We start from the raw sequence: 57671 nt of genomic DNA on the forward strand, positions 1-57671 counted from the left end.
GACTGCTCTGCCGATTGCTGCATCCAGTGCATGGCATTGGGGTAATCGGGTTGGGTTGCCAGCCGTCTGGCCAACTCATATTGAGCCTTGCCATTGCCCTGTTTTGCCTCTTTAGCAAGCTCGGCATCACTCGCAGACGAGTTTGTCGTGGAACAACCGGCGAGCAGAGCGACCGCCAGCACGAACCATAAATTTTTTTTATTCATTTTGCTTTTTTGCATAAGTAAAAATAACGAACGAAGGGCGCCGGGCAATGACGATATGAAATCATCACCACCCGAAACACCCGTAAATGAGAAGATGGATGCCGCCCGACATCAGCAGCACCCCTAGCGAGGTTCAGGCACGACGGCTTTGGGTAACAGAGGCTCTTGGGGCGAACACCCGGAGCCAGATCCGGCAGCACCGCCCGAGTTCATCTTGATGGTAGGACCAACCAGGGTGACCCCGCCCCCATCGACCTTGATAAAGCAGCCACCGACCTTGACGCTGATCTCTGACCCAGCCTCCAGCACCACCTTGGCACCGACCTTGACGTGCATCTCCTGCCCTGCTTGAGCAAGCCAGCTTTGCCCCAACTTCTGGTGCATGGAGGTATCCACCGTCAGTGAATAGTCCGCCTTGACCTGGTCGCGCTTCTCGCCTTCTACCGTCAGGTGGTCGTTGGCCTTGATGCGGGTCACCCGCTCGCTGTCGATGTCGGTGTGTTGGTCATGCTTGATGTGCCATGCAGCATCGTTCTCTATCAGCACGTTCAGGTCTTTCTGACCGTGAATATAAATCTCTTCCTGCCCAGCCTGGTCTTCAAAACGCAGCTCGTTGAAGCCCTCGCCCTGGTGGGTCTCAGTGCGCAGCACGGTGCGGGTTTTATTGGCTGGCAACTCATAAGGGGGCCGGTTGGTGGCATGGAAGGTACGACCGGTCACGATAGGCTGGTCGGGGTCCCCTTCGAGGAATGAGACGATGACCTCGTGGCCGATGCGCGGAATGGCCATCATACCGTATTGGCCACCGGCCCAACCCTGACTCACCCGCACCCAGCAGGAGCTCTGGTCGTTGGAGCTGCCATATCTGTCCCACGGGAATTGCAGCTTCACCCGGCCATGTTCGTCGCAGTAAATCTCCTCGCCCTCGGGGCCCACCACGATGGCGATTTGCGGGCCATCCACCATCGGCTTATGAGGGGATTCAGGACTACCGATTCGCGCCCGCCAGGTGGTGCTCGCTTTCACTACGCCAAATTCGTTGTGGTAGACGGTCGGGCCGCTGCCGCCCTCCTCTTCCAAGGCTTGTGGCTGCTCACCGGTGTGGCGGATATGGACGATTTGCCAGTCGGTGTTGAGGTTGGCGTTGGGATGTTCGGTCAATGAAAAGTGCTGGCCCGGCAAGAGAGCGGCACTGTTGGATTTGCCAATGCCCGCCACCGCGTCATTGCGCAGCGCATCAAGCCGGTGCTGGGCAAAGGCCTTGCCGCTGCCGTCCTGCTTGTAGCGACCCGGGTAGTCGAAGTGCTGGTAGGTATCGCGCTGATGCTCGAGCTCTGCGCCCTGCTTTTTGTGGGAGAGGCCATAGGCCGGCGTCTTGAAGCTGTAGTCCTTGAGCTCCACATCCGAGGGGCGCACCGCCTCGCGGTAGTGGAACTGGCGCACATAGGGACCCTGCTCAAGCGAGCGGTTGCCAAGGTTGAAGAAGAGCTCGGGACCGGCTGTCAGGGCCGCCGCATCGTCGGCAAACACAATGCGGTGTTTGCCTGCTTCAAATTCGTGGAAGTAGAACAAGCCCTCTTCGGCAGCAAAGCGATTCACGAAATCGAGGTCGGTCTCACGATACTGGACGCAGTATTCGCGCTGGGCGTGCTCGTTCTTCAGCGCAAAGGCATAATCGGTAATGCCGTGCTCTTGCAGCAGGATACTGAGGATTTCATCGGGCTTCTGGACTTGGAAGATGCGGGAGTTCTGGCGCAATCCCAATCGCCACAGGGCCGGTTTGACTTGCAGGCTGTAGCGGGTGCGGCGAAAGCCGCTGTCCCCTTGGGTAAACTCGCTCACTACGCCGCACACCCGGCGCTGCAGCTCGCCGTTGTACCACACCATGAGCTCGCACGGCTGGTCCAACACGGCGCCGAAATCGATGTCAGGTTGCTGGCTAGCCACCTCCAGGTGGAGGCTAAAGGGACGGTTCAAGCCTTCATCGAGCTTGAAGCTCGCGACCGCAAAGGTGCTGTCAGCCAGTGCGCCAACCTTGACGGTAAATTGTAATCCTGTGCTCTGTGCCATAACTCTGCTCCTTATCCTGCTTGCCCACTGCCTGAACCAATCACCACACCACCGCAATCCACCGCAGTACCTGTGACGACGATGGGTTTGCCGTTGACCAGCACCGAGCTGACCCCACCGGCAATGGCGCGGGGATGAGGCGGGTTGTTGGGCTTGTCGTGGGGCGCTAGCGGGTCACCTTGACGGGCCACTGGCTTACCATCGAGAAAGACATCAGGGCTGGCAGCTATCACCGGGGTCGGTGGAAAGCCATCGTGGTCGGTACCGATGTCACCGAGCAGTGCAATGGAGGGACACATAATTCAAACCTCTTGTGTGCTTTGCCATCACTCCGCACCCAACGTCAGAACAGGGGGATGGCAAAACATAAAAGCTCCGGCAGCCAACGGCTGGCCGGAGAAAGCACGGGCTGATAGGCCGGTTGCACACCGGCCAGACAGTACAAGATTTACTACAAGGAATTCCAAAATAAGAAAGGGAGGCTTAGGCCTCGATAGGCGCACGCCAGTCGTCAGCACCAGAGGTACCGGCAACAGTGTGTTCCCAGTCAATCTTGCGGTAAGCCAGAGAGACCTGGATAAGCTGGGTGAAGTCAGACTTCGCCGGGTCCTGGCAGTGGGGCATCTGGCAGTCGATGTCAACGATGGTGGCATCGGTCAGCACGGTAGAGAAGAAGTGCTCCTGCTTGCCCTCAACAGAGGTGCGGTACCACTTCAGGGTCACTTTCGGCAGCATCTCGCCGGAAGCCAGAGAGTTGTACATCAGCGGCACGGCTTTGTTCAGCGCAACGGTGAATTTGAACGGTTTGTGGACACGCTGACCAGCCGGCTGACCGGATTGCGGGTCGGTCGGGACAGTCACAACGTGCTGGAACTCTTGTACCAGCATCTCGTCTTCGTGACCTTGTACGAAGATGTTGCCGACGGAGTCGGAGGTGAAGGCACCGGCGGTGATATTGCCCTGGGTTTTACCTTCGATGCTGATATAACATGGAGTTGGCATGTGTATGCTCCTATATAGATTGGTTAAACGAGATAGCACTCGACCAACTTTTAGCAGCGACCATGCCACTTTTTTATTTCTTATTTATCAAACAATTACATTCCGCCAGTTCTCGCCCAACGCACAAGCACGCAATAAGTTGCCGAGAGCAGTGAATTTAATCGTGATTACTTGCCTAATCCGTATAAATCACCAGTTAGCGAGCAAGAAGTTGCTCTAAATAGATCATTTCTTCTCTTCAGGGCAAACTTCCAATCCTTTGCCAGTGCTAACTTTCCACTGGCTAAGCATTCTCGGACGGAACAACCAGCTTGCAAGTCATCGCTCGCCTCGAAACTGTTTGTCGGTTGTCACTCTGTTAGACTGCACACTTTTCTGTTGCTCATTCATCTTGCAAAGGAGTGTTGGATGTCCGGATGTTCTTGGTGGGATAGATCCACCGGTTTTGCACTGCTGACCATTGTGCTGTGGGCCTCGCTGGCGGCGCTGACATCACGGGTCACCAGCGTGTCACCACTGGTGCTGGTCGGGCTGGTGCTGTTTTTCTGCGGGGTCGGGGCCTTGCCGTTCTGGCGCCAGTGGCGTGCTCGCCCTATTACCTGGCTGGTGACGGTTACGGCATTGCTGCTCTACCATCTGCTGCTCTTTATAAGCTTTCGCCATGCCCCCGTGCTGGAGGCCAACCTCATCAACTACCTCTGGCCGTTCTGCATCATTCTGTTCACCCCGCTGTTGTTGCCCGGCCATCCACTCCATGCCCGTCACCTGCTGGCTGGCGCCTTTGGTCTGGTGGGTTCCATGCTGGTGATGGTCAATGGCGAGCTGCAACTGCAGCAGGCCTATCTGCCGGGATACCTGCTGGCACTGGGTGCAGCTGTTGTCTGGGGGGCCTACTCGGTATTATCACGCCGTCTGCCGCCAGCCCCCGCCGTGGTCACTGCGGCAGCCTGTCTGCCCGCGGGTTTGCTGGCGCTGCTGCTTGCCCGTCTGCTGGAGGGGCCCCTGCCGCTCGCGCAGATCCCCACCAGTGACTGGTGGCTGATCATCGGGCTGGCGCTGGGCCCGATGGGGGCGGCCTTTGTGACCTGGTATCTGGCACTGCGCGATGGGGACCCACGCCGGCTCGGTGCCCTTGCCTACCTGACACCGCTGCTGAGCACCTTGCTGCTGGTGTTGCTTAATGGAGAAACGCTGACCTCGCGCCATCTGCTGGCCGGTGCACTTATCATGGGAGGCGCCCTGCTCGGTATGCTTGGCCAACGCAACAGCGCTCAGGTATCCCCAGCCAGTTAAGCCGGCAAGATAGGGCAACCTGACCATACTGTCATAAAAACGCCATCATCCCTGTTTAGGCTCGGGCCACGCTCCCACATGGTCTGTGCTGACAGGAATTACCCCGTGAAAATCGCCCATCACGCCACCCTATCCTCCCTTGTTTTGTTACTGGTTGCGGGAGGACAGTCGCTGGCCCTCTACCACGGCTGGCAACAGCTTGCCCATACCAATCAGGCCCAGCATCAGCACGAGACGCTGCAACAACTGGTGACCGTGACCCTGCAAAACAGCCTGCGTGACTACCTCAACAGCGGCGATCCACAGCAACTGACCGCTGCGGAGAAGATCCGCCAGCAAGCGCTCTCCTCGCTAGCCGCTCAGGATGATGCCGTGGCAGCCCCGCTCAGGCAGCAACTCGAGCAGATGGCGCAGCGCATCGCGCACGACTATCAGGCCGCAGGCAAGCTCTCGGGCAACAGCCAGCTGCTGCTGCAAAATGCGGAGAGTGAACTGGGCAGCCAGGCCATGGCGCTGATCCGCTATGGGGAGCAAGGCGCCAGCACAGAACAATCTGCCGCGGCACAACAATATCGCCGCGGTGCGGCCGAGATCCTGGCGGGCCTGCCGCGCCTCGCCCATTTGCGCCAAAGCTATATGGAGCAGGGCAATGAAAAGCTGCTCGAAGGGATCCGCTTCGAGCTGGAGGCACTGCAAAAACAGGCGCAAGCGCTGCAAGCCTTGCCGCTGCTCGGCCTGTATGAAGAGGCGCCCGCCGATGAGTTCACGCTGGGGGAGCCGGTGCGAAAGGAGCTGGGAGATCAACCGCGCAGCGAATTACGCTCGCTGCTGGGTCGCTATCCGCAGGAGCTGGCCAACAGCCGTGCGGCGCTGCAACAGCAACAGGCTGGCCGCCAGACCGTGCAGCAAGACATCATGGCGATGTTACAAGCGACCAGACAGATGGGGGAACAACTTGCCCGCGAACGGCAAACCGTCAATCAGGAGCTGGCCACCATCCTCGGCACGCTGGCGCTCTGTCTGGTGATAGTCGCCCTGCTGTTTGCGCTGGTGCAACGACGTTGGCTGCTCACCCCCTTGTTGCGACTGCGTGGAGCTTTTATGCAACTCGATCAGACGGGGCAGGCCGAGCCGTTGCCTACCGGGCGCGATCGCAACGAGCTGGCCGATATTGTTGCCAGCTACAATCGGCTGATCGGTCGTCTGCAACTAGACAAACAGCAAAAAGAGGGGCAGCTGTCAGCGGTATCCCTCAGTCTGCAAGGGATGGTCAGTCAGGTTGACGAGATCCACCACAGCACCCGCACCACCGAACAGGTGGTCGACGAGAGCGGCCAGATGATGGATGAGCTGAACCAGCTGGCCGGAGAGGTCCATCAGGTCGCTGCAGACATCGCCCAGCATGCCCACCATAACGAACAGGCGATGAGCCAGAGTGAAGATCTGGTGGGCAGCATGCTGCACGCTACTCATCAGACCGGACTGGCGATTGACGAGAGCGATGAGGCGCTGCAAGCCCTCACCCGCTCGGTTGCCGATGTGACGGCCATTGTCGATGTGATCGGTCATATCGCTCAGCAGACCAACTTGCTGGCCCTCAACGCCGCCATCGAAGCGGCCCGCGCAGGGGAACAGGGACGCGGTTTTGCGGTGGTCGCCGATGAGGTGCGCCACCTCTCGGCCAATACCCAGCAATCCCTCAACCAGATCACCGATATTCTGGGGCGTCTGACCCAATCCGGTGAACAGCTTGGCACTGTACTGAACCGGATCACCAGCGAGTCAAGCCGCCAGCGGGCGCAGGCGGAACAACTGCGCCAGACCACCCAGGCAGTGCGGGAGATCGCCCGCAACACCGCAGTGATCGCCCTGCAGGGCGCCGACAACGCCAAAAGTCAGGAACACAAGCTGGCCAGTTTTGCCGATCTGATCACCCGTATCCATCAGCATGCCCGTCAGGTGAGTCAGCTCTCGGTGCAGGTCTCCTCCCATATTCACCATCAGGCGCAGCAGATCCCCCGCATCCTCGGCCAGCAAGGCTGAACCCTATTCGCCCCGCATCCTCACCAGATCACTTTCCCTCAACCAGAGGGAAAGTTTTTTTGTAGCACAAAATTATCTGTTATCGGCAGGTTAACTGACACCTCGTCCCCCGTACCGGATGAAAACCCGCACTGGCGCTGGCCGCAGCCTCAAGAAAACGCTCTCATCACCGTCATACCTGCCATGAGGCTGTTTACGACCTTGCCCATGATTATTTGCACTCGGTCATACTTTTGAAACGTTGAGGGAACTTTTCATTGATATTTCGCACCGCGAACGTACTCTTGGGGTTGTCCGATAGCCAAGAATCGGAACATAAAAAAACAACATGTGATGATCAGGACTGCCAACTACAGATGTGCCAAGACATCCGGGTTTGCAGGTAGCCAAGACAAGATTTTTTGCCCTTCGGGGTTTTGATTGCAATGCCAATACCGAGCGGTAGGCCCGATGCCAACTGCCGGAAAAAAAGCTAAGTCCATAAAATCAGGAGCAATAAAAATGGAAAAAGTGATCTTCAAGCGCGCCGCTTTGAGTGCCGCTGTGGTAGCCGCTCTGGTCGCCCCCGGTATGGCGTTGGCAGCTCAGGACATGATGAGCCCGGAATACGGCCAGTCCTATGAAACCTTCGTGAAAGACTCCAAACTGACCGGCGGTCTGTTCTACTTCCAGCGTGATCGCGCCCGTGTTGACTCAGGTGTAGTACCTGCAGATAACACCGGAAAATATCGCTCAAACCTGAGCCATGCGACCGCTCAATTAGCTCTTAACTTCAACTCGGGTTATGCATGGGACGTGGTTGGCTTGGACTTGGGCGGATACACTGCCTATGACTTAGCCATTGATGAAAGTAACCCTGTCAACGCCGAGAATGAATTCTCTTTCTGGGGACGAGCTTGGGGAACCAGCAACACCGAATCAGAAAATGGCGCAAGCCTGACCAACGCAGCCCTTAAGTTGAAGTTGGTTGAAGGTCTTACTGCAAAAGCTGGCTATACCCAATTGTATGTTCCTGGCCAGATTGGCGTTAACTGGTCCTACCAACCAGGTACTTACCGTGGTGGACAAGTTGAAGGTAACGTAGGTGGTCTCTATTTGACCTACGCTATCGCAGATGAATACAAGGCTCCCTGGTTCAAAGAAACCCAAGGCTTTTATAAAAGTAAAGCGTGGGGCGGAGCTTGGGGTAATACCTTCGATAAAGAAAACGAGATCGACTACATCCATGCCGTCGCCGCTCGTTACACCTTTGAAAATGGCACAGCCATTACTGGCTCTTTCGGCCAATCAGCCGATTATATGGATAGCTACCACTTCAAACTGGCTCACAAGTTTGACGTACTGGGCGGCCTGTCAACCAGCTACCAATTCTATGGCTCCGAAACAGAAACGTACAAAAACGCCTCTGGTCGTGATGTAGAAACTTATGATGGCTTGGCATGGCAACAAGCACTGACAGCTGCGTGGAACTATGCGCAGTACGGTTTCCGTCTGGAAGGTATGTGGACCAAAGCTGAGGGTGTTGAAGGTAACTATCTGCCCCGTCTGACCCGTGGTTACGGCAACTCCCAGGGCGCCAACGAAATTTGGTGGGACTCCCGCTCTGACTGGAACGCCAACAACGAAAAAGCGCTGTTCTTCGGTGTAACACGTTCTCTGGATGACCTGGTTGGTGCTCCTGGCTGGTCTGTAGGCGTATCCGGTGCTTACGGCTGGGATATGGAGAAAGGTGATGGAACTAAAGTTGCTGAAGGCGATACCGAGTGGGCAGCCAACTTCGATGTCAGCTATACCGTGCAGGATGGCAAGCTGAAAGGCACCCTGTTCAAACTGCACTACACCGACTACAACAATGACCTGCCATCAACTTGGAAGGGCTGGACTGACTATCCGAACGTGTTTACCTCCGAGCGTGACGTCAAGTTCCACATCATCATGCCGTTTACCATCATGTAATCAGGCAATACGATGTCAGCAAACCGGGCCACTTGGCCCGGTTTTCTTTTTACCGGTTGGCAGGCTAACATGCGAGCCGGATAAGGGTTTTATCCACTCACCCGCACGCTTTTGTCAGCAGTCACAAGGACGCCATCATGCCCCGTTTTGTTCTGATCACCGGTTGTTCCAGCGGTATTGGCCTCGCCGCCGCACAGGCGCTCGGGCAGCACGGTTTTACCGTGATCGCTTCGGCGCGCAAGGCGGAAGATGTGGCCCGTCTGCAGCAACAGGGATTGCTGGCGGTACAGCTGGATCTGGCGGACCCTGCCTCCATCGAGCTGGGGGCCAGTGCGGCGCTCCATCTGGCAGGCGGGCGCCTCTATGGCCTGTTCAACAACGGCGCTTATGGCCAACCCGGGGCGCTGGAAGATCTACCCACCGAGGCGCTCAGGGAACAATTCAATACCAACCTGTTTGGCTGGCACCATCTGATCCGTCAGGTGCTGCCGCCGATGCTGGAAGCCAAAGAGGGGAGGATAGTGCAGAACAGCTCGGTTCTGGGACTGGTTGCCATGAAGTATCGCGGCGCCTATAACGCCAGCAAATTTGCACTGGAAGGTTATAGCGACACTCTGCGCCTCGAACTGGCGGGTAGCGGGGTACATATCAGCCTGATTGAACCGGGCCCCATCGATACCCGTTTTCGTGCCAATGCCCGCAGCGCCTTCTTGCGGCACATCGATCCGGCCCAGAGCCGTCATCAGTCGGCCTACCGCCAGACCCTGACGCGGCTGGAAAAAGAGGGGGCCACCAGCGGCTTTACCCTCCCAAGCGAAGCCTGCATCCCGCCGCTGCTCCATGCGCTGACCCACGCCCATCCCAAGGCGCGCTATCCGGTGACCACTCCAACCCGGCTGTTTGCCTTCCTGCGACGGGTATTGCCCACTCGCTGGCTCGATAAACTGCTGGCCAAATCGGCCTGATCCCGTGATGGGCGACAAGCATCCTGCCGCCCAAGTGGCGTTAGCCGGGTAGCGGCATCACCCGTCCCGCCGACCTGGTTTGTCCCTCTCTTCAATAGTGCTCGCCATTGCTGTAGTAGGCACTCTTGACCAGAGGGATCACCTGCACCACCACATAGGTCTGCTCCCCCAGCACCCGTTTCAAATGGCGCGTGATAAGGCGCGCGGCGGCGTCCTGCATCTCTTGTGGCCGCTCGAACCAGTGCAGCTCGACAAACGGAAATCCCGCCTCTGGCTCGCCGTTGCGGATCCAGCAGCTCTCCACCCGCTCCATGGTGACAAACTCCGGCTTGCCGCCGGTCAGCTCGCAAAGCTCGGCCAGCAGCGGGCCACTCACCTGTTGCAGGGTCTCGAGCGCCACGGCGCGAAAACGAAGATGGGGCATGGCAAACCTCTTGGTTATCTGAAATGAGGACTTATCATAGGAGTTATTGTCAGCAAGAGAAGTCACCCGGCGCACATTAAGGATCCCCATGAGATTTCATCGCACCCTCTTTGCCTTCCTGCTCTGCCTGCTGCTACCGCTGCACGCCTTTGCCGATCCCGCCTTCTATCGGGTGAGCAAGGGCAACCAGCAACACTGGCTGCTGGGCTCCATCCATGCGGGCAAACCAGCCCTCTATCCTCTGCCCGAGTCAGTGGAGCGTGCCTGGCTGCAGAGTCGCGCACTGGTGATGGAGGTGGACATGAACAGCATCACGCCAGATCAGTGGCAACAGACCGGCTCACTCACCCGACTGGTGGATGGCAAACCGCTCAAGGATCATCTGCCTGCCGAGCTCTATCAACGCACCCTGATGGCGGGCGCCCGCTATGGCATCGACGAGGCTACCCTCGCCACCCTGCGCCCCTGGTTTGCCGCCATTACCCTGACCCAGGCCGCCATGGCCCGCTCCGACTTCAAGAGTGAACTCGGGATAGACCAGCACTTCGCTACCCGGGCCGCCAAAGAGGGCAAACCGGTAGTGGGTTTTGAAACCCTGCTGGAGCAGCTCGGTTATCTGGCCAGCGTGGGTGACAACCAGACCCTGATGCTCGCCAGCACCCTGGATGAGCTACCGATGCTGGAGAGTGGTTTCGCCGCCGTGATGAAGGCGTGGCAGCAGGGGGATGAGGCGACGCTGATCAATCTGCTCAAGGAGGAGATGGCCCCGCCCGCGCTACAGAGCTGGATGGAGCAGACTCTGCTGGCCGAGCGCAACCACAACTGGCTGAAGAAATGGTCCGCCCTGCCCAACGAGAGCTTTATCGTGGTAGGCGCCCTGCACCTTTACGGCGAACAGGGGTTGCTGGCGTTGCTGGAACAGCAAGGGTGGCGCATTACCCCGCTCACCACACCGGGCCCTGTGCAGGCTCGGTAGCAAGGAGTCCAGTGAGAACGATCACAGATCGCGCTGGTTATTAAACAACCTGCAAGGGAGTTGATCGGGATCATCCCGGACGGGGCAAAGAGGTATTTATCATGCCTGTCATCAACCGGGTGACAGGAGCAATAAAATGGACTTTTGGCTGGACCTGATGTTTGGCAACAGCGTGGGATTGATGTCGATGCTGGTGATTATCGGCACCTTCTTGCTCATCAGCTCTTACGCGGCCTACTTCATCTACAAGGTGATGCACTCGCAACCACCTCATTCACAGCAACCCCATTCTCAACAGCCCAAAGAGGGAAAATAATCCTCTGACCACAGGCGGCAGTTCACACTGACCGCCTGTGCTGTTTTATGGTTTGCGACTGTGCTTCCCGGGCCAGGCTGCACTAATGTCCATGCTGGGCGCCCCTTATCCCCTCCCCCTTTCCCCGTTTTCTGTGCCGGTTGCGGCCGTTATAATGACCCCCACTTTTTCTTATGGGGAGCCTGCCGTGTCTCATAACGACGAACTCTCGCTATTTATGAATGAAGTGGCCGACGTGCGGCCCATTCGCAGCGACAACATCCATCCCCATGCGGCCAAATCCGCCCCGACCGAGGCGCAGCTCGCTCGCCGTCAGGCTGCCACCGCCGAGCAACTCGCCCTCGACCACCTCACCATGGAGGCCATCGAGATGCTAGATCCGCACGAAATCGTCGGCTTCAAGCGTGATGGGGTGCAGGAGGGGGTCTACAAGAAGCTGCGGCTCGGCAAATACGAGCTGCAGGCCAGCCTGGACTTGCACCAGAAAACCCTCAACGAAGCGCGCCAGACGCTGGTGCAGTTCATTGCGGATTGTGAAGTCCGGGATATCCGCTGCCTGCTGATCCTGCACGGCAAGGGGGAGCGCAGCACCCCGCGTGCCCTGCTGAAAAGCTATGTGAGCGCCTGGTTGCCGCAACTGCCCGCCGTCATGGCGATCCACAGTGCCGAGCGTCGCCACGGCGGCAGCGGTGCCCTCTATGTGCTGCTGCGCAAAAGCGAACGCAAAAAAGCGGAAAACCGCGAGCGGCACCAGAAGCGGCTCGGCTAATCCGCGTTTCGCCCCACGCCTTTGGCCCGCCTGCATGAAGGTGGTCAACTATACAGCGGCGGTGTTAGCATCGAACGGCCCCGAGCATGCCAGGTACGGGGTGTATACCATCAGGGACGATAACAAGGACAATCCCATGTCATATCAAAAGCTTGAACAACATCAGCAGCAGATCCACCGCTTTAGCCACCTCGCCGCCATCTGCGGCTGGGATCAGGCGGCCATGATGCCGGAAGGGGGCAACGATGCCCGCGCCGAAGCGATGGCCGAACTCGGTCTGCTAATCCACCAGAAACGTACCGCTCCCGAGCTGGGTGACTGGATTGCCAGGGCCGAGAGCGAGCCGCTGGATGAGGTGCAACGGGCCAACCTCGGCGAGATCAAGCGCCAGTGGCAAGATGCAAGCCTGCTGCCCGGTGAGCTGGTCGAAGCGCTATCGCTCGCTGGCAGCAAGTGCGAGCACGCCTGGCGCAGCCAGCGCAAGAACAACGACTGGGCCGGTTTTGCCCCCAATCTCGAGGAGGTGGTGAAACTCTCCCGTGAAGTGGCGCAGCTGCGGGCCGATGCGCTTGGCGTGCGCCCCTACGACGCCATGCTGGCGCTCTATGAGCCGGGCATGACCAGCGCACGGCTCGATCAGATCTTCGGCGATCTCGCCAGCTGGCTGCCGGCTCTTATCCAGACCGTGAGTGAACAGCAGAAGGGCGATGCCCTGTTGCTGCCGCAAGGCCCCTTCCCCATACCGACCCAGCAGGCGCTCGGTCAGGAGGTGATGGGACTGCTCGGCTTTGATTTCGCCCATGGCCGGCTCGATGTGAGCAGCCACCCCTTCTGCGGCGGCGTGCCGACCGACGTGCGGATCACCACCCGCTATAACGAGCAGGAGTTTGTCTCCAGCCTGATGGGCATAGTGCACGAAACCGGTCACGCCCGTTACGAGCAGGGGCTGCCGCGTCATCTGCAGGGTCAGCCGGTGGCCGAGGCCCGCTCCATGGCGATCCACGAGAGCCAGAGCCTGTTTTGCGAGATGCAGCTGGGGCATCATCCGGCCTTCCTCGCGCTGCTGGCGCCACGCATTCGTCACCACTTCGGCGAGCAGGCGGCGTTTGCTCCGGACAATCTGGCCAGGCTCTACAGCCGGGTCGAGCCGGGCTTTATCCGGGTCGATGCGGACGAGGTGACCTATCCGGCCCACGTTATTCTGCGCTACGAGCTGGAGCGCGATCTGGTGGAAGGGAAGATCGAAGTGGCCGACATCCCCGAGCTGTGGGATGCCAAGATGCAGCAGTGGCTGGGGCTCTCCACCAAGGGAAACTACCGCAATGGCTGCATGCAGGATATTCACTGGACCGACGGCTCGTTCGGCTATTTCCCGAGTTACACCCTGGGTGCCATGTATGCCGCCCAGCTGCGTTTTGCCCTCGAGAAAGAGCTGGGCAGCATGGGGGAGGTGATCGCGGCGGGCCGCCTGCCGGAGATCTTCGGCTGGCTCGGGCGCAACATCTGGTCACAGGGGAGCCTGCACAGCACCGACGGGCTGGTGCGCCGCGCCACCGGTGAAGCGCTCAACCCGCACTGGCTGCGCCAACATCTGGAACAGCGCTACCTGAAGTAATGAGCACAGTAAGCTAACAGCAGAACGGAGCCCTTTTTAGTTGACCACTACAGGGCCCCGTTTTTATGGCGGTTAATTTTTATGGCGGTGCATGGCACAGCACGCCGTCACGACAATGCTGTAAAAATAGGGAGTTCAGAGGGGGTCCGGGGAACCCAGCAACTCGCGCAGTTGCAGGATATTGCCCTCCGGGTCGAAGGCGTTGCGCACCACAAAGCCAGGCCCTGTCCACTGCTGTGGCAGCAAACCGCCGCCGAGATCCGCCGCCTTCGCTTCTGCCCAGGCGAGGCTGGAGACGGTGAAGAACAGCTTGATGGCCCCCTCTTCCCGCAGTTCCGGCGGCCGCTTGATAACGACTTTCCCAGCATAGGGCGCAGGAATGGCGTGGATCAGCAGCTGGATATCGCTGTTTTCCAGCACCACCAACTGCTCATCCTGACTGCAGACCACCATCTGCAGCAGGGTACGGTAAAAGTGGGTCAGCAGGCCCGGATCCTTGGCATAGATCAGGGCACCGGCACGAGCGGGGCCTGGCATGGAGCACTCCTCAACAGTGAACGACTGGGTGGACAGATCTCCACCATCTCACAGTTGCACGCCCCATTCGATCCTTTTTAGCGGCTCGCCAGCCTCACTGCACAAAGTGCCACTGCCGCAGCGCCAGTGTCGGAGGCGGCCCCTGATCATCCCCCAGATCTGCCATGCCCAGCGCCTCGTCATAGTGCACCCCGCCCGCACCGCTCTCGGTCAAGTGTTTTGCCCGCACCGCCCCGAACAGACCGCCACTTCCGCTGATCTTCATCTCGGTCAGCGGGGCATAGAGAGCGGCATAGAGCGGGGTATTACCCGATAGCTTGACCCCATCCTTGCCGCTATACGCGGAATAGAGGGAGATAGCAGGCGTACCGCCAGTGGTCAGCCCCTGCTTGGCTGCCGTCACCTCGGCACCGGCCCCGAGATCAACCTTGCCGCTGACGATCAGGGTCAGGCTGCTCCCCTCGCTCACCGTCAACTTGTTGCTGCCAGTCATGGTGAAATCCTTGTCGATCAGCAGCACCACATCCCCCTTGATGGTGAGTGTGGCATCGGCCCCCATATTGAGACTGTCGAGCTGATAAATGGTCTGATCCTTGCCAAACAGCTCCCCCTTGCCGGGTAGCGGCAGCCCGGGCTTGTGCTGGTTGCTGCTGGTTACCGAGCCAGTGGCGGGATCCGTGGTCAGCACCATCTGCTGGGTGGCGCCCAGCGTCAGCGGCCCGTTGATGGGCAGTGTGGCAGGGGGAAACGATTTGGGCAGCGCGGCCACATTGAGCGGGTCACACACCTGTCCGGCCACAGGTGGCAGCTTGGGATGAGTGCGGTATTGGGGAGCCAGATACTTCTGATGCTTGGCATCAAGGAATGCCCCCTTCCCACCATAGTTCAACTTGTCGCCAGCAATGCTTGTGCCATGACCCATAGAGACATCACCATTGATCGCAACAGCTCCGGCAATATGCCCCCCTTGCAAGGCAAAATTTCCACTCCCGTTCACGCTGCCCTCAACCCTGACGACCCCATCAGAGGGAGAAATGGTGATATCGCCGCCAGCAAGTACATTACCCGCAACAGGTGAAGAGCCGTTCAAGGTCACCGAGCCGGTCGCCCGCACATCACCCCAGATGGGGGAGTGCCCGGCGAGCACTACATTGGCCTTGTCGCTGACAGTCGCCACCTTGGCGTTTTGCCCCTGATTAAGAGTCCCGGAAACAGACTCCTTGTACGCCCCCTTGCGCGAGTCGTAGCTGTCGATAAAACCGCTACCGGAGAGGCTTAGCCCTTCGCATGCCACCACCGAATCCTGAAAGATGAGATTGCCGGGCTCACGCTTGAGGGCAAACAGGGCATTAAGGCTGGCGTTTCCCTCCAGATAGCGGCCATGGCTCTGCAACGCCAGCTTGCTCCCGGCGGAGGCATCCAGCTGATCGATGCTGAAGCGGCTGCCCGCCATGGCCCCTTCGCCCTTGCTTGGCACCTTCTGCACCAGTTGAGCCCACTCTATCCGTGGTTCAGCGCCAAGGGCCTGATGCAGGGCTCGATAACTCTCGTTCATCCCCTGTTCGGCACTGAGCTGTGCATTGATCTTCTTGTGAAAATTGCCGCTCAGGCGAGTCTGCAACTGGTTCTCCTGAATGCTGGTAAACACCAGCAGACTCGACAGCAGGCTCACTACCAGCACCACCAGCAGTACGGCTCCCCGCTGCCCCTGTAATCCCTTGTTCATCCCGCTCCCCCTGCTGTGGCGTTGGCACCGGATGTGGCCAACGCTGCCGCCCAGACCGCCTTGCGGCGGGCCACCTGCACCTCTACTCCCGGAGCCAGATAGCTGGGCAGCCCTTCGGGCAAGATGCGGATATTGACCAGTGCACCCTGCTGGCCGAATTCAAGATCCTGAAGATGGGCCAGCAACAGGCGCGGGCCATCTCCGTCATCGCAACTGAGTACCGGCGGCGTGAAGCGGTACTGCTCGGTAAAATCGGCGGTTTTCTGGTTGCCAAGGCAGGAGAGCACCTGACTGCCCCCCTCCACCTTGAAAGCCAGCGTCAGGCGATCAGGGGTCACGGCTATCAGCTGATCCGCCTGCTTGATGCTGTTGGTAAAGGTGAGAGTGGCAAAGCGCAGCACTTCGTTCGCCTGCTCCAGCGCCTTGCTCTGCTCGACCGTGCTCTTGATTGGGGCGTAACCGGCAAAAATCGCCAGCATCAACATCAGACCGAGCACCATGGAGATCATCAGCTCGACGAGACTGACGCCTCGTTGCCGTGAGGGGACGCTCAGCATAAAGGCGGAAATCCTGCGTTCAGCTCCACCCGCTTGGCGCCGGAGACCCGCTCATCCTGCCACTCGATAGCGACCACAAAGTTGTCGCTATAACGGTTCGGCAGCACCAGCCGGTGGCCATCCTGCAGGGTGAAGCGGGCAAGAAAATCGGCCTGGGTGAACCGCTCGGGCTTGCGCTGCACTTCACACAGCGAACTCCAGATCTGCTCCACGCTGTTGCTCGCCTCGATCGTAGCCAGCGTGCTCTGCAAGCTGTAATGCGCCTGCTGCAACGAGACCACCTGCCCCTTGGCGAGACCGAGAAACACCATCACAGCCAACACCATGGAGACCATGATCTCCACCAGATTGAAGCCCTGCTGGCGGGCAAGTGCGGCGTGTCTCATGAGCAGCTCCCTTGCAACAGCTGGCCGCTCGGGGCCACGCAGAGCACCCGCTGCTCACCGAGGCGATTGGCCAGAATGATCTCGGCGTGGCTACTGCTGCCGGTTGGCGCGATCTGGATGGGGTCAAACGGCTTGATCACCACGCCGCCACCGGGAGCTGATGCCTGACGCAACCGCTGGTTGTCGGCCATCACCTCCCAGCCACCGTTCTCGGTGCCCTGCAGCACCACCGGCAGGGTCAGCTTGACCGCTTCACTGCGGGCAAAACGGTAGGCAGACGCGAGCTCGGTCGCGCTGCGATCGAGCCGTTCGGCCGCGAGGCGCTGACTCATGGAGGGCAACCCGACCAATAGCAAGATGGCGGCTATACCGACCGTGATCATCAACTCAATCAGAGTAAATCCGCGCACGTTCATCTTATGATCCCCAGCAGTCATGGCGATTGGCCGCGCGATAACCGGTCTGATCGAGGGTCAGAGTGCCGCACTCATCCTGTTGTCGCGTCGTTGGAATGGCTTTGAGCAGGTAGTCGCCAGCATCTTGCTGGCTGTAGCTGAACTGGTAGAAATCCGTGTTGGAAGGGGTAGCAAACGTGTCTGGATAACGGCCCTGTTGGGTATAGATACGTTCGAGGGCGAGCGCCTGCTCCAGCAATTGCTGCTGCGCTTCGTAACGACGTCCCTGTTGCAGATAACCCTGATACGCTGGCAACGCGATGACCGCGAGAATGCTGACAACCGTCATGGCGATCAACAACTCGATCAGACTAAACCCCCGGCAATGGGGCCATGCCTTACAGTTGTTCACTTATCATCCTTGGCAAGTGTTGTTATTTGTCGGCCCTGGGCCGCAAATGCAATGACTTAATAATCATAAAAAATTAACTGACTCGATTGAACAACACTAAATCGCCACACTCAATGTAAAAAAGATAATTATGTGATCTGTTATTAATTTTTAAGCAGTTTTCACCGCCACTAATCTCGCTAAGCAAATAAAGCTAGGCCAATCGACATCCGTTATGCCCCCTTCTGTCGAGCCGAGACATATGAATAACAGCGTGACGAAGAGTGAAACCCGGCCGTGCAATAAAAGAGCAAAATAACCTTTGGCCAATTTTTGCTATCACTGTCCGTTTCTGGCTAGTCATGGCCCCCGAGCCCCCTTACTCTCTTGCCATCTATTCCAGCAAAGCCGCCAACACCATGAATGCAAAGCCCAGCCCAGAGTCGTCACCGGATGAGGTGATCAACACCCTCAGCCGTGAGCAGTGTCACGCCGCACGGCTCGCCCGCGATGCTCGCTTCGATGGCCGCTTCTTTACCGGCGTGTTCTCGACCGGTATCTACTGCCGGCCTGTCTGCCCGGCACGGCCACCGCACGAGCACAATGTGCGCTACTTCCAAAGCGCTGCAGCTGCCGAGCAGTATGGGCTGCGACCCTGCCTGCGCTGCCGCCCTGAGCTGGCCCCCGCCGCCCGTGGCGATCTGCCGGTTGAACTGGCTCGTCTGTTGGCGCGTATCGATCGCGGTGAGCTGGCAGACAGCACGCTCGCCGAACTGGCGGCGGAGAGCGGTATCAGTGAGCGCACCCTGCGCCGCCAGTTCGAGGCATACCTTGGCGCCTCACCAAAACAGGTGGAACAGACGCGCCGCCTGCTGCTCGCGAAACGACTGCTGACCGAAACCGGGCTACCCATCACCGACATCGCGTTTGCCGCTGGCTTTGCCAGCATCCGTCGCTTCAATGACGCCTGGCTCAACGCCTACGGGCTGGCCCCACGCACCCTGCGCCAACAAGAGGATCATGCGCCAGAGCACATGAGCACGCAGCCCCGCGGCGCAACCCTGACGCTGCAACTGCCCTACCGCCCCCCGTATGACGTAGCGGCCATGCTGGCGTTCTACCGGCTGCGGGCGATCCCCGGGCTGGAGCGAGTAGATGGCGAGGTGTATGAGCGGCGCTATCGGGTCGGCGATCAGGTCGCGCAGGTGCGTATCGCGCAGGGCAAGGGGCATAGCCTGCAGCTCACCGTCCATGATCTGCCGCTCGCAGCACTGCCCGATCTGCTCTATCGGGTGCGCCGGATGTGGGATCTCGATGCCGACATGCAGCGGATCGGTGATCTGCTCGGTCAGGATCCGCTGCTCGCCCGCTTGCAGGCGCGCAGGCCCGGCGTGCGACTGCCGGGTGGCTGGGACGAATACGAGGTGATGCTGCGCGCCATCGTCGGCCAGCAGGTCTCGGTCAAGGGAGCCATCACCATACTCGGGCGACTGGTAGCCCGTACCGAGGCGCAATTCGGGGTGGCGCAACTACCGACCCCCGCCCAGTTGTGCGAACTCGATCTCGACGGCATCGGCATGCCCGGCAGCCGTATTCGTACCCTGTGGGGAGTGGCGAAGGCACTGGCCAGCGGTGAGCTGACCCTCACGACAGCCAGTGATGAGCAGTTGCTGGCACTACCGGGCATAGGCCCCTGGACGGTCTCTTACTGGCGGCTGCGCTGCGGGATGGATACCGATGCCTTCCCCGCTTCCGATCTGGTGCTGCAAAAGGCACTCGGAGGCGGCACCAAGCTGCCGGTGAAAGAGGTGTTGGCGCAAAGTGCGGCGTGGCAACCGTGGCGCAGCTATGCGGCCAGCTGGCTGTGGCACGCTATGAGCGAAGCGCCCGATTTGCTGCTCCGTGCCACTGGCAACGAACAACAGCCAGATACCCAACAACAGGAGATAACACCATGATCCGCTACGATATTCTGCCGACCCGCTGCGGCGATCTGCTGGTCGCCATCAATGAATCCGGTCTGGTACACGTGGACTTTGTGGCGGGCCTGCGGGCACTGCCCGATATGAGCGGCTGGCTGCAAAACCCCACAGCGCTGGCCCCCTTCCTCGCCGAGTTTGACGCCTATTTTGCCGGTCGCTTGCAGCGTTTCTCCCTGCCCCTTGCCACCCGTGGCACAGCTTTTCAGCAGGCAGTGTGGCAAGCGCTGTGCAACATCCCCTATGGCGAGACCCGCAGCTACAGCGATATTGCCCGCGCCATCGGCAAACCCGATGCGGTGCGGGCAGTGGGCGCAGCAAATGGCCGCAATCCGCTCTCGATCATCGTTCCCTGCCATCGGGTGATCGGCCAAAACGGCAGCCTGACCGGCTATGCGGGGGGATTGGAGATTAAAAAAGCACTGCTGGCGCTGGAGAGGGGCAATTAAAGGAGTCTGAGTAGAGCACCTGCGATAAAAAATTGCCCCTTTTCCAGATGGAGAAAGGGGCTCATTGATCAGCGTTTCAGGCTGCCCATCACATGCATTTCGCAGCGGTTACAGTCAAAACGCAGGCGGAAGGTGTCTTTACCCATCTTGAGTTCCAGCGGCTCGGCCTTGAGACCTGGCACCTCGTTCGGACAGAGGTTCTGGCTGTAACGGATACAGTGCTTGGTGATCATCAGCACCACTTCCCGCTCCTCCTTGTTCGCCTCATAGGCGGGGGCAATGCGCTCCACCCCGTGTTCGCGGAAGAACTGCTCGGCGGCGCTGTTCAGCACATTGCCAAGGTAGGAGAGACGGTGCTGGGGATAGTTGATATCCCGCAGGGCGATGCGTCGCTCGGGGCGCTGGTAGCTCGCCACGCGTGCGGCCTCCAGCGCAGCGATGCCATCCCGGCGCAAGCCGTTGAGCTGTGATGCGGCGATAAATAGCGGGTGAGTGAATCCCAACTCAATCTTGCGCGCCACAAACAGGGTATTGCCGAGTTTACCAAGCTGGTCGCGCGCCTGTTGCAGCGCCCGCTCCGGATTGTCGGCAGGCTGTTTATCGCAAGACAGCGTCACCATGGCGCTGATGCCCTGCTCGTCGGTGAGCGTGAGGCTCACGCCCTCATCGCACTCTGCCAGTACCATATCGACCCGGATACGGCGATCCGCGCTCGCCTTCTCCAGCATCTTGCTGAACGCCTGATCGTGGTTGCGGTAGATTTCTGTCCCCACCTTCAGCCCCGGCATGCGTTCTGACAGGAGTAACTGCTTACCTTCGACTTTGTTGAGGCGCATACCCACCAGCTCGTTATTCGGCTTGAAGAAGCCCAGACCGTCGCCGTTGTTGAGGGTGACCTGTTTGCCGTCGATCTCGATGCCGTCACGGGTCACCTTGGTGACCCGCCCCAGCGGCTCGCCCACATATTTCGGGCTCCTGGTGGAGTCGATACCCTGATGACGTCCATGGAGGAAGTAATCGGTGCTGCCGCGGTTGAAACTCTTCTTGGGGTCAGGCGTGAAGCTGTAGCTGCAACGGCCAGCAGAGGCAGCCACCAAATCGGAGCGGCTATCCAGAATGGCGTCCAGCTTCTGCCGATACCAGGCTGTGACGTTTTTGACGTAGTCGAGCCCCTTGAGGCGCCCTTCAATCTTGAAGGAGCGGATCCCCGCCTCGATCAACGCCTCCAGGTTGTCGGTCTGATCCATATCCTTGAGCGACAACAGGTGGCTGTCGGCCACCAGCACTTCACCGTCCGGCTTTTGCAGCGAGCAGGGCAGACGGCAGAGCTGGGCACACTCACCACGGTTAGCACTGCGGCCGGTACGGGCATGGCTGATGTTGCACTGGCCGCTATAAGAGACACAGAGCGCGCCGTGTATAAAAAACTCCAGCTGCACATTGGTCGCTGCACTGATCTCGCGGATCTGCGCAAGAGACAGTTCGCGCGCCAGCACCACCTGAGAGAAGCCCACATCCTGCAGAAACTTCACCTTCTCCGGCGTGCGGTTGTCGGTCTGGGTACTGGCATGGAGGGCGATGGGTGGCAGATCGAGCGCCAGCAGTCCCATATCCTGCACGATGAGCGCATCGGCACCCGCTTCATAGATCTGGTGGGTCAGGCGCAGGGCCTGTTCCAGCTCGTGATCGTGCAGCAGGGTGTTGAAGGCGACAAAGACCTGGGCGCCGAAGCGATGGGCGTGGCGCGCCAGCGCTTCGATATCTTCGATGGTGTTGCCCGCCGCGCTGCGGGCGCCAAAGGCAGGGCCGCCCATGTAGACGGCATCGGCACCATGGTTGATGGCTTCGATGCCGTAGGCGAGGTTCTTGGCCGGAGCCAGCAGCTCCAACCGGTTGTTATGGCTTAACGGGTGCTTGTTCTGGTGCATGGTCTCGGGATCAGGGCGGACAGCAAATGGGCGCTACTCTAGCCCATTCACCCCCCCCGTGCCTTGATCCCGCTTAAGGTATCTGCGAAATGCAGGATTAGATAACCACCTTGAGCGCCAACCCGAGCAGCACCAGCCCGCTCACCTTGTCAATCACAAAGGATTTGGCTTTCAGCCACGCCAGCACCGGCCCACGAGAGAGCACCAGCGCCACCAACACGTACCAGACTGCGTCGATTCCGCCCGCGGTGAGCATCATGATGCCCCCTTCGCTCCAGCCGGTATCGGCCCGCACAAACTGGCTGAACAGAGCGATGAAGAAAACCGCCAGCTGGGGGTTAAGGAAGGCAACCATAAAACCTTCAAAGGCCCCCTGCCGACCACGCAGTTGATGCACCTCTTCATTCACTTCGTCACTGGCTGGTTTTGCCAGCAGGGCTTTCACCCCGAGCCAGGCAAGAAATGCAGCGCCGCCGTAGCGGATCAGATCAAACAGGATCGGGGTCTGGGTGATCAAAATGGAGAGGCCGAGCGCGGTGACCAGCGCATAGATACCAACCCCGAAACCATGACCTAGCGCAGTGGCGACACCATGCCCCTGCCCGCCATGCATCGTGTTGCGGATGATCAGCGCCAGACTCGGCCCCGGGCTGATGGCCCCCATCACGCAGATTGCGGCCAGTGCCAGCCAACTCGTCAGTTCCATGCTTTTCCTCTTTTGCGCTCGATATAATGACCTGCACTCAGGGTACGGGCTGAGCCATTATGCCAGTAGTGAAAGTTATGAATAGATTCCATAACCAATGGCTATGGTGCCGCACAACTGACTGGGCTAACCGCCGAGATCGAGCAGCTTGTGACTCTCGCCAACGGTGCGTTGCAGGTGATCCCGCAGGAATGGGTAGGCCAGCTCGCGAAACCAGCGGTGGGCCGGATCCTGATGGTGGCGCTGGTGCCACAGCAGATGATACTGCTGGTCGCGGGTAGCAAATGGCAGTTCGACAAAGGTGAGCTCATGGTCGCAGGAGAGCTGCCAGGCGATATGAGCCGGAGTGGTCATCAGGCAATCGGTGCGCAGCAACACCTCCACCGCCGCCTGAAAGAAGGGGACTCGAGCAAACCAGCGCCGCCTCAGTCCCTGCGGCGCCAACACCTGCTCAACCGGACTGTCTTTGTCGCCTCCCCCGCTAACCTGCAGGTGAGGCCAGGCGAGATAGTCATCGAGACTCAGCGCCTTGCCCGCCAGCGGGTGATGACGTCCCATCAACACCGCCAGCCGATCTTCCCCCTGATGCAGACCTCGGATCTGCTCCGGTACCTGCTCGGTGATGGTAGAGACCAGATCCAGCTCGGACTGCCACAGCTGCGGCAGCTGACGTTTGTCCCACAGGCTGTACTCCAGCGCCGCCAACGGCGCCTCTTTGGCGAGCGCGGCACAGATATCGGGCAGGATATGCTGGGCCACATAATCGGAGGAGGCGAGCCGAAATACCCGCTCGCAGCGGCTCGGGTCAAACCCGGGGGCCTCGTAGAGCCGCTCCAGCGCACCGAGAGAATCCGCCAGCTGGGCTGCCAGCGCTTCAGCCCGTGGCGTCAGCAGCCAGCGTTGCCCCTCCCGCACCAGCAACTCGTCGTCAAACTCGCTGCGCAACTGGGCAAGCTGCTTGCTGATGGAGGGCTGGCTCAGGTGCAGCAACTCGGCGGCGCGGCTGATATTGCGGGTCTCCAGCAGCACCTTGAGGGTGGGCAGCAGATTGAGATTGGCTCTGAGCAAAGAGATACCCTCATCAGTGGCGAAACGCCTATCTTAGGGCAGAGGAGTCCCGTGTTTTAAGCAAAATTTCCTGCCATGTTCAGCACGTTGCGACCCTTTGCGGCTAGATGGCGCAGCGGCTCCCCCCGCACATAACCATGACCACAAGATGACAGTGGTTGTCTCGTGCGGCATAATTGCACGATTTTCCGCCCGCGGGCGATCCACTTTGAGAAGCGGTAACAAGATGAAATACGCCAATATCACCGGCTGGGGCAAATGCCTGCCTCCCTCCGTGCTGACCAACGATGACCTCAGCACCATCATGGATACGTCAGACGAGTGGATCTATCCGCGCACCGGCATCAAGGCCCGCCGGATCTCCCATGTCAGTACCTCGGATCTCGCCACCCTGGCCGGTCGCCGCGCGCTGGCCTGCGCCGGTCTGGAAGCGAGCGATCTCGATGGCATCATCCTGGCTACCGCCACCCCGGACAACCTGCTGCCAAGTGCCGCCTCTGCGGTGCAGAAGAAGCTCGGTGCCGTCAATGCCGCCGTGTTTGATCTCAATGCGGCCTGCACCGGTTTCGTCTATTCCCTCTCCGTCGCGACCTCGCTGGTGCAGACCGGCATGATGAAGAAGGTGCTGGTGATTGGTGCCGAACGCCTCACCTACCTGCTGGATTGGGCGCGCCGCGATACCGCCGTGCTGTTTGGCGATGGTGCCGGTGCCGTGGTAATCGAGGCGAGTGAGCTGGAGTGTGGCCTGATCGCCAACAAGCTGGGCTGTGACAGCGAAGCGCGGGAGATCCTGCACGTACCGAACTTCGGTACCGATCGGGTGCGTTTTGCCGATATCGATGGTCTGTTCACCTTCAACTTCGAAGGGCCGGAGATCTTCAAACGCGCCGTGCGCGGCATGGGTGAAGCCACCAGCACTGTGCTGGCGCAGGCCGGTATTGCGCCGGAGCAGGTCGATCTGATCGTGCCGCACCAGGCCAATATCCGCATCATCGAGACCCTCACCAAACGGATGAATGCGCCGATGGAGAAGGTGATGGTCAACATCGAAAATTACGGCAACACCTCCGCCGCCACTGTGCCCATCGCCCTGTGTGAAGCGCTGGAGCAGGGGCGCGTCAAGCCGAACTCCTATCTGCTGACCGCCGCTTTCGGTGCCGGCCTGACCTGGGGTGCCGCCATCATCAAGTGGGGAGATCGCGTCACCCCCATCAAGGCGTGCGATGCAGAACTGCCCCCCTGCGACCAGAGTGCGCTGGAGCTCATCGCCCATGCTGTGGAAGGTTGCCAGAAGGCTCACGCCAACGAGGCTTGATCCTCATCAGGAGCCTGAATCCTCAGGCTCCTTCTCTCCTTTTCATCCCCACCTGGCTCTGCCCCCCACCTCGCAAGCCGCTTGATACGGCAATCGCTGATACAAACAACTCCGATTTGCAGCCAATTAATTTTTTTCCGCTAACCTTATTGTGCCAACTATAAATAAAGAAAAGAGCGTCAAGGGGCACCATGACTGTTTCGGTCCTGCGCCTTTACCTCTTACCAAATAATTGCACAGGGATAAGCTACGTATGGCACAACACAAAAGTGGCGTGAACACACCGCTTTGGGAACCGGTTTGCTGGATTTGCTGCATCGGGCTTGCTCTGCTGAGCTGCCTGTTGCTACAGCTCGCCGATGCGCTGTCACCTCTCTACCTGCTGCTCAATGTGCTGGTTGGTATTGCCGCCGCGCTCTGGACATCGAGTCACTTCCACCAGCACACACTCCGACATCGTGCAGGAGAGGAACAAACCGTCGCAACCGATCCTCTCGCCCACTCCATCATCGGGCTCGAACAGGTGTGCGAGAAGGCACTCCCCATCTGGTCCCAGCAAATTGAAAGCTCTCGTCAACAAACCGAAGCCGCGATGATTGACCTGACTCAACGCTTCAGCGGCTTGGCCAACAAGCTGGAAGAAGCAGTCAATGCTTCTCATCTGGCAGCCGGAGAACTGGGTGATGCCAATTCCCGTGGCATGGCAGGAGTCTTGAGCGAGAGCCAGCAGCAACTCAATGAGGTAGTGGCCATCCTGCACTCCGCCCAGGCCAATCGGGACGCCATGCTGGGTGAGATAAAAAGCTTGACCACCTACACCATAGAGCTCAACACCATGGCCATGGATGTGGCCAAAATCGCCTCCCAGACCAACCTGCTGGCCCTCAACGCCGCCATTGAAGCGGCTCGTGCAGGGGAAGCAGGCCGTGGCTTTGCTGTGGTCGCGGATGAAGTGCGCAACCTCTCCCGCCTCTCCAGCGAAACCGCCCAGAAGATGACCGACAAGGTAGACACCATCAATACTGCTATCGGCCGCGCCTTCCAGATTGCCGAAAATGCTGCCGCACGGGATCACGCCTCGGCGCTCAATTCGGAGCAGACAATCGAACAGGTACTGGCCCGTTTTCGCCATGCCACTGACAGCCTGGCGGAATCCGCCTCCCTGCTGCAAAACGAGAGCACCGATATCCATCGCGAAATCTCCAGCGTCATTGTCTCGCTGCAATTTCAAGACAGGGTCAGCCAGATCCTCAGCCACGTCAGACAAAACATGGAGAGCCTCTCCAGCCATCTGGTTGCTTCGGAGCAGAGCAGCAATGCGACAGGGCCAATCCAGATCGATGCCAATCGCTGGCTGGCAGAGATGGAGCTCTCATACGCCACCGACGAACAGCGCAATATTCACCATGGTCGCACCACCCGTTCTGTCAACGCGCAACCAAGCAGCGCCGACATCACATTTTTCTAGGAGAGAGATATGGGCAAAACGATCCTGATCGTGGATGACTCGGCAACTATTCGCCAAGTCGTGGGCATGACCCTCAAGGGCGCCGGTTATGAGGTCATGGAAGCCTCTGACGGCAAAGATGCGCTCAACAAACTAGATGGCAAGAAGATCAACCTGATCATCAGTGACGTCAACATGCCGAACATGGATGGCATCACCTTCGTCAAAGAGGCCAAAAAGCTGGCCAACTACAAATTTACCCCTGTCATCATGCTGACCACCGAATCTCAGGACAGCAAGAAGCAGGAGGGACAAGCCGCAGGAGCCAAAGCCTGGGTGGTCAAACCCTTCCAGCCCGAACAGATGCTGGCCGCAGTCGCCAAGCTCATCATGCCGTGATCCGGAGCGCATCATGCAACTACAGAGCGAGCTACTCGACAACAAGGTAGTGGTGACCATGCCGGACGAGATCACCATTTATACAGTCAGCGAGCTGAAAGATGCTCTCTCACCCTTATTGCATCAGGGGAACGAACTGGAGCTGAATCTGGCAGCGGTATCCGAGATAGACAGCGCCGGGCTGCAATTGCTGCTGGCAGCGAAGAAAACCGCTCTGCAGCAAGGCTCCTCCCTGGCACTGGTCTGGCACAGCCATGTTGTGCTTGAACTGCTGGAGCTCTGCCAGCTCTCGGCCTTTTTTGGCGACCCCACCCTCATCACCCATGGCGAACGGCCCTGAGCCACTATGACAAGGAGTCACCGTGAGCATCGATCTTGATCAGGCTTTACAAACCTATATCGCCGAGGCACGCGAGTTGCTTGAAGAGATGGAATCAGCACTTCTATCACTGGAATCTGACCCTGACAATAGCGAGCTGATTGGTGCCATCTTCCGTGCAGCTCATACCATCAAGGGGTCAGCTGGCCTGTTTGGTCTGCAACCAATCGTCGGGTTTACCCATATCGTCGAGGATCTGCTAGACCAGATCCGCAATCAGCAGCTAACCGTCACCTCTCCTCTGATCAAGGATCTGCTGGAGAGCTGCGACCACATCCAGACGCTCATCAGTGTCGTTGCAGAACAGGGCAGCACGTTAAGCGATGTCGATGCCAACCAGGATGAACGGCTGAGGCTCGCTCTCACCCGTCATCAGTGCGTCCCCCATGCCACGCTGCCAGATACTGTACATACGCCGGAACCCAAGATCGAAAAAGAGGGAGGGATTACCAGCTCCGCCTCCCTGTGGCATATCTCCCTGCGTTTTGGCCCCGATGTGCTGCGCAATGGCATGGATCCGGCCGCATTTCTGCGCTATCTCGGCACCCTCGGGACCATATGCTCGGTGGAGACCATCCATCAGGCGTTACCGGATTGGGAGCAGTTCGATCCGGAGAATTGCTACCTCGGCTACGAGATAGACTTCGACTCGCAGGCAGATAAGGCAGCCATCAGCGATGTCTTTGAATTTGTCAGAGATGACTGCCAGATCACCATCTTGCCGCCCCACAGCAAGATCGCCGAGTTCATCAACCTGATCGAGTCACTGCCGGAAGATAGCGCCATGCTGGGGCAGTTGCTGGTCAACACCGGCGCCCTGACCGCAGAGGAGTTAGCAAGCGGTCTACAGACACAACAAGCGACCCCGGCAGAACAAGCGCCCAGACTCGGAGAAATCCTGATTGCGCAGGGTGCCGTCAACGAAGCCGTTGTCGATGCCGCCCTGAAAAAACAGAATCAGACCAAAGAGAGCAAGAGCAAAGAGGGCCGTTACGTCAGGGTGCATGCCGACAAGCTGGACGATCTGATCAATCTGGTCGGGGAGTTGGTAGTCGCCAGTTCAGGAGCCAATCTGCTGGCCCAACGCACCCGCGAAAGCCAGCTGCAGGAAGCCACCTCAGTCATTGCCATGCTGGTGGAAGAGATCCGCGACAGTGCACTGCGCCTGCGAATGGTGCCTATCGGCGATACCTTCAACCGCTTCCAGCGGGTGGTGCGCGATGTCAGTCAGGAACTGAACAAGGATATCACTCTGGTAATCTCCGGAGCCGAGACTGAACTGGACAAGTCGGTGGTAGAGAAGATCGGCGATCCGCTGATGCATCTGGTCAGAAACTCGATGGATCATGGCATCGAATCGGCAGAGCAACGGCTGCTGGCAGGCAAACCCCCCCGTGGCACCCTGAATCTCAATGCCTATCACGACTCCAACAGTATCGTCATCGAAATTCGGGATGACGGTGCAGGTCTCAACAAAGCCAGGATCCAGCAAAAAGCCATCGAGCGCGGTCTGATCAGCCCAACCACCACGCTGACGGATCAGGAGATATACAACCTGATCTTCGAGCCGGGGTTCTCTACCGCCGAGGCGATAACCAACCTCTCCGGTCGCGGGGTGGGCATGGATGTCGTCAAACGCAACATCACTGCCCTGCGCGGCACGGTCGATCTGGACAGCATCCCGGGAAAAGGAACCCGTGTGCAGATCCGCCTGCCGCTCACCCTTGCCATCATCGACGGCTTCCTGGTGCGAGTCTGCGACACCCACTACGTCATTCCCCTCGATATGGTGATCGAGTGCGTTGAATTGACCCAGAGTGCACTGTCCGATACCCAGGGTCGCAATTACATCAATTTGCGTGGCGAGGTGCTGCCCTTTATCCGCCTGCAACACTACTTCGATACCAATGGCAGCAAAGGGAGGCGCGAGAACATTGTCGTGGTCAGCCATGCAGGCAAAAAATCCGGACTGGTGGTGGATGAACTGCTGGGAGAATTCCAGACCGTCATCAAACCTTTGGGGAAATTGTTCCAGCGCCTGCAGGGCATCAGTGGTTCAACCATTCTGGGGGGGGGAGAGGTCGCCCTGATCCTCGACATTCCTTCGCTGATCCAGCACGCAATCACTCAGGAATCCTGTCAGCTCAACAGGTTGACAGTGTCGCGCAACCTGCCTCAATCCAGCATCAACTGAGGGGACCATCATGTTAAAAAATTCCACCATCAAATTGCGTCTTATTGTACTGCTCTGCATGCTCTGCCTACTGCTGCTGGCCGTTGGCAGCCTCGGGTTATACAACATGCAGAGCAGCAATACCGGGTTGCAGCGCGTTTACAACGATAGGGTAGTTCCCCTCAAGCAGCTGAAGACCATCTCCGACAGCTATGCCGTCTCGATCATCGACAACCTCAACAAGGCCAATGCGGGGCTGATCCCGGCAGAAGAGGCTTTGAAGCAGATACAACAGGCACAGCAGACAATAAAAAACGAGTGGCATCACTACCAGTCCACCACTCTCACACCAGATGAACAGCGTTTGTCAGCCGAGGCGACAACCCTGTTCAACGCGGCCGATACCGATATTGGCAAGCTGGAGAAATACCTCGCCACCCAGCACGGCATGATTACTGGCATGCTGAACAATTTTGACGGTGCCCTCTATGGCTCCATCGATCCGATAGGCAACAAAATCACCGAGCTGGTCAACCTGCAGCTCAATGTGGCCAAGTCGGAATATACCGCAGCGCAATCCTGGTATGACGTGATGCTGATAACCATGGCGGTGGTTATCGCGGTCGGCATCGCACTCGCAGCCTGGTTTGGCACCCTGCTGATCAAAAGCATCATCACCCCCATCGAACAGGCTCTACGCGTGGCCAATAGTCTGGCTGAGGGCAATCTGGATGTATCGATCCAGATAGAGTCCAACGATGAAGCGGGTCAGCTCTTGATGGCAATGGATAACATGGTCAAGAAACTGGGGGCCTTGATCACGGATATCGAGACGCTGGTCACTGCAGCTGTCGAACAGGGCGACTTCAGCCACAAGATTGCGCTGGAGGATCGTCAAGGATATATCAAGCGGGTATCCGAGCTGCTGAATCGCCTATCCCATGTGACAGATACCAGCCTGGAAGATGTGATGCGCATTGCCACCGCGCTCTCCAAGGGGGATCTGACCCAACGGATCGATGAGCCCTACCCAGGTATTTTTGGCCAGACCAAAGACGGCCTCAACCGGACCATCACTGCGCTGACCAATATCATCGAAGAGGTACGTAACGCCGCCGACAACCTGACCAATGCCTCCAATCAGGTGAGCAATACGGCGCAGGCATTGAGCCAGGCCACCAGCGAGCAAGCAGCCAGCGTTGAAGAGACCAGCGCCTCTATTGAGCAGATGAGCGCCAGCATCAATCAGAACACCGAGAACGCCAAGATCACCGACAGCATGGCCAGCAACTCGGTGCTGGAGGCCACCGAAGGGGGCCAATCCGTTCAACAGACGGTGACCGCCATGCAGCAAATCGCCAAGAAAGTCAGCATCATCGACGACATTGCCTACCAGACCAACCTGCTTGCCCTCAACGCCGCCATCGAGGCGGCTCGCGCCGGAGAGCATGGCAAAGGCTTCGCGGTGGTTGCTGCCGAGGTGAGAAAGCTGGCTGAGCGCAGCCAGATCGCAGCGCAGGAGATTGGCGAGCTATCCTCCGACAGTGTCAGCAAGGCAGAGCGGGCTGGCAACCTGCTGGAGAGGATCGTCCCCTCCATTCGCAAGACCTCTGACCTGGTACAAGAGATCAATGCCGCTTCAGGTGAACAAGCCAGTGCAGCCAACCAGATTAGTCTGGCCATGAACCAGCTTAATCAGGTGACACAGCAGAATGCTGCCAGCAGCGAGGAGCTGGCAGCCACAGCCGAAGAGATGAGCTCGCAAGCCAGCGAACTGCAGCAAACCATGGCCTTTTTTGCTCTGGAGAAAAGTGCGCAGCTCAACATCAGGCCCCATGAAACCGGCCACAAGGGCATGCCTCCCAGAGGCAGTTTCATCGCCCCCCCACAACGGGCCAGCCAGCCCAATCAACCATCATCCCATTCCATTGATGACGCGGATTTTGTCCGCTTTTAACCGGAGGCGACCATGCATACATCCACCGACATCACGGTGCCATCAGCGGCCGCTGACGAGAGCAGTGGCGATGCCCAGTACCTGACATTTCTGATCAACAACGAGATGTTCGCCATCAATATTCTGGGGGTCAAAGAGATCATCGAATACGGCAATATCACTCCGGTTCCGATGATGCCGGGTTTTATTCGCGGCGTAATCAACCTCAGAGGAGCGGTAGTGTCGGTCGTAGACTTGAATGCCCGCTTTGGCAATGCACCTTCGGTCATCACTCGCCGCAGTTGCATCGTCATTATTGAGGGGGTAGCCCCGCAGGGCGATGAACCTGTAGGTCAGGATATTGGCGTTGTGGTGGATTCCGTATCGGAAGTACTGGGTATCCCACAAGCAGATATCGAGCCCCCACCCAGTTTTGGTGCCCGCATCCGGGCCGATTTCATCAGCGGCATGGGCAAGGTCAACGGCAAATTCGTCATCCTCATCGATACCGGGAAAGTGTTGTCACTCGATGAGATGGCTCAACTCAACGAACTGGCCCAGCCACAGGCAAGGTTGCCACAAGGCAACCTGCAACCCTCCTGAACAGGCCTCCATACTCCACGACATGCAGCATAAGGAAACGCTCATGACCCAATCACTCTTAGGAAAACTCTTCGGAGACAATACCACCGAAGTGAGGCAGCGGACCCAGTTACTCGACGCAATCGGCCAGCTGCAACACGCAGTCTTGGCAGAGCAGGTTCCAGCACCACTCGATCTTTCCGGTATGGATAGCCCCTTGCGTGAAGTAGGACATGCCATCAACGAGGTGGTCACCTTGCTCAGTGACAAGCTGGAACAGAGCCGCAACGACATTAAAAAGAACCAGGTACTGCTCCATGAGAACCAATTGGTTCGCAAAGCCCTCGACTGCGCCAGTACCAACGTGATGATTGCCGATACCAACCTCGACATTATCTATATGAACGAGGCAGTGACCGGCATGCTCAATCAGGCTGAGACCGACATCAAGAAAGAGCTCTACAGCTTCAACGCCAATCAGCTGATGGGCGCCAACATCGACAGCTTTCATAAAAATCCCGGCCATCAGCGCGCCATGCTGGCCAAACTCAACAGCACCTACCGCACCCAGATACAGCTGGGGGGGCGCACCTTCTCCCTGATCGCCAATCCGGTCTTCAACGATACCGGAGAACGGTTGGGATCCGTGGTCGAATGGGCCGACAGAACCAAGGAGGTAATGATAGAGAAAGAGATGTCCGACATTGTGCAGGCCGTGATTAATGGCGAGCTGCACCGCAGGATGGAACTTGCTGGCAAGAGCGGCTTCTTTCAGGCGATGGGAGAAGGGATCAACCAGATTGCCGAAGTGATCGACAGCACCCTCAACGACGTAATCCGGGTCGTGCAATGTTTGGCAAAAGGTGATTTGACCCAACAGATTGAGGCGGACTACCCCGGTGTGTTTGGCACCACCAAGGATGCGCTCAACAAGACCATCGCTTCGCTCACCAACATCGTCACCGAAGTGCGCGGCGCCTCTGACAACCTCTCCAGTGCCGCCGAGCAGGTAAGCGCGACCGCCCAGTCGATCAGCCAATCTAGCAGTGAACAGGCCTCCAGCATGGAGGAGACCAGCGCCTCCATCGAACAGATGAGCGCCAGCATCAACCAGAATACCGACAATGCCCAGGTCACCGATGGCATGGCCAGCAAGGCAGCCAAAGAGGCCGTAGAGGGAGGAGAAGCGGTCAAACTGACTGTGGATGCCATGAAGCAGATCGCCAGACGGATTGGCATCATCGATGACATCGCCTACCAGACCAATCTATTGGCTCTAAACGCAGCTATCGAAGCGGCGCGGGCTGGCGATCACGGCAAAGGCTTTGCCGTAGTGGCGGCGGAGGTGCGCAAACTGGCCGAACGCAGCCAGGTGGCAGCACAGGAGATTGGCGAGCTAGCCTCCAGCAGTGTCGAGATGGCAGAAAAAGCCGGTCGCCTGCTCGATCAAATGGTGCCCTCCATCAACAAGACCTCGGACCTGGTGCAGGAGATCAGTGCCGCTTCGGTTGAGCAATCCACAGGTGTCAGCCAGATCAATCAGGCTATGAACCAGTTGAGTCAGGTTACCCAGCAGAACGCTTCTTGCAGCGAAGAGCTGGCTGCCACAGCAGAAGAGATGAGCAGCCAGGCTGAACAGCTGCAGCTGGCCATGGAGTTCTTTACCCTGGAGGCCCATGCCAAAGAAGGTAAAGCAGCCACCTCGCATCTTCACCCCAATACCCGAGGCCGCTTCATGAACGAGAGCAATGCCAACAGTCGGGAACGAGCCGCCACAGTCCAACGCCCCACGGGCGATGGCGATTTTGTCCGGTTCTAGTAACGGGAGAGGCGTTGCCTCTCCCGTCTCCGACCACACAGGTAGAGGGACTGTTTTTTGTATCAAACCCAGCTGCATGATGATGAGTTCTCCCGTTTCCAACGCTGGCTTCATCAAACGGCGGGGATAGAGCTGTCTCCAGCCAAGAAGGCGCTGGTAGCCAGCCGCCTGGCGAAACGCCTCTGCCACTATGAGCTCGATAGTTATGACGACTACTTCCAGCTCATCATGAACGATCGCAGCAGCGAACTGCAGTTGGCGCTCGATCTGCTGACCACCAACGAAACCTACTTTTTCAGGGAGCCCAAACACTTCGAGTTTCTGACGCGGGAGATAGTCTCAGCGCTCCCGCCCGAGCAACCACTGCGGGTCTGGAGCGCTGCCAGCTCATCCGGCGAGGAGCCCTACAGTCTGGCCATGACCCTCGCGGAAAAACGCAGCACCTTCAACTGGGAGATCCTGGCCTCCGATATCTCGTCCCGGGTGCTGGAACAGGCGATGAGCGGTCGCTACCCCATCGAGCGGGCGCAAAATATTCCACTGCCCTTTTTGATGAAATATTGCCTCAAGGGTGTGGGCCTGCAGGAGGGCATCTTCATCATCGATCGCAAGTTGCGGGACAAGGTGCAGTTCATGCAGATCAACCTCAATCAGGATCTGCCGGAAATCGGCATGTTTGACGTCATCTTCATCAGAAACGTGATGATCTACTTCAACAAGGAGACCAAAGGGCAAGTATTGCAGCGGCTGGTACCCAGACTCAAACCCGGTGGCTACCTGCTGGTGAGCCACGCCGAGAGCCTGCATGGCCTGCACCACGGCCTGCAGCTTGTCTCGCCTTCCATCTATCAGAAGAGATAAGTCATGACTCGGGAGGTGATCCTGCAACCGGGAGAGCTCTTTTTTGGCAAGGAGGATGTGGTGGTCAGAACCGTACTGGGCTCCTGTATTGCCATCACCTTGTGGCATCCGGAGCAGAAACAGGGAGGAATGTGTCACTACATGCTGCCAAGTCGGCGCAATCCCTCAACCAAGCTGGATGGGCGCTATGCCGATGAGGCCCTCGCCTTGCTGCTGCAAGCGGCCAGTCACTATCCCGCCCCTATCCATGAATATGAGGCCAAGTTGTTCGGGGGTGGCAACATGTTTACCGAGCCTCAATACGCACAGAGCGACAACAATGTCGCCGCCAAAAATATTCAGGCAGCCTGGCAGCTGACCCGACACCTTGGCCTTGATATCAAGGCTCATCATCTTGGCCATAGCGGCCACCGAAGCTTGCTCTTTGAGCTCAGCAACGGCAGTGTCTGGCTCCGCCATCATCGTCTGCCACATCAACGGGAGTCGCGAGAATGAAGCAGATCCGGGTCATGCTGGTGGATGATTCCGCCGTGGTCAGACAGGTATTGCAAGCGGTGTTGGAGCAGGAGCCTGATATCCGGGTGATCGCCACAGCATCGGATCCCCTGTTTGCCCAGGAAAAACTGAAGAAAGAGTGGCCTGATGTCATCGTGCTCGATGTGGAGATGCCCCGGATGGATGGCATCACCTTTCTCACCAAGATCATGGCAGAGCACCCCACCCCGGTGGTGATCTGCTCCTCCCTCACCGAAAAGGGGGCCGAGACCACCCTGCAGGCAATGGCTGCCGGTGCGGTGGACATCATCACCAAGCCGACCATGGGGATAAAAAGCTTTCTGCAAGAATCTGCCCACGACCTGGCCATGGCGGTACGTGCCGCGGCCCAAGCCAACCTCAAGCGCGTGGGCAAGCCCTCCTCTGTACCAGTCAGCACCAAGCTCAACGCAGATGCCATGCTGGCGCCCAACCAGCACGCCATGGCACAAACCACCGAGCGCCTCATCGCCATCGGCACCTCGACCGGCGGCACCCAGGCGCTGGAAGCCGTGCTGACTGCCTTGCCCCGGGTCAGCCCCGGCATTGTCATCGTGCAGCACATGCCGGAGAAATTTACCGCCATGTTTGCAGAACGCCTGAACGGGGTCTGCCAGATAGAAGTGCGGGAGGCGAGGAATAATGACCGGGTGATCCCGGGGCTGGCGCTGATTGCCCCCGGAGGCAAGCATATGCTGCTCAAACGCAGCGGTGCCTACTATCACGTCGAGGTGGTCGACGGGCCGCTTATCAACCGCCATCGCCCTTCGGTGGATGTGCTGTTTCGCTCCGTCGCCAAATATGCCGGCAAGAATGCCACCGGCATCATCATGACCGGCATGGGGGATGACGGTGCCCGGGGATTGCGCGAGATGCTGGATGCAGGTGCCAACACCTATGCCCAGGATGAGGCCTCCTGCGTGGTCTTCGGCATGCCCAAAGAGGCGATCAAGCTGGGAGCAGCCCGCCATGTGCTCCCCTTGCAAGAGATGCAGTACGCCATCCTCGGCAAGTAATCCCTTATCGCGCGTTTTGCCCATAAAAAAGTCCGGCTCCCCAAGGGGAGCCGGACTTTTTACATCAACCGGAACCAATCCGGTATCAGGCGAGCAGATTACTCTGCAGCAGGCGCTTCTTCAGCGGCCGGAGCGGCGTCAGCAGCAGGTGCAGCTGCTTCGGTCGGGGCGTTCGCTTCCTTGATGGAGAGACGTACACGGCCCTGACGGTCCACTTCCAGTACCTTCACCTTGACCACGTCACCGATGGTCAGGTGGTCAGCCACGTTCTGCACGCGAGCGTCGGTGATCTGGGAGATGTGTACCAGACCATCTTTGCCTGGCAGAATGTTGACGAATGCACCGAAATCGGCCAGACGAACAACTTTACCTTCATAGATGCGGTTCACTTCGATCTCGGCGGTGATAGCCTCGATGCGACGGATCGCTTCCATGGCGGCTTCGTTGGCCACGGCGGAGATACGTACAGTACCGTCATCATCCAGCTCGATGTTGGTGCCGGTCTCTTCGGTCAGCGCACGGATCACGGAACCACCCTTACCGATCACGTCCTTGATCTTCTCAGGATTGATCTTGATGGTGTGGATACGCGGTGCGAAATCGGAGATCTGGGCACGGGGAGCCTGGATAGCTTCGTCCATCACTTTCAGGATGTGCAGACGAGCGCCACGAGCTTGCTTCAGCGCAATCTCCATGATCTCTTTGGTGATGCCTTCGATCTTGATGTCCATCTGCAGCGCGGTCACACCTTCGGTGGTACCGGCTACTTTGAAGTCCATGTCGCCCAGGTGATCTTCGTCACCCAAGATGTCAGACAGCACGACGAAACCTTCTTCTTCCTTCACCAGACCCATGGCGATACCGGCAACGGAGGCCTTGATCGGCACACCGGCATCCATCAGCGCCAGAGAGGAACCACAGACAGACGCCATGGAGGAGGAGCCGTTGGATTCGGTAATTTCAGAGACCACGCGCACCACGTACGGGAACTCGGCGGCGCTCGGCATCACGGCAGCAACGCCGCGCTTGGCCAGACGGCCGTGACCGATTTCACGACGCTTCGGGCTCCCCATCATGCCAGTCTCACCGACGCAGTATGGCGGGAAGTTGTAGTGCAGCATGAAGCGATCGGCACGGTTGCCGGTCAGCTCGTCGATGTTCTGGGCGTCACGCTCGGTACCCAGAGTGGCGACCACGATAGCCTGAGTTTCACCACGGGTGAACAGGGCAGAACCGTGGGCACGGGGCAGAATACCGGTACCTACGCTCAGGGCGCGGATCATTTCCGGATCGCGACCATCGATACGCGGCTCACCACGTACTACGCGACCACGAACGATGCGGCTTTCCAGGCTATGGAACTCTTCGCCGATCTTCTTGGCATCTTCTTCCACGCCGGAAGCGATAACTTGCTCAACCACACGACCCTTGATGGCCGCGATGGTTTCGTAACGAACTGCCTTCTCGGTGATGCGGTAGGCTTCACCCAGTTCGGCGCTCGCCAGCTCGGCAACCTTGGCTTTCAGAGCTTCGTTGACGGCAGGCGGAGTCCAGTCCCACGGCTTGGTGCCGACGGCAGCGGCAAACTCGTTGATCGCATTGATCACGGTCTGCATCTGCTCGTGACCGTATACCACGGCACCCAGCATTACCTCTTCGGAAAGGATGGCCGCTTCGGACTCAACCATCAGTACCGCGTTGGCAGTACCGGCAACCACCAGATCCAGATCGCTCTGCGGCAGTTCGGTGGTGGTCGGGTTCAGCACATACTGACCGTTCATGTAACCCACGCGAGCAGCACCGATCGGGCCGCCAAACGGGATACCGGAGATGGCCAGTGCAGCAGAGGCACCGATCATGGCAACGATGTCGGGGGATACGGCCGGATTCACGGACATTACGGTCGCAACGACCTGAACCTCATTGAGGAAGCCTTCCGGGAACAGCGGACGAATAGGACGGTCGATCAGACGGGAGATGAGGGTCTCGCCTTCGCTCGGACGGCCTTCACGACGGAAGAAACCACCCGGGATACGACCAGCAGCATAGGTACGCTCCTGGTAGTTGACGGTCAGCGGGAAGAAATCACGGCCGTGATCGGCCTCTTTCTTGCCGACTACGGTCACAAATACGCAGGTATCGTCCATGCTGACCATAACGGCCGCAGTGGCTTGACGGGCCATCACACCGGTTTCCAGAGTGACGGTGTGTTGACCGTACTGGAATGACTTTACAATAGGATTCACGTGAATTTCCTTTTTACAATTTGGCTCTTTAAATTCGCGCACAAGTATACTTGATTCGATGCAAAAGGTAAGCGGCGACGCGAATTCTGTGAGGCAGGCAACGGCTTGAAGAGCAATAAAAAAGGGGAACCTGACGGTTCCCCTTTTTCGCGAAATCTGATGGTCGATTAACGACGCAGACCCAGCTTGGCGATCAGAGCAGCATAACGCTCGGAATCTTTACGCTTCAGGTAGTCCAGCAGCTTACGACGCTGGGAAACCATGCGCAGCAGACCGCGACGACCGTGGTGGTCCTTGGAGTGCTCTTTGAAGTGACCTTGCAGATGGTTGATCTGGGCAGTCAGCAGGGCAACTTGCACTTCGGGGGAACCGGTGTCGTTGGCGCAACGAGCGTTGTCAGCAACGATTTGAGCTTTGATCTCAGCATTTAGAGACATGGTAATACTCCAGTAGAGTGTTTAAAGGTTCACAGCCAATCTCTAATTCAGCCGTGAAATGAGGGCGGTATCATAATCGTCCCCGCCCCTTTTCGCAACGATAAAGAGGCGAAACGGGAAAGACGCGCTGATACCGCCTGAGGATCACTCCTCGTCGTGATAACGCACCAGTCGCTTGGGAGCGACGCGGCCATCATCATCAATCTCGCCAACCCCGATGAACTCGCGCTCCGGGCCGACCGTCATGCGAACCTGACCGCTTTGCGGCGCACCTGCCACCTGCACGGCCTGGCCCTGATTCACATAGGCAGCCACAACAGCCAGCATGTTCACCTCGGGCAAGCTTGCCACGGCGGTGTCCATCGGCAGCAACAGCGGATCCAGCTGCTCGCGCGGCGGGATGCTCTCGGCCTTGGCCTGCTCGAAGATGCACTCGAGTTGCTCCAGGGTCAGCATCCGCTCGTACGGATAACTGGCCACCTGGGTACGACGCAACTGGGTCACGTGGGCACCACAGCCCAGCACTTCACCCAGATCATCCACCAGAGAGCGGATGTAGGTGCCTTTGCTGCAGTGCACTTCAAGGCGCACTTCATCACCTTCGAAGCTCAGCAGTTTGAGCTCGAATACGGTGATGGGACGGGCTTCTCGCTCGATCTCGATGCCTTCGCGGGCATATTCGTAGAGCGGACGGCCGTTGTGCTTGAGCGCGGAGTACATGGATGGCACCTGCATGATGGGGCCGCGGAACTGGTCCAGCGCCTCGATCAGGGTACCGACAGCCACGTTCACCGGACGGGTGGAGACCACCTCACCGTCGGAGTCGCTGGTGTTGGTGCGCTCGCCCAGTTTGGCGGTCACCTCATAGCGTTTGTCCGCTTCCAGCAGATACTGGGAGAACTTGGTGGCCTCGCCGAGGCAGATCGGCAGCATGCCGGTCGCCAGCGGATCCAGTGCGCCGGTGTGACCGGCCTTGGCGGCATTGTAGATGCGCTTGACCTTCTGCAGCACATCGTTGGAGGTCAGGCCGGTCGGCTTGTCCAGCAGCAGAATGCCGTGCACATCACGGCCCTTGAAACGACGTCTTCGGGTCATCTCAGGCTTTATCCTCAGTCGTGTCATCCGGTGCGGATTCAGCTTCTTCGTCACGGCCGGATTCGGCCATGCGACGCTTGTCTTCACGCACAGTGTTGGTCACCAGGTTGGAGAGACGCATCCCCTCGACCAGGGTCTGGTCGTAGTAGAAACGCAGCTCGGGCACCACGCGCAGACGCATGGCACTGCCCAGCAGACTACGGATATATCCGGCTGCTTCGGTCAGACCCTGCAAGCCTTCCTTGATGCGCTCGGCATCATTTTCCAGCTGCAAGAAGGTGACGTAAATCTTGGCATAGTTGAGGTCACGGGACACTTCCACATCGGAAACGGTCACCATGCCGATGCGCGGGTCTTTCACCTCGCGCTGCAGGATCAGCGCGATTTCACGCTGGATCTGCTGTCCGACCCGACGGGTCCGGCTGAATTCTCTGGCCATATTCTATCCTGCGATAAAAGGGGGCCGCGGCCCCCTATTTTGTCTAACTCTCGGCTTACAGAGTCCGTTGGATTTCAACAGTCTCGTAAACTTCGATCTGGTCGCCTTCGCGTACGTCGTTGTAGTTTTTGACCGCGATACCACACTCGTAGCCGTTGCGAACTTCGTTGACGTCATCCTTGAAGCGGCGCAGGGATTCCAGCTCGCCTTCATAGATAACCACGTTGTCACGCAGAACGCGGATACGGTTGGAACGCTTGACCACACCTTCGGTAACCATACAGCCGGCAACGGCGCCGAACTTCGGAGACTTGAAGACGCTACGCACTTCAGCCAGACCGATGATCTCCTGACGATACTCAGGGGCCAGCTTGCCGCTCATGGCCTGCTTCACTTCGTCGATCAGGTCATAGATGACGGAGTAGTAACGCAGATCCAGACTCTCGGATTCGATGACCTTGCGCGCAGATGCGTCGGCACGGACGTTGAAACCAACCAAGATGGCGCTGGAAGCAGCAGCCAGGGTCGCGTCGGTTTCGGTGATACCACCTACGCCGGAACCCACGATCTTCACCTTCACTTCGTCGGTGGAGAGTTTGACCAGCGCATCGCAGATCGCTTCCACAGAACCTTGTACGTCGGCCTTGATCACCACGTTCACTTCGGACACTTCGCCCTCGGTCATGTTGGCGAACATGTTTTCCAGCTTGGCCTTCTGCTGGCGAGCCAGCTTGACTTCGCGGAACTTGCCCTGACGATAGAGCGCCACTTCACGGGCTTTCTTCTCGTCACGGACAACGGTGGCTTCGTCACCGGCAGAGGGAACGCCGGACAGACCCAGAATTTCCACCGGCAGGGACGGACCCGCTTCCTTGATCTCGCGACCCAGTTCGTCACGCATGGCGCGAACACGGCCGTACTCGAGACCACACAGAACGATGTCGCCCTGACGCAGAGTACCTTCTTGTACCAGTACGGTAGCAACCGGACCACGACCTTTATCCAGGAAGGATTCGATCACGACGCCGTTGGCCATGCCGTCAACCACCGCTTTCAGCTCCAGTACTTCAGCCTGGATCAGGATGGCTTCCAGCAGGTCATCGATGCCTTCGCCAGACTTGGCGGACACGTGCACGAACTGGCAGTCTCCACCCCAATCTTCGGACATGACGTTGTAACGGGCCAGTTCGGTCTTGACGCGATCCGGATCCGCTTCAGGCTTGTCGATCTTGTTGACCGCAACAACCAGCGGCACACCGGCAGCCTTGGCGTGCTGGATAGCTTCGATGGTTTGCGGCATCACGCCGTCGTCAGCTGCAACAACCAGAACAACGATATCGGTCGCCTTGGCACCACGAGCACGCATGGAGGTAAACGCCGCGTGACCCGGAGTATCCAGGAAGGTGATCATGCCACTGTCAGTCTGGACGTGGTAAGCACCGATATGCTGGGTAATACCACCGGCTTCGCCAGCAGCAACCTTGGCTTTACGAATGTAGTCGAGCAGTGAGGTCTTACCATGGTCAACGTGACCCATGATGGTAACGACCGGTGCGCGCGGCTTGGCTTCGGAGGTCTCGTCACGATCGGACAGTACCGCCTCTTCCAGCTCGTTCTCACGACGCAGCACAACCTTGTGACCCATCTCCTCGGCGACCAGCTGAGCGGTCTCCTGGTCGATCACCTGGTTGATGGTGGCCATGGCACCCATCTTCATCATCACCTTGATGACTTCAACGCCCTTGACGGCCATCTTGTTGGCCAGCTCGGCTACAGTGATGGTCTCGCCGATGACGACGTCACGGTTCACCACGGCAGCCGGCTTGTTGAAACCGTGCTTCATGGCGTTCGGCATGGCAACCTTGCCGCGCTTGCCTTTGCGGGCACGCGGGTTGCGAGAGTCGCGATCATCTTCACGACGACCGGCTTTCTTCGGTGCCTTGGCAGCTGCGGCAGTGCGGCGGCTGGTCTCTTCTTTCCGATCCAACTCGTCTTCTGCGGCTTGCGCATGCTTGTTGGTGGTCAGATGGTAGTCGCTGCTCTCTTTGGCGCGAGCGGCCTCTTCTTCAGCCCAGCGGGCTGCGTTCTGTTCCGCCATGAGACGAGCCTCTTCGGCTTTCTTCGCGGCGAGTTCTTCAGCTTTTTTCAAAGCTGTTTGTTCCTGTTGGCGCTTCAGTTCTTCTGCTTCGCGCTTGGCCATCTTTTCTGCCTCTTGCTGAGCTGTGCTACTGGCTGCTTTGGCGGGCTGTGAAGCCTGTCGAGCCTTTGATTGTGCCTCGATCCGCGCCTTTTCCTCAGCTTCACGACGAGCTTGCTCAGCCTCACGGCGAGCCTTCTCTTCAGCTTCGAGGCGAGCCTTCTCTTCGGCCTCGCGACGAGCTTTTTCTTCTGCTTCCAAACGCGCTGTTTCCTCGGCTTCCGCCTGACGCTGTTCATCTTCCAGCGCCGAGCGTCTTACATAGGTGCGAGACTTGCGCACTTCTACCTGCACTTCCTTGTTCTTGCCGCCAGTCCCCTGAACACTGATGGTGCTCTTGGTCTTGCGCTGCAAGGTCATGCGGGCAGGAGCGGCGACCTCGTCACCTCCATGCTGTTTCTTCAGGTGTGCCAGCAGAGCCTGTTTCTCAGACTCGCTGACCATGTCGTCGGCCTTGCTCTTGCTGATACCGGCATCGACAAACTGCTGGAGAAGACGATCAACCGGTGTGTCGATGTCAGTGGCAAGTTGTTTGACTGATACTTCTGCCATTCATTTTCCTCCGTTTGATCTTACTCGGACTGCTCTTCTCCGAACCAACAGATATTGCGAGCAGCCATAATGAGCTCACCTGCCTTCTCGGCAGTCAGCCCTTCAATATCAGCAAGGTCATCGATACCTTGCTCAGCCAAATCTTCCAGGGTACCCACGCCACGGCCCGCCAGAGCGTAAGCCAGTTCGCGGCTCAGACCGTTCAGATTGAGCAGCTCTTCGGACGGCTCAACGCCATCGAAAGACTCTTCTTTGGCCAGTGCCTTGGTAGTCAGGGCATCTTTGGCGCGCTTGCGCAGCTCTTCGACCATGTCTTCATCCAGACCGTCGATAGCCAGCAGCTCGTTGACCGGTACAAAGGCGATCTCTTCCAGGGTAGAGAAGCCCTCTTCCATCAGCAGACCGGCGAAATCGTCGTCGATGTCCAGGGTGCTGGTGAACAGGTTCATGATGCGGTCGTTTTCGGCCTGGTGCTTGGCACGCATGTCCTCAACGGTCATCACGTTCAGCTCCCAACCGGTCAGCTGGGAGGCCAGACGCACGTTCTGACCATTGCGACCGATGGCCTGAGCCAGGTTGGCAGCTTCCACGGCGATATCCATGGTGTGGTTGTCTTCATCAACGATGATGGAAGCCACATCGGCAGGTGCCATGGCATTGATCACGTACTGGGCCGGGTTGTCATCGTACAGCACGATGTCTGCACGCTCACCGCTCAGCTCGGCGGAGACAGCTTGCACACGGGCACCGCGCATGCCGATACAGGCACCAATCGGGTCGATACGACGATCGTTGGTCTTCACCGCGATCTTGGCGCGGGAACCCGGATCACGGGCAGCGCCCATGATTTCGATCATCTCTTCACCGATCTCCGGTACTTCGATACGGAACAGCTCTTTCAGGAAGTCCGGGCTGGAACGGCTGACAAACAGCTGGGAACCACGGGCTTCCGGACGCACTGCATAGAGCAGGCCACGGACACGGTCGCCCGGGCGGAAGGTTTCACGCGGCAGCATGTCATCACGGAAGATCACGGCTTCAGCATTGCTGCCCAGATCCAGGATGACGTTGTCGCGGTTACTCTTCTTGACCACACCACTGATGATGGTGCCTTCTTTATCTTTAAACTGATCAACTACTTGTGAACGCTCGGCTTCGCGCACTTTCTGCACGATAACCTGCTTGGCGGTCTGGGTAGTGATGCGGTCGAAGGTTACAGAGTCGATCTGGTCTTCAACATACTCACCGATCTGGATTTCCGGCTGATCGATCTGCGCCGCTTCCAGGGTGATTTCAGCATAGGGGTTCTCCATCGCGGCTTGATCCGCAATGACTACCCAGCGGCGATAAGTGTCGTAGTCACCGGTCTTGCGATCGATTTCGACCCGAACTTCAATCTCGCCTTCATATTTCTTCTTGGTCGCAGTCGCCAGCGCGGTTTCCAGAGCCTGGAAGATCTTTTCGCGGGGTACCGCTTTCTCGTTGGATACTGCGTCAACGACCAGCAAAATCTCTTTATTCATATCCGATAGCCTCGTTAACCAAAGTTCGGCACTATGTTCGCTTTTTGGATATTGGTGAAAGCCAACACGTCGTCCTTACCATCTACTGTCAGGGTGATCATGTCGCCTTGCACAGCTTTGATTACGCCTTTGAACTTGCGGCGGTTGTTTGTTGCCATCCGAAGCGTTACCGCCGCCTCTTGGCCAACGTATTTTTCGAAATGGGCAACCTTGAACAGGGGACGATCCAGGCCGGGGGAGGATACCTCGAGGTAATACTCCTCGGTGATGGGATCTTCGACGTCCATGATGGCGCCAACCTGATGGCTGACCTCAGCACAGTTCTCGACAGTCACACCCTGCTCGCCGTCGATATAGACACGCAAGGTGGAGTGTTTACCCGCACGGATAAACTCAATACCCCAAAGTTCAAAACCCAAGGCAACGACCGGAGCCTCGAGCAGATCGGTCAAACGTTGTTCCAACGTAGCCAAAGTCACCCTCCGAAAAACAAAAAAAGGGCATAAAGCCCAGATAGATATCGATTCAGAGTAAATTGCACATAACAAAAAGCCCCGATGTCAAATCGGGGCTTGGCGCTTTACCCTGATTGTCGCCTCGCAGCGACCGCCTTCCTGAGCGTAGGAAATGCGTGAAATTTGGTTGCGGGGGCCGGATTTGAACCGACGACCTTCGGGTTATGAGCCCGACGAGCTACCATGCTGCTCCACCCCGCGTCCGAAATCGTGCGAGATTATAGCCGCTTCACTCTCTCGATACAAGACTGACTGGCTATAATACACTCGGTTTCCCGAGCTCACTACTTAATTGGTGCCGTGGGCGGGACTCGAACCCGCACACCCTAGAGCACTACCCCCTCAAGATAGCGTGTCTACCAATTCCACCACCACGGCAAAACTCTTACTCGGGAACGTCAGTATCTTTCTTCACTGGCGCTTTGGTCTGCTCAACCTGTTGGGTTTGTTGCAGATTTTCCCACTCACTACCCTGCTTGACCTTGTTGCTGGACATAGATCCGAGCACCAGGCTGATAACGAAAAACAGAGTAGCCAAAATTGCTGTTGTTCGGGTCAGGAAACTGCCTGAACCACCGGAGCCGAATACTGTGTTCGATGCCCCTGCGCCGAAGGAGGCGCCCATATCAGCCCCTTTACCTTGCTGAATCATCACCAGACCAATCAGAGCCAGTGAAACCAGCAGATAAACGACTAAAAGAATTTCGTACATTTAACTTGCACCCTTTGCCGCTTCAACAATTCCTAAAAACGCATCGCTATCGAGGCTTGCTCCGCCAATCAGTCCGCCATCAATGTCGGGCTGTGCAAACAAATCTCTCGCGTTGCTCGGCGTTACGCTCCCACCATAGATGATTCTAACTTTCTCACCTATTACCGGAGTATCCTCCGCCAAGCGACCACGTATGAAGGAATGAACCTCTTGTGCCTGCTCGGGTGTGGCGCATTTACCTGTACCTACAGCCCAAATCGGCTCGTAGGCGATGATAGCATTATCGAAAGCCATCGCGCCATTTTTCTCTATTACGATATCCAGCTCTTCAGCGATCACCTCGAAGGCTCTTCTCGCCTGCCTCGCCGCACCTGATTCACCTAAACAGAGGATGGGAATCAAGCCTGCCGTTCTGGCTGCCGCAAACTTCTCTGCGACGATAAAACTGGTCTCACCAAAGAGACGCCTGCGCTCGGAGTGCCCTACCAATACGTAACGACACCCTACCTCAACCAGCATCTGACACGAGATTTCTCCGGTGTAAGCGCCAGTCGCGTGCTGACTCACATTCTGAGCCCCCAACTTTATTACCTTCTGCTCATTGAGCAGTGAAGCGCTAAAGTCGAGATGCACATGGGAAGGACAGAGAACCACATCTACTTTTCCGTCAACGCCGTTCAGGCACTGACTCGTAAACTGCTCTAACTGCGACCTACTACCGTGCAACTTCCAGTTGGCTGCTACAAACGGCTTGCGATGTCCCATCGGCAACTCCCTTGCGAAAGCGGGGCTGATAATATCCAGAGGATGCTCAGCTGACAAGTGCTATTTTTAAATTTTTGAATCGTTTGAACAAGATACAACCAGGGCGGCTAAAAAGCCGCCCTGGTTGTTCATTAAAACGCCGATTCGACCTGCTTGGCGATGCGCTGAGCCATGTCACGCACCTGCTGTTCATGCTCCCCTTCGACCATGACCCGGATCAGCGGTTCGGTACCTGATTTACGCAACAGTACGCGACCACGACCAGCCAGCTCCTGTTCCACCTTGGCAACCTCAGCCATGACCGCATCAGCGGCCAGCGGATCCTTGCCTTCGGCAAAACGAACATTCACCAGCACTTGCGGGAACTTGCTCATGCCGGAGCGCAGCTTGGCCAGCGGCATCTCGGCACTGCGCATGGCGGTAAGCACCTGCAAGGCGGCTACGATGCCATCACCCGTAGTGGTCTGATCCAGACAGATTATGTGGCCGGAGTTCTCGCCACCGATACGCCAGCCCTTCTCTTCCATCATCTCCAGCACATAGCGGTCACCCACTTTGGCACGGGCAAACGGAATGCCCAGGGTTTGCAGCGCCAGCTCCAGACCCATGTTGGCCATCAGGGTGCCGACGACACCGCCTTTGAGGCGACCATTGCGCAGGGCATCGCGCGCGATGATATAGAGCACTTCATCACCGTCGATGAGATAGCCGGTATGGTCAACCATGATCAGACGATCACCATCACCATCAAAGGCAACCCCCAGATCGGCCTTGCACTCCAGCACCTTGGCAACCAGTGCGTCAGGCGCAGTCGAGCCGACACCATCGTTGATGTTGAGACCATCCGGGGCACAGCCCATGGTGATCACTTCGGCACCCAGTTCGCGGAAAACCGACGGCGCAATGTGGTAAGTGGCGCCGTGGCCACAGTCGACCACCATTTTCACCCCATCCAGATTCATGTGGGAGGGGAAGGTGCTCTTGCAGAATTCGATATAGCGACCGGCGGCATCATCAATGCGCACCGCTTTGCCAAGTTCGGCCGACTCGACACACTTGAGCTCGTGATCCAGCTCGGCTTCGATAGCCAGCTCGACATCATCGGGCAGCTTGGTGCCGTCGGCGGAGAAGAACTTGATGCCGTTGTCGTAGAAGGGGTTGTGGGAAGCACTGATGACGATGCCAGCTTCGGCACGGAAAGTGCGAGTCAGGTAGGCAACCGCCGGCGTGGGCATGGGCCCCATCAGAATGGCTTTAAGGCCTGCCGCGGAGAGCCCCGCTTCCAGCGCGGATTCCAGCATGTAACCGGAGATGCGGGTATCTTTGCCAATCAGCACCTTTTTGGTGCCCTTCTTGGAGAGCACCTTGCCGGCAGCCCAACCTAATTTCATTACAAAATCAGGGGTGATCGGGTATTCGCCAACCTTGCCGCGCACACCATCGGTACCGAAATACTTTCTTGCCATTGTCTGTTCTCTTTATTATCTGGAAATAAAATCTTGTCCCGTCATTGCCAGCCAACCGACGCGCAATGCGTCCATGGTCTCCCGTACATCATGTACCCTGATGATGCGGGCCCCATGCTGCATGCCGATAAGGGCGCATGCCAGACTGCCCGCCAGACGATCATCCACCGGACGGCCCAGCAGGTTGCCTATCATAGACTTTCGCGACATCCCCACCAATAGCGGCAAGCCATAATCAAGCAGTTCCTTTTGAGCCGCCAACAGCTGATAGTTGTGTGCAAGGGTTTTGCCAAAGCCATATCCCGGATCCAGCAACAGCTCTTCACGACGGATCCCGACCGCCAGACAAGCCGCAATACGCTCATCAAAGAAGGCGCGTACCTCCCCGATCAGGTCGTCATAGTGCGGCTCGACTTGCATGGTTCTCGGCTGCCCCTGCATATGCATCAGACAGACCGGAACCTGCGCTTCGGCCGCGGCCTGCAGCGCTCCAGGTTCTTGCAGTGCCCGCACATCGTTGATCAGATGGGCACCCGCCTTGCAACCCTCCCGCATCACAGCCGCTTTGGAGGTATCGAGGGAGATCATCACATCCAGCTCACGAACCATCTGCTCCACAACAGGAATGACCCTGTCCAGCTCCTCCTGCTCGTTCACATCGGGCGCACCAGGGCGGGTTGACTCACCACCGATGTCGATGAGGGTCGCACCGTCAGAGACCATCTGGCGCGCATGGGCCATTGCCCGTTCAAACTGGTTGAAATTACCGCCATCGGAGAAGGAGTCGGGCGTCACATTGAGGATCCCCATCACATGGGGACGATCGAGGGAGAGGCTGTGCCCCTTGCTGGTTAACTGCATTTTCACGTCCATCTGATAAAGAAAAACCCCGGGCAAGCCCGGGGTTTGGAGAGTCACAATTATTTGGCCGGAGCATCGTTGGCTTTGTCGATAGTGACATCCGCCACCGGTGCAGCCTCATCGGCAGGCTTGGCCTCGGCAGCCACGGTGGAACCGCCTTGCGGGGTATCACCGTGCTCGTCATGCCAGTTGCTCGGAGCACGTACCTCGCGACGCGCCATCAGATCATCGATCTGTTTGGCGTCGATGGTCTCGTACTTCATCAGCGCATCTTTCATGCTGTGCAACACGTCCATGTTATCCAGCAGGATCTGCTTGGAACGGGCGTAGTTGCGGTCGATGACCTGCTTGACCTCGGCATCGATGACGCGAGCTGTATCGTCGGACATGTGCTTGGCCTTGGCCATGCTGCGACCGAGGAACACTTCACCATCTTCTTCCGCGTAGAGCATCGGGCCGAGACGCTCGGACATACCCCACTGGGTCACCATCTTGCGTGCAATGTCGGTCGCCCGCTCGATATCGTTGGACGCGCCGGTCGATACCTTCTCGGCACCGTAGATCAGCTCTTCTGCCAAACGACCGCCATACAGACTGGAGATCATCGACTCCAGATGCTGCTTGGAGTGGCTCCAGCGATCCTGCTCCGGCAGATACATGGTCACACCCAGCGCACGACCGCGCGGAATGATGGATACCTTGTAAACCGGGTCATGATCCGGAACGAGACGACCAATGATGGCGTGACCGGCTTCATGATACGCAGTCATCTCTTTTTCGGACTCTTTCATCACCATGGAGCGGCGTTCCGCCCCCATCATGATCTTGTCCTTGGCCTTCTCGAACTCGGCCATGGAGACCACTCGGCGGCTCTCACGGGCAGAGAAGAGGGCAGCTTCGTTGACCAGGTTGGCCAAATCCGCACCGGAGAAACCGGGAGTACCACGGGCAATCAGTGCCGGATTGACGTCATCCGCCAGCGGAACTTTGCGCATGTGCACTTTCAGGATCTGCTCACGACCACGGACATCCGGCAGACCGACCACCACCTGACGGTCGAAACGGCCCGGACGCAGCAGTGCAGGGTCCAGTACGTCAGGACGGTTGGTGGCTGCAATAACAATGATGCCTTCGTTCCCTTCAAAGCCATCCATCTCAACCAGCATCTGGTTAAGAGTCTGCTCACGTTCATCGTGACCACCACCCAAACCGGCGCCACGCTGGCGGCCGACCGCATCAATTTCATCGATGAAGATGATGCAAGGAGAGGATTTCTTGGCCTGCTCGAACATGTCGCGGACGCGAGATGCGCCAACACCGACGAACATCTCCACGAAATCGGAACCTGAGATGGTGAAAAACGGCACCTTGGCCTCGCCCGCAATGGCCTTGGCCAGCAAGGTCTTACCGGTACCGGGAGGACCAACCAGCAGCACACCGGTCGGGATCTTGCCACCCAGTTTCTGGAATTTGCTCGGGTCGCGCAGATAGTCAACCAGCTCCTTCACCTCTTCCTTGGCTTCATCACAACCTGCAACATCAGCAAAGGTGGTCTTGATCTGATCTTCGCTCATCAGGCGAGCCTTGCTCTTGCCAAACGACATGGCACCTTTGCCACCGCCGCCCTGCATCTGACGCATGAAGAAGACCCAGACACCGATCAGCAGCAGCATCGGGAACCAGGAGATGAAGATAGAGGTCAACAGAGACGGCTCTTCCGGCTTCTCGCCCATCACTTTGACATTGTGATTGAGCATGTCGTTGAGCAGCTGGGGATCCGGCGCAGGGATGATGGTGGTGAATCGTTCACCAGTACGCTTGACGCCATTAATGACCTTACCGTCCATCCGCACTTCACGGATCTGCTCTTGGGTCACCTCTTTAACGAAGCTGGAATAGTCCAGCTGGCGACTGGTGGTATCGCTGGGGCTGAAGCTATTGAACACCGACATCAAAACGACGGCGATGACCAGCCACAGGATTAAGTTTTTCGCCATGTCACTCAAATCAGTAACCTCGCAGACTGACAGTTAACGATGAAGGTTAGGGTACTACAGTTTAAAACCGGTAGCCACAATGTAGACTTCCCGTGATCTGGCGCGGGATGAGTCTGGTTTACGAATTTTGACAGCGGAGAAAAGTTTACGAATTTCATTGAGATAGGCATCAAAGCCCTCTCCCTGAAACACCTTCACTACGAAACTGCCGTCACTACGCAATACCTGATTGCACATGTCCAGCGCCAGCTCGACCAGATACATGGCGCGAGCCTGATCCACCTGCTGGGTACCGCTCATGTTGGGCGCCATATCAGACATTACGACATCGACCTTGTCGGGACCCACTCGCTCCAGCAAAGCGCCGAGTACAGTTTCCTCCCGAAAGTCCCCTTGCAGGAAATCGACACCAGCAATGGGATCCATCGGCAAAATGTCACATGCGATGACGCGACCCGAATCACCAACCTGTTCAACCGCGAACTGGGACCAACCACCGGGGGCTGCACCCAAATCCACTACGGTCATGCCATGTTTCAGCAAGCGATCCTTGCCCTGGATCTCGTCAATCTTGAAAACAGCACGAGAACGCAGGCCCATTTTCTGGGCTTTTTTGACGTATTGATCGTCGAAATGTTCTTTTAACCAGCGAGTTGAACTGGGGGAACGTTTTTTCTGGGTCATGATAATCGACTTTAAAAAACCACAAGGGTTATTAGTATTAAGGGCTAAGTGGGGGTAGAATACGCCCCTTTCAACCCTGACTTATGAAGAAATTGCGATGATTCTCAACAATAAACAGAAACAGTACCTCAAGGGCCTTGCCCATAGCCTCAAGCCTGTCGTCCTGCTGGGTCAGCATGGTCTGACCGAAGGTGTACTGGCCGAGATCGATCTGGCACTGAACCATCACGAGCTGATCAAGGTTAAGGTTGCCTCTGAAGATCGCGAAATGAAACAACTGGTTATGGATGCTATCGTCCGTGAAACCGGTTCAATCAAGGTGCAAAGCATGGGTCATGTGCTGACCATTTATCGTCAAGCCAACGAACCCAAAATCCAGCTGCCCCGCAAGTAAAAGGAAAGAGCATCGCTCTTTCCTTATTCCACTTCTTCCCGAGTCGCTTGCCAAAGTAGTCGCAAAGCCCTTAACCTGCGATGAATACTTCCGGACACGCATTATGGCTCACCATCATATTCTGACCGACGATGAGCTGGCCATGCTGCGGGACTTGGGGAGCACTCAGGACACCCATGTTCTGAGTGGTCACCTCGATGCCCCCATGCTTGGCTTGCTGCAAAAAGCCGAACACCTTGTACTCGAAGCTCGCTTCGCAGGCCATCAGCTGCGTTTCCCCCTGAGCTTTACCCAAGGGGAAGATGGCTTCGTCGAGCCCCGCTTATCTGCACCGATCATCAGGGAGCTGGGGTTTGCCCAACCGCGCGCCTGGCGTCTCACCCAAAAAGCCAAGCTATGCAGCGAACTGGGCCTGTTTCAGGTACTCAGCCTCTCCCTCAACGGCCTCATCGTGGAAAATTTGCCAACCGACATGGTGGCCGATACCCCCATCAACGGCGAGCTCTGCATCGAGCAAGAGGCCCCTCTTCCACTGCAGGGACGACTGGTAAGGCGCATCAAAGCCAATGCCGACCATGCCACCTGGGCACTGAGCTTTCAAATGAGCGAGAGCAACATCGAACGGCTGCGCCATTGGTTGTTTCAGCGTCATCAGGACGCCTTTACCGAGGCGTATCTGTCCTGATTTTTATCAATAATCATATAGATAAAGACAAACAGGGGAGCGCCAGCCCCCCTGTTTCATCGTCTGTAGCATTCGCTTAGATATAAGCGACTTCCAGTACTTCGTATTCCACATCACCGCCCGGCGTCTTGACGATAGCGACATCGTCCACTTCCTTGCCAATCAGGGCGCGGGCAATGGGGGAGTTGACAGAGATGAGGTTCTGTTTGATATCAGCTTCATCGTCACCCACGATGCGGTAAACCACCTCTTCCTCTGTCTCGCTCTTGAGCAGAGTCACCGTCGCGCCAAAAATCACGCGGCCGTTGTTGGTCATCTTGGTGACATCGATCACCTGGGCATTGGAGAGCTTGGCTTCAATCTCCTGAATGCGGCCTTCACAGAACCCCTGCTGCTCGCGAGCGGCATGGTATTCGGCGTTTTCCTTCAGATCACCGTGCTCACGGGCATCGGCAATCGCTTCGATAATCTGGGGACGAAGCTCGGTCTTGAGATAATCGAGCTCTTCGCGCAGCTTCTCAGCGCCGCGAACAGTCATCGGAGTATGATTCATAGTCGAAACCTGGGTTGCTTGAAAATAGAAACTGCGGCCATCTGCAAGGAGGCCGCAGCAATCGGTTCGGATGAGGCATCTTAATATGAAGCCAACACAAAATCCACGTCAGCCCCCTGATGCAGATCCCACTTGCGTCATCGACATTCCCCTCGCTTACTTCCCTTCCGGTACGGAAATGGGGGCCGAAACGGTCGGTTTGCCCTGCATGATGGCGATCTCCACTCGCCGGTTCATCCGACGATTTTCCGGGGTCGTATTGGGCACCAATGGTTGGGAGTCCGCCATCCCCTGCACCACCAGTCGCCCCTGATCAAAACCGGGGACCTTCAGCATCTGGTGCGCCACCGCAACCGCCCGTTGCGACGACAACTCCCAGTTGGACTGGAACAGCTCATCTTCGGTCGCCACGTTGTCGGTGTGACCGGAGATGGTGATTTCACCCGGCACATCCTTGAGCAGGGTCGCTACCTTGCGAATGACCGGCCAGAACTGTGGCTGCAGAAATGCCGAACCGGCCGGGAAAGACGCTTTTTCCCTGATCCGGATGATGATCTGCTGGCCCAGCGCCTCAATTTCGATGGCGCCGTCCTGGATCTGATCTTTCATCTGCTCGGCGAGGGCTTTGGCCAGGGTATTGGACTGTTCTTGCGCCTTCTTCGCATCCTGCGCGGTATCGCCCCCCGTCTGCTTGCCATCACTCTTGTCCTGACCACCGGCCTGATCCGCCTCACCGGGCAAAAACTCCAGTTCGGTCTGAGTCATATCGATGGTCTGCTGCATCACAGTATCAATCGGCGTGGGCTCAGGGCGACCGGGCCTGAACTCCTGGGCAATCACCGAGGTTCCCTTGGGAATATCTTTCACCTCAAGGATGTTCTGCACTCCGAAAGCATTCTTCATAGAGCCCGCGATCTGCTTGAACTTGAGTACGTCCATCTCGGCAAAGGAGAGCAGCAGCACGAAGAAGCACATCAGCAGCGACATCAGGTCGGCAAAGGTGCCCATATAGGCAGGAAGACCGGGGGGGGGACATTTGCAATCAGACATGGTGCTTACTCCGCGCCGGTATTGCGTTTGGACTGGCTCAGATAGTTCTGCAGCATGGACTGGATCACCCGCGGGTTCTGGCCATCCTGAATCCCCATAATGGCATCAAGGATCAGGGTACGACTGAGCTTCTCCTCCCCGCTGCGCAGCTCAAGCTTGTCAGCAATAGGAATAGCGATCATGTTGGCCTCAATCGCTCCGTACAGGGTGGTAAGCAAGGCCACCGCCATCGCCGGCCCGATCGACTTGGGGTCACTCATATTTGACAACATGGCCACCAGGCCCACCAACGTACCTATCATCCCCATGGCTGGGCCCAGATCCCCAAGGGTACGGAAGACCTTGATGGCAATGACATGGCGCTCGGCTGTCAGGTCGATATCCTTTTCCATCACGGCGCGCACTACTTCGGCATCGTGACCATCAACCAGCATGTCGATCCCTTTTTTCATAAATGCATTGGGGATCTCTGCAGCCTCCAGTGCCAGAAAGCCACCTTTGCGAGCCGCGTCAGCCAGTTCAACGGCTTTGGCGATCAGGTCGTCGAGTTTGTCGCCCTTGTACATAAAGGCTTTGCCCGCCACCTTGAAAGCCAGAAAAAACTGCCCGATATTGAACTTCATCATGGCGATGAAGATTGAGCCAAGAATAGTGATATAGACCGATGGCATATCGATAAACATGCTCAACGAGCCACCGAGGATCATGCCGTAAATCACGACACCAAATCCTAAAACGATACCTAACAAGCTGCCTAGATCCACGTCCCTACTCCTGTCACCGGTTCTTATGCCTAATTATAGTTTGTTGAATTTTCTGCTATTGCGACCCTAGCGGCAAGCATGCATCCACTGAGAATGATGGCTCATTATCGGCCAGTTTAGCGAGAGTTTGAGGGGGCAATGCTTTTCTGCCTCCCCCCTGTGGACGGTCGATGTTAATATAAGCCGTTTTTTTCAATCCCCGAGGATGGACATGGCCAGTAAAAAAATCGACCGTCTGAGTTTTGATGCCACTCTGGAAGAGCTGGAAACCATCGTTCATCAGCTGGAACAAGGTTCCCTACCCCTGGAAGAGGCACTCAAGCAGTTCGAGCAGGGCGTTCATCTGGTTCGGGCCGGTCAGCAGAAGCTGGAACTGGCCGAACAGAAGATCCAGATCCTGCTCAGTCAAGCCGATGGCAGTGACCAGCTCGCCCCCTTCCAGCCAGAACAAGGAGAGGAGTGAGTGGCGCTGGACCATTTTTCCCGTCTGCATCGTCAGCGTATTGACGACTGTCTGTCAGCACAACTTGAATCCTTGCCCGCCATGGCGCCGCGCCTGCGCGATGCCATGAGTTATGGCTTGCTGCTGGGCGGCAAGCGGGTTCGCCCGTTTCTGGTCTACGCGGTCGGCGAGATGCTGGGCGTCAAGAGCGAACTGCTGGATGGCCCTGCGGCTGCAGTGGAGTGCATCCACGCCTACTCCCTGCTGCACGATGACCTGCCCGCCATGGATAACGACGACCTGCGTCGTGGTCAGCCAACCGTTCACAAGGCGTTTGACGAAGGAACCGCCATTCTGGCCGGCGATGCCCTGCAGACCCTGGCGTTCTCCATTCTGGCCGATCACCCCATGCCCGACTCCTTGATGGCCAACCGGGTGCGGATGCTGAGTACCCTCGCCCGCGCTTCCGGCTATCTCGGTATGTGTGGCGGTCAGGCGCTGGATCTGCAGGCCGAAGGGCGCCAGATCTCGCTCGCCGAACTGGAGCAGGTACACCGCCACAAGACCGGTGCGCTGATTGAATGTGCCGTGGCGCTCGGCGCCCTGTGCAAAGCCGATGTCGAGGACGCCACGCTGGCTGCACTGCAAACCTACGCCGCCGCGATTGGCCTCGCCTTTCAGGTGCAGGATGACATCCTCGACATCACAGGTGATACCGCCACCCTGGGCAAGCCACAAGGTTCTGACCTGGCGCTGGAGAAAAGTACCTATCCAGCCCTGCTCGGACTCGAAAATGCCCGTGAGCTGGCTCGCGAACTGCACGGTAAAGCCTTAACAGCCCTGCAATCCTTGCCCTACAATACCGACATTCTGGAAGCGTTTGCCGATTACATCATCGAGCGAACCCACTAAACGCTGGATAACAGTAACAATATGAGCGTTGATATTAGCAATTTCCCCAACCTGGCCCTCGCGGACACTCCGGTCGAGCTGCGTTCCTTGCCCAAAGATCGGCTGCCGGTGCTGTGCAACGAGCTGCGCGAATATCTGCTGCGCTCAGTCAGCCGCTCCAGCGGACACTTTGCCTCCGGTCTCGGTACGGTCGAATTGACCGTGGCCCTGCACTACGTCTACAACACCCCGTTCGATCGGCTGATCTGGGACGTGGGCCATCAGGCTTATCCCCACAAGATCCTGACCGGGCGCCGTGATCAGATCCACACCATCCGGCAGAAGGATGGTCTGCACCCCTTCCCCTGGCGTGGCGAGAGTGAATACGACGTGCTCTCCGTCGGCCACTCCAGCACTTCCATCGGTGCCGCCCTTGGCATGGCGGTCGCCGCCGAGAGCGAAGGGCTGGGTCGCAAGGTCGTTGCAGTGATCGGTGATGGTGCCATTACCGCCGGGATGGCCTTTGAAGCGCTCAACCACGCCGGCGATGTGCACAAGGACATGCTGGTGATCCTCAACGACAACGAGATGTCCATCTCCGAGAATGTCGGCGCGCTCAACAACCATCTGGCCCGAGTCATGTCCGGCAAGCTCTACACCACCATCCGCGAAGGCGGCAAGAAAGTGCTGGCGGGTTTGCCACCGGTCAAGGAGCTGGCCAAGCGGGCCGAAGAGCACCTCAAGGGGATGGTGGTGCCCGGCACCCTGTTCGAGGAGTTCGGCTTCAACTATATCGGCCCCATCGACGGCCACGATATCGAGGCGCTGGTCGAAACCCTGCGCAACATGCGCAACCTCAAGGGCCCGCAGCTGCTGCACGTCAAAACCAAGAAGGGCAAGGGTTACGAGCCGGCGGAGAAAGACCCCATCGGTTATCACGCCGTGCCCAAGTTCAATCCGGACGAGTGCGCCCTGCCCAAGGCGAGCAGCGCCAAACCCACCTTCTCCGCCATCTTTGGCCAATGGCTGTGCGACATGGCCGCCAAAGACGAAAAGCTGGTCGGCATCACCCCCGCCATGCGCGAAGGCTCGGGGCTGGTAAAATTCAGCCAGCAGTATCCGGATCGCTACTTCGATGTGGCAATTGCCGAGCAGCATGCAGTCACGTTCGCTGCCGGCCTCGCC

Annotated in this window: 54 protein-coding genes, 2 tRNA genes and 2 pseudogenes (1 of these 58 running past the window's edge); 26 read left to right on the forward strand and 32 right to left on the reverse strand. The window is 57.8% G+C overall.

The window, feature by feature from the left end:
* The 4 genes and pseudogenes from AACT07_RS02435 to hcp1 all read right to left on the reverse strand — a co-directional run.
* Positions 1-221 (reverse strand): annotated as a pseudogene (locus AACT07_RS02435) (hypothetical protein); the annotation flags it as partial.
* A gap of 114 nt (positions 222-335) precedes the next feature.
* Positions 336-2276: pseudogene (locus AACT07_RS02440) on the reverse strand (type VI secretion system Vgr family protein); the annotation flags it as partial.
* Positions 2277-2287: 11 nt separating this feature from the next.
* On the reverse strand, positions 2288-2575 hold the full coding sequence (locus AACT07_RS02445; RefSeq protein WP_069526492.1) for a type VI secretion system PAAR protein: 288 nt from the start codon (positions 2573-2575) through the stop codon (positions 2288-2290).
* A 184-nt stretch (positions 2576-2759) separates the two neighbouring features.
* On the reverse strand, positions 2760-3278 hold the full coding sequence (hcp1, locus tag AACT07_RS02450; protein ID WP_010634822.1) for a type VI secretion system effector Hcp1: 519 nt from the start codon (positions 3276-3278) through the stop codon (positions 2760-2762).
* Positions 3279-3686: 408 nt separating this feature from the next.
* Here hcp1 and AACT07_RS02455 point away from each other — a divergent pair, with 408 nt between their 5' ends.
* From AACT07_RS02455 to AACT07_RS02470, 4 genes are all read left to right on the forward strand, one after another.
* A complete protein-coding gene (locus AACT07_RS02455; protein ID WP_069526493.1) occupies positions 3687-4571 on the forward strand; it encodes a DMT family transporter in 885 nt (294 codons plus the stop codon).
* Between the two features lie 105 nt (positions 4572-4676).
* A complete protein-coding gene (locus AACT07_RS02460) occupies positions 4677-6614 on the forward strand; it encodes a methyl-accepting chemotaxis protein (RefSeq protein ID WP_069526494.1) in 1938 nt (645 codons plus the stop codon).
* A gap of 501 nt (positions 6615-7115) precedes the next feature.
* Positions 7116-8570 carry an OprD family outer membrane porin gene (locus AACT07_RS02465; RefSeq protein ID WP_019446288.1) on the forward strand — a complete coding sequence of 485 codons (1455 nt, stop codon included), beginning with the start codon at positions 7116-7118 and terminating at the stop codon, positions 8568-8570.
* 137 nt (positions 8571-8707) lie between these two features.
* Entirely contained in the window at positions 8708-9535 is an 828-nt protein-coding gene (locus AACT07_RS02470) for an SDR family oxidoreductase (RefSeq protein WP_042054211.1), read from the forward strand.
* A 91-nt stretch (positions 9536-9626) separates the two neighbouring features.
* On the opposite strand, the gene AACT07_RS02475 is transcribed toward AACT07_RS02470, so the two are convergent.
* On the reverse strand, positions 9627-9959 hold the full coding sequence (locus AACT07_RS02475) for a DUF1904 family protein (RefSeq protein ID WP_040068558.1): 333 nt from the start codon (positions 9957-9959) through the stop codon (positions 9627-9629).
* 88 nt (positions 9960-10047) lie between these two features.
* Here AACT07_RS02475 and AACT07_RS02480 point away from each other — a divergent pair, with 88 nt between their 5' ends.
* From AACT07_RS02480 to AACT07_RS02495, 4 genes are all read left to right on the forward strand, one after another.
* Positions 10048-10935, forward strand: a complete 888-nt coding sequence (locus AACT07_RS02480) for a TraB/GumN family protein (protein ID WP_069526495.1) — start codon at positions 10048-10050, stop codon at positions 10933-10935.
* A 136-nt stretch (positions 10936-11071) separates the two neighbouring features.
* Positions 11072-11251 carry a DUF3149 domain-containing protein gene (locus tag AACT07_RS02485; protein WP_005338733.1) on the forward strand — a complete coding sequence of 60 codons (180 nt, stop codon included), beginning with the start codon at positions 11072-11074 and terminating at the stop codon, positions 11249-11251.
* Positions 11252-11438: 187 nt separating this feature from the next.
* Positions 11439-12020 carry a DNA endonuclease SmrA gene (gene smrA / locus AACT07_RS02490; protein ID WP_042080672.1) on the forward strand — a complete coding sequence of 194 codons (582 nt, stop codon included), beginning with the start codon at positions 11439-11441 and terminating at the stop codon, positions 12018-12020.
* Positions 12021-12156: 136 nt separating this feature from the next.
* Positions 12157-13635 (forward strand): carboxypeptidase M32, encoded by a 1479-nt coding sequence (locus AACT07_RS02495; RefSeq protein WP_069526496.1) that lies wholly within the window; start codon positions 12157-12159, stop codon positions 13633-13635.
* 135 nt (positions 13636-13770) lie between these two features.
* Here the strand turns inward: AACT07_RS02495 and AACT07_RS02500 are convergent, their stop codons facing one another.
* From AACT07_RS02500 to AACT07_RS02525, 6 genes are all read right to left on the reverse strand, one after another.
* The gene (locus AACT07_RS02500; RefSeq protein WP_069526497.1) at positions 13771-14172 is read right to left on the reverse strand and encodes a VOC family protein; all 402 of its coding nucleotides are present in this window, start codon (positions 14170-14172) and stop codon (positions 13771-13773) included.
* Between the two features lie 94 nt (positions 14173-14266).
* Positions 14267-15898, reverse strand: a complete 1632-nt coding sequence (locus AACT07_RS02505; protein ID WP_069526498.1) for a DUF7305 domain-containing protein — start codon at positions 15896-15898, stop codon at positions 14267-14269.
* The gene (locus AACT07_RS02510) at positions 15895-16455 is read right to left on the reverse strand and encodes a PilW family protein (RefSeq protein WP_005338746.1); all 561 of its coding nucleotides are present in this window, start codon (positions 16453-16455) and stop codon (positions 15895-15897) included. The genes AACT07_RS02505 and AACT07_RS02510 overlap by 4 nt, the downstream gene beginning before the upstream one ends.
* A complete protein-coding gene (locus tag AACT07_RS02515) occupies positions 16449-16841 on the reverse strand; it encodes a type IV pilus modification PilV family protein (RefSeq protein ID WP_005358533.1) in 393 nt (130 codons plus the stop codon). Before AACT07_RS02515 ends, AACT07_RS02510 begins: the two co-directional genes overlap by 7 nt.
* Positions 16838-17257: a GspH/FimT family pseudopilin gene (locus tag AACT07_RS02520; RefSeq protein ID WP_069526499.1), complete on the reverse strand. Its 420-nt coding sequence runs from the start codon at positions 17255-17257 to the stop codon at positions 16838-16840. The genes AACT07_RS02515 and AACT07_RS02520 overlap by 4 nt, the downstream gene beginning before the upstream one ends.
* A gap of 1 nt (position 17258) precedes the next feature.
* Entirely contained in the window at positions 17259-17648 is a 390-nt protein-coding gene (locus tag AACT07_RS02525) for a type IV pilin protein (RefSeq protein WP_069526500.1), read from the reverse strand.
* A gap of 398 nt (positions 17649-18046) precedes the next feature.
* On the opposite strand from AACT07_RS02525, the gene AACT07_RS02530 reads away from it, so the two are divergent.
* Together AACT07_RS02530 and AACT07_RS02535 are read left to right on the forward strand one after the other, a co-directional pair.
* Positions 18047-19585, forward strand: coding sequence for an AlkA N-terminal domain-containing protein (locus AACT07_RS02530; RefSeq protein WP_069526624.1), 1539 nt, complete (start codon positions 18047-18049; stop codon positions 19583-19585).
* Positions 19582-20055, forward strand: a complete 474-nt coding sequence (locus AACT07_RS02535; RefSeq protein ID WP_069526501.1) for a methylated-DNA--[protein]-cysteine S-methyltransferase — start codon at positions 19582-19584, stop codon at positions 20053-20055. The genes AACT07_RS02530 and AACT07_RS02535 overlap by 4 nt, the downstream gene beginning before the upstream one ends.
* A gap of 68 nt (positions 20056-20123) precedes the next feature.
* Here AACT07_RS02535 and AACT07_RS02540 read toward each other — a convergent pair whose 3' ends face one another.
* The 3 genes from AACT07_RS02540 to AACT07_RS02550 all read right to left on the reverse strand — a co-directional run bounded on the left by AACT07_RS02540 (position 20124) and on the right by AACT07_RS02550 (position 23757).
* Positions 20124-21983, reverse strand: coding sequence for a peptidase U32 family protein (locus AACT07_RS02540; RefSeq protein WP_069526502.1), 1860 nt, complete (start codon positions 21981-21983; stop codon positions 20124-20126).
* A gap of 97 nt (positions 21984-22080) precedes the next feature.
* Positions 22081-22689 (reverse strand): LysE family translocator, encoded by a 609-nt coding sequence (locus AACT07_RS02545; RefSeq protein ID WP_069526503.1) that lies wholly within the window; start codon positions 22687-22689, stop codon positions 22081-22083.
* Between the two features lie 126 nt (positions 22690-22815).
* Entirely contained in the window at positions 22816-23757 is a 942-nt protein-coding gene (locus tag AACT07_RS02550; protein ID WP_069526504.1) for a LysR family transcriptional regulator, read from the reverse strand.
* A 226-nt stretch (positions 23758-23983) separates the two neighbouring features.
* On the opposite strand from AACT07_RS02550, the gene AACT07_RS02555 reads away from it, so the two are divergent.
* From AACT07_RS02555 to AACT07_RS02605, 11 genes are all read left to right on the forward strand, one after another.
* The gene (locus tag AACT07_RS02555; protein WP_069526505.1) at positions 23984-25072 is read left to right on the forward strand and encodes a ketoacyl-ACP synthase III; all 1089 of its coding nucleotides are present in this window, start codon (positions 23984-23986) and stop codon (positions 25070-25072) included.
* A gap of 253 nt (positions 25073-25325) precedes the next feature.
* Positions 25326-26540 carry a methyl-accepting chemotaxis protein gene (locus tag AACT07_RS22375; protein WP_021230363.1) on the forward strand — a complete coding sequence of 405 codons (1215 nt, stop codon included), beginning with the start codon at positions 25326-25328 and terminating at the stop codon, positions 26538-26540.
* Positions 26541-26549: 9 nt separating this feature from the next.
* The gene (locus AACT07_RS02565) at positions 26550-26918 is read left to right on the forward strand and encodes a response regulator (RefSeq protein WP_005338778.1); all 369 of its coding nucleotides are present in this window, start codon (positions 26550-26552) and stop codon (positions 26916-26918) included.
* Positions 26919-26931: 13 nt separating this feature from the next.
* Positions 26932-27258: an STAS domain-containing protein gene (locus tag AACT07_RS02570; protein WP_005358513.1), complete on the forward strand. Its 327-nt coding sequence runs from the start codon at positions 26932-26934 to the stop codon at positions 27256-27258.
* Between the two features lie 22 nt (positions 27259-27280).
* Positions 27281-29491, forward strand: a complete 2211-nt coding sequence (locus AACT07_RS02575; RefSeq protein ID WP_069526506.1) for a chemotaxis protein CheA — start codon at positions 27281-27283, stop codon at positions 29489-29491.
* Between the two features lie 10 nt (positions 29492-29501).
* The gene (locus tag AACT07_RS02580; RefSeq protein WP_069526507.1) at positions 29502-31427 is read left to right on the forward strand and encodes a HAMP domain-containing methyl-accepting chemotaxis protein; all 1926 of its coding nucleotides are present in this window, start codon (positions 29502-29504) and stop codon (positions 31425-31427) included.
* Positions 31428-31439: 12 nt separating this feature from the next.
* Positions 31440-32009 (forward strand): chemotaxis protein CheW, encoded by a 570-nt coding sequence (locus AACT07_RS02585; protein WP_042080654.1) that lies wholly within the window; start codon positions 31440-31442, stop codon positions 32007-32009.
* Between the two features lie 43 nt (positions 32010-32052).
* A complete protein-coding gene (locus AACT07_RS02590) occupies positions 32053-33807 on the forward strand; it encodes a methyl-accepting chemotaxis protein (protein ID WP_069526508.1) in 1755 nt (584 codons plus the stop codon).
* 57 nt (positions 33808-33864) lie between these two features.
* Positions 33865-34668: a CheR family methyltransferase gene (locus AACT07_RS02595; protein WP_069526509.1), complete on the forward strand. Its 804-nt coding sequence runs from the start codon at positions 33865-33867 to the stop codon at positions 34666-34668.
* Between the two features lie 3 nt (positions 34669-34671).
* Entirely contained in the window at positions 34672-35163 is a 492-nt protein-coding gene (gene cheD, locus AACT07_RS02600; protein WP_005349556.1) for a chemoreceptor glutamine deamidase CheD, read from the forward strand.
* Positions 35160-36218, forward strand: a complete 1059-nt coding sequence (locus AACT07_RS02605; RefSeq protein ID WP_005338795.1) for a protein-glutamate methylesterase/protein-glutamine glutaminase — start codon at positions 35160-35162, stop codon at positions 36216-36218. The genes cheD and AACT07_RS02605 overlap by 4 nt, the downstream gene beginning before the upstream one ends.
* Before the next feature lie 98 nt (positions 36219-36316).
* Here the strand turns inward: AACT07_RS02605 and pnp are convergent, their stop codons facing one another.
* From pnp to rlmE, 15 genes are all read right to left on the reverse strand, one after another.
* Positions 36317-38464 (reverse strand): polyribonucleotide nucleotidyltransferase, encoded by a 2148-nt coding sequence (gene pnp / locus AACT07_RS02610; RefSeq protein ID WP_005338796.1) that lies wholly within the window; start codon positions 38462-38464, stop codon positions 36317-36319.
* Between the two features lie 167 nt (positions 38465-38631).
* Positions 38632-38901, reverse strand: coding sequence for a 30S ribosomal protein S15 (rpsO, locus tag AACT07_RS02615; RefSeq protein WP_005338797.1), 270 nt, complete (start codon positions 38899-38901; stop codon positions 38632-38634).
* A 144-nt stretch (positions 38902-39045) separates the two neighbouring features.
* Positions 39046-39996 carry a tRNA pseudouridine(55) synthase TruB gene (truB, locus tag AACT07_RS02620; protein ID WP_005338798.1) on the reverse strand — a complete coding sequence of 317 codons (951 nt, stop codon included), beginning with the start codon at positions 39994-39996 and terminating at the stop codon, positions 39046-39048.
* 1 nt (position 39997) lies between these two features.
* The gene (rbfA, locus tag AACT07_RS02625) at positions 39998-40435 is read right to left on the reverse strand and encodes a 30S ribosome-binding factor RbfA (protein WP_005338799.1); all 438 of its coding nucleotides are present in this window, start codon (positions 40433-40435) and stop codon (positions 39998-40000) included.
* A gap of 55 nt (positions 40436-40490) precedes the next feature.
* Positions 40491-43184 (reverse strand): translation initiation factor IF-2, encoded by a 2694-nt coding sequence (gene infB, locus AACT07_RS02630; protein ID WP_005338806.1) that lies wholly within the window; start codon positions 43182-43184, stop codon positions 40491-40493.
* Between the two features lie 20 nt (positions 43185-43204).
* Positions 43205-44707: a transcription termination factor NusA gene (gene nusA, locus AACT07_RS02635; RefSeq protein WP_005338808.1), complete on the reverse strand. Its 1503-nt coding sequence runs from the start codon at positions 44705-44707 to the stop codon at positions 43205-43207.
* Between the two features lie 14 nt (positions 44708-44721).
* Positions 44722-45180: a ribosome maturation factor RimP gene (rimP, locus tag AACT07_RS02640; protein WP_005338809.1), complete on the reverse strand. Its 459-nt coding sequence runs from the start codon at positions 45178-45180 to the stop codon at positions 44722-44724.
* Positions 45181-45346: 166 nt separating this feature from the next.
* A tRNA-Met gene (locus tag AACT07_RS02645) sits at positions 45347-45423 on the reverse strand.
* 92 nt (positions 45424-45515) lie between these two features.
* A tRNA-Leu gene (locus AACT07_RS02650) sits at positions 45516-45600 on the reverse strand.
* Positions 45601-45607: 7 nt separating this feature from the next.
* Positions 45608-45934: a preprotein translocase subunit SecG gene (gene secG / locus AACT07_RS02655; RefSeq protein ID WP_005338811.1), complete on the reverse strand. Its 327-nt coding sequence runs from the start codon at positions 45932-45934 to the stop codon at positions 45608-45610.
* Positions 45935-46699 carry a triose-phosphate isomerase gene (tpiA, locus tag AACT07_RS02660; protein WP_069526510.1) on the reverse strand — a complete coding sequence of 255 codons (765 nt, stop codon included), beginning with the start codon at positions 46697-46699 and terminating at the stop codon, positions 45935-45937.
* A 131-nt stretch (positions 46700-46830) separates the two neighbouring features.
* Complete coding sequence (glmM, locus tag AACT07_RS02665) at positions 46831-48165, reverse strand: phosphoglucosamine mutase (RefSeq protein WP_005338823.1); 1335 nt, start codon at positions 48163-48165, stop codon at positions 46831-46833.
* A gap of 15 nt (positions 48166-48180) precedes the next feature.
* Positions 48181-49026, reverse strand: coding sequence for a dihydropteroate synthase (gene folP / locus AACT07_RS02670; protein WP_069526511.1), 846 nt, complete (start codon positions 49024-49026; stop codon positions 48181-48183).
* A gap of 59 nt (positions 49027-49085) precedes the next feature.
* Entirely contained in the window at positions 49086-51032 is a 1947-nt protein-coding gene (ftsH, locus tag AACT07_RS02675; protein ID WP_005343537.1) for an ATP-dependent zinc metalloprotease FtsH, read from the reverse strand.
* Positions 51033-51077: 45 nt separating this feature from the next.
* Positions 51078-51707 (reverse strand): 23S rRNA (uridine(2552)-2'-O)-methyltransferase RlmE, encoded by a 630-nt coding sequence (gene rlmE / locus AACT07_RS02680; protein WP_005338828.1) that lies wholly within the window; start codon positions 51705-51707, stop codon positions 51078-51080.
* A gap of 97 nt (positions 51708-51804) precedes the next feature.
* On the opposite strand from rlmE, the gene yhbY reads away from it, so the two are divergent.
* Both yhbY and AACT07_RS02690 read left to right on the forward strand, forming a co-directional pair.
* Positions 51805-52101 (forward strand): ribosome assembly RNA-binding protein YhbY, encoded by a 297-nt coding sequence (gene yhbY, locus AACT07_RS02685; RefSeq protein WP_005338829.1) that lies wholly within the window; start codon positions 51805-51807, stop codon positions 52099-52101.
* 103 nt (positions 52102-52204) lie between these two features.
* On the forward strand, positions 52205-52786 hold the full coding sequence (locus tag AACT07_RS02690; RefSeq protein WP_069526512.1) for a hypothetical protein: 582 nt from the start codon (positions 52205-52207) through the stop codon (positions 52784-52786).
* A 76-nt stretch (positions 52787-52862) separates the two neighbouring features.
* On the opposite strand, the gene greA is transcribed toward AACT07_RS02690, so the two are convergent.
* The 3 genes from greA to pomA all read right to left on the reverse strand — a co-directional run bounded on the left by greA (position 52863) and on the right by pomA (position 55153).
* Positions 52863-53339 (reverse strand): transcription elongation factor GreA, encoded by a 477-nt coding sequence (gene greA / locus AACT07_RS02695; protein ID WP_005338833.1) that lies wholly within the window; start codon positions 53337-53339, stop codon positions 52863-52865.
* Between the two features lie 156 nt (positions 53340-53495).
* Positions 53496-54389: a flagellar motor protein MotB gene (locus AACT07_RS02700; protein WP_031227624.1), complete on the reverse strand. Its 894-nt coding sequence runs from the start codon at positions 54387-54389 to the stop codon at positions 53496-53498.
* A gap of 5 nt (positions 54390-54394) precedes the next feature.
* On the reverse strand, positions 54395-55153 hold the full coding sequence (gene pomA / locus AACT07_RS02705) for a flagellar motor protein PomA (RefSeq protein ID WP_005338837.1): 759 nt from the start codon (positions 55151-55153) through the stop codon (positions 54395-54397).
* A gap of 211 nt (positions 55154-55364) precedes the next feature.
* On the opposite strand from pomA, the gene xseB reads away from it, so the two are divergent.
* The 3 genes in view from xseB to dxs are tightly spaced (at most 21 nt apart) and all read left to right on the forward strand, a layout consistent with a single transcriptional unit that may run on beyond the window.
* The gene (xseB, locus tag AACT07_RS02710; RefSeq protein ID WP_005338838.1) at positions 55365-55616 is read left to right on the forward strand and encodes an exodeoxyribonuclease VII small subunit; all 252 of its coding nucleotides are present in this window, start codon (positions 55365-55367) and stop codon (positions 55614-55616) included.
* Positions 55617-56507, forward strand: a complete 891-nt coding sequence (gene ispA / locus AACT07_RS02715; protein WP_069526513.1) for a (2E,6E)-farnesyl diphosphate synthase — start codon at positions 55617-55619, stop codon at positions 56505-56507.
* 21 nt (positions 56508-56528) lie between these two features.
* Positions 56529-57671: the 5' portion of a 1-deoxy-D-xylulose-5-phosphate synthase gene (gene dxs, locus AACT07_RS02720; RefSeq protein ID WP_069526514.1), read on the forward strand. It continues 726 nt past the right edge of the window; the window shows 1143 of its 1869 coding nt (coding positions 1-1143); it begins with the start codon at positions 56529-56531; its stop codon lies off the right edge, out of view.

The organism is Aeromonas sp. ANP5 (assembly GCF_963870295.1).
GTDB lineage: Bacteria > Pseudomonadota > Gammaproteobacteria > Enterobacterales > Aeromonadaceae > Aeromonas > Aeromonas veronii.

What these genes read in the sequence shown, in the direction of transcription:
- AACT07_RS02445 (WP_069526492.1), bottom strand. Translation starts at nt 2,575, where the DNA reads ATGTGTCCCTCCATTGCACTGCTCGGTGACATCGGTACCGACCACGAT.
- hcp1 (WP_010634822.1), bottom strand. Translation starts at nt 3,278, where the DNA reads ATGCCAACTCCATGTTATATCAGCATCGAAGGTAAAACCCAGGGCAAT.
- AACT07_RS02455 (WP_069526493.1), top strand. Translation starts at nt 3,687, where the DNA reads ATGTCCGGATGTTCTTGGTGGGATAGATCCACCGGTTTTGCACTGCTG.
- AACT07_RS02465 (WP_019446288.1), top strand. Translation starts at nt 7,116, where the DNA reads ATGGAAAAAGTGATCTTCAAGCGCGCCGCTTTGAGTGCCGCTGTGGTA.
- AACT07_RS02470 (WP_042054211.1), top strand. Translation starts at nt 8,708, where the DNA reads ATGCCCCGTTTTGTTCTGATCACCGGTTGTTCCAGCGGTATTGGCCTC.
- AACT07_RS02475 (WP_040068558.1), bottom strand. Translation starts at nt 9,959, where the DNA reads ATGCCCCATCTTCGTTTTCGCGCCGTGGCGCTCGAGACCCTGCAACAG.
- AACT07_RS02480 (WP_069526495.1), top strand. Translation starts at nt 10,048, where the DNA reads ATGAGATTTCATCGCACCCTCTTTGCCTTCCTGCTCTGCCTGCTGCTA.
- AACT07_RS02485 (WP_005338733.1), top strand. Translation starts at nt 11,072, where the DNA reads ATGGACTTTTGGCTGGACCTGATGTTTGGCAACAGCGTGGGATTGATG.
- AACT07_RS02495 (WP_069526496.1), top strand. Translation starts at nt 12,157, where the DNA reads ATGTCATATCAAAAGCTTGAACAACATCAGCAGCAGATCCACCGCTTT.
- AACT07_RS02500 (WP_069526497.1), bottom strand. Translation starts at nt 14,172, where the DNA reads ATGCCAGGCCCCGCTCGTGCCGGTGCCCTGATCTATGCCAAGGATCCG.
- AACT07_RS02505 (WP_069526498.1), bottom strand. Translation starts at nt 15,898, where the DNA reads ATGAACAAGGGATTACAGGGGCAGCGGGGAGCCGTACTGCTGGTGGTG.
- AACT07_RS02510 (WP_005338746.1), bottom strand. Translation starts at nt 16,455, where the DNA reads ATGCTGAGCGTCCCCTCACGGCAACGAGGCGTCAGTCTCGTCGAGCTG.
- AACT07_RS02515 (WP_005358533.1), bottom strand. Translation starts at nt 16,841, where the DNA reads ATGAGACACGCCGCACTTGCCCGCCAGCAGGGCTTCAATCTGGTGGAG.
- AACT07_RS02520 (WP_069526499.1), bottom strand. Translation starts at nt 17,257, where the DNA reads ATGAACGTGCGCGGATTTACTCTGATTGAGTTGATGATCACGGTCGGT.
- AACT07_RS02530 (WP_069526624.1), top strand. Translation starts at nt 18,047, where the DNA reads ATGAATGCAAAGCCCAGCCCAGAGTCGTCACCGGATGAGGTGATCAAC.
- AACT07_RS02535 (WP_069526501.1), top strand. Translation starts at nt 19,582, where the DNA reads ATGATCCGCTACGATATTCTGCCGACCCGCTGCGGCGATCTGCTGGTC.
- AACT07_RS02540 (WP_069526502.1), bottom strand. Translation starts at nt 21,983, where the DNA reads ATGCACCAGAACAAGCACCCGTTAAGCCATAACAACCGGTTGGAGCTG.
- AACT07_RS02545 (WP_069526503.1), bottom strand. Translation starts at nt 22,689, where the DNA reads ATGGAACTGACGAGTTGGCTGGCACTGGCCGCAATCTGCGTGATGGGG.
- AACT07_RS02555 (WP_069526505.1), top strand. Translation starts at nt 23,984, where the DNA reads ATGAAATACGCCAATATCACCGGCTGGGGCAAATGCCTGCCTCCCTCC.
- AACT07_RS22375 (WP_021230363.1), top strand. Translation starts at nt 25,326, where the DNA reads ATGGCACAACACAAAAGTGGCGTGAACACACCGCTTTGGGAACCGGTT.
- AACT07_RS02565 (WP_005338778.1), top strand. Translation starts at nt 26,550, where the DNA reads ATGGGCAAAACGATCCTGATCGTGGATGACTCGGCAACTATTCGCCAA.
- AACT07_RS02570 (WP_005358513.1), top strand. Translation starts at nt 26,932, where the DNA reads ATGCAACTACAGAGCGAGCTACTCGACAACAAGGTAGTGGTGACCATG.
- AACT07_RS02580 (WP_069526507.1), top strand. Translation starts at nt 29,502, where the DNA reads ATGTTAAAAAATTCCACCATCAAATTGCGTCTTATTGTACTGCTCTGC.
- AACT07_RS02585 (WP_042080654.1), top strand. Translation starts at nt 31,440, where the DNA reads ATGCATACATCCACCGACATCACGGTGCCATCAGCGGCCGCTGACGAG.
- AACT07_RS02590 (WP_069526508.1), top strand. Translation starts at nt 32,053, where the DNA reads ATGACCCAATCACTCTTAGGAAAACTCTTCGGAGACAATACCACCGAA.
- cheD (WP_005349556.1), top strand. Translation starts at nt 34,672, where the DNA reads ATGACTCGGGAGGTGATCCTGCAACCGGGAGAGCTCTTTTTTGGCAAG.
- AACT07_RS02605 (WP_005338795.1), top strand. Translation starts at nt 35,160, where the DNA reads ATGAAGCAGATCCGGGTCATGCTGGTGGATGATTCCGCCGTGGTCAGA.
- rpsO (WP_005338797.1), bottom strand. Translation starts at nt 38,901, where the DNA reads ATGTCTCTAAATGCTGAGATCAAAGCTCAAATCGTTGCTGACAACGCT.
- truB (WP_005338798.1), bottom strand. Translation starts at nt 39,996, where the DNA reads ATGACCCGAAGACGTCGTTTCAAGGGCCGTGATGTGCACGGCATTCTG.
- rbfA (WP_005338799.1), bottom strand. Translation starts at nt 40,435, where the DNA reads ATGGCCAGAGAATTCAGCCGGACCCGTCGGGTCGGACAGCAGATCCAG.
- infB (WP_005338806.1), bottom strand. Translation starts at nt 43,184, where the DNA reads ATGGCAGAAGTATCAGTCAAACAACTTGCCACTGACATCGACACACCG.
- nusA (WP_005338808.1), bottom strand. Translation starts at nt 44,707, where the DNA reads ATGAATAAAGAGATTTTGCTGGTCGTTGACGCAGTATCCAACGAGAAA.
- secG (WP_005338811.1), bottom strand. Translation starts at nt 45,934, where the DNA reads ATGTACGAAATTCTTTTAGTCGTTTATCTGCTGGTTTCACTGGCTCTG.
- tpiA (WP_069526510.1), bottom strand. Translation starts at nt 46,699, where the DNA reads ATGGGACATCGCAAGCCGTTTGTAGCAGCCAACTGGAAGTTGCACGGT.
- glmM (WP_005338823.1), bottom strand. Translation starts at nt 48,165, where the DNA reads ATGGCAAGAAAGTATTTCGGTACCGATGGTGTGCGCGGCAAGGTTGGC.
- folP (WP_069526511.1), bottom strand. Translation starts at nt 49,026, where the DNA reads ATGCAGTTAACCAGCAAGGGGCACAGCCTCTCCCTCGATCGTCCCCAT.
- rlmE (WP_005338828.1), bottom strand. Translation starts at nt 51,707, where the DNA reads ATGACCCAGAAAAAACGTTCCCCCAGTTCAACTCGCTGGTTAAAAGAA.
- yhbY (WP_005338829.1), top strand. Translation starts at nt 51,805, where the DNA reads ATGATTCTCAACAATAAACAGAAACAGTACCTCAAGGGCCTTGCCCAT.
- AACT07_RS02690 (WP_069526512.1), top strand. Translation starts at nt 52,205, where the DNA reads ATGGCTCACCATCATATTCTGACCGACGATGAGCTGGCCATGCTGCGG.
- greA (WP_005338833.1), bottom strand. Translation starts at nt 53,339, where the DNA reads ATGAATCATACTCCGATGACTGTTCGCGGCGCTGAGAAGCTGCGCGAA.
- AACT07_RS02700 (WP_031227624.1), bottom strand. Translation starts at nt 54,389, where the DNA reads ATGTCTGATTGCAAATGTCCCCCCCCCGGTCTTCCTGCCTATATGGGC.
- xseB (WP_005338838.1), top strand. Translation starts at nt 55,365, where the DNA reads ATGGCCAGTAAAAAAATCGACCGTCTGAGTTTTGATGCCACTCTGGAA.